Origin of the sequence: Paraburkholderia aspalathi, assembly GCF_900116445.1 — a bacterium.
Lineage (GTDB): Bacteria > Pseudomonadota > Gammaproteobacteria > Burkholderiales > Burkholderiaceae > Paraburkholderia > Paraburkholderia aspalathi.
In genome coordinates this window covers 55103-109617 of record NZ_FPBH01000027.1, presented here as the reverse complement: position 1 = coordinate 109617, position 54515 = coordinate 55103, and the positions used below count along the sequence as shown (strand labels likewise).

General features: G+C 62.3%; 62 protein-coding genes, 1 tRNA gene and 1 riboswitch (2 of these 64 running past the window's edge). Of the genes, 19 read left to right on the top strand and 44 right to left on the bottom strand.

Going from position 1 to position 54515, the window contains the following annotated elements:
- From BM438_RS32950 to BM438_RS32920, 7 genes are all read left to right on the top strand, one after another.
- A protein-coding gene (locus BM438_RS32950) for a response regulator transcription factor (RefSeq protein ID WP_093643508.1) crosses the window boundary here: on the top strand, positions 1-278 show its end. 433 nt of this gene lie to the left of the window's left edge; the window shows 278 of its 711 coding nt (coding positions 434-711); the start codon falls outside the window, past its left edge; its stop codon occupies positions 276-278.
- A 62-nt stretch (positions 279-340) separates the two neighbouring features.
- Positions 341-1627, top strand: a complete 1287-nt coding sequence (gene hemA / locus BM438_RS32945; protein ID WP_093643506.1) for a glutamyl-tRNA reductase — start codon at positions 341-343, stop codon at positions 1625-1627.
- Between the two features lie 122 nt (positions 1628-1749).
- Positions 1750-2832 (top strand): peptide chain release factor 1, encoded by a 1083-nt coding sequence (prfA, locus tag BM438_RS32940; RefSeq protein WP_093643504.1) that lies wholly within the window; start codon positions 1750-1752, stop codon positions 2830-2832.
- A gap of 6 nt (positions 2833-2838) precedes the next feature.
- Positions 2839-3681, top strand: coding sequence for a peptide chain release factor N(5)-glutamine methyltransferase (prmC, locus tag BM438_RS32935; protein WP_093643502.1), 843 nt, complete (start codon positions 2839-2841; stop codon positions 3679-3681).
- Between the two features lie 114 nt (positions 3682-3795).
- Complete coding sequence (gene grxD / locus BM438_RS32930) at positions 3796-4107, top strand: Grx4 family monothiol glutaredoxin (RefSeq protein ID WP_012434475.1); 312 nt, start codon at positions 3796-3798, stop codon at positions 4105-4107.
- A 49-nt stretch (positions 4108-4156) separates the two neighbouring features.
- Entirely contained in the window at positions 4157-4756 is a 600-nt protein-coding gene (locus BM438_RS32925; RefSeq protein ID WP_093643499.1) for a UbiX family flavin prenyltransferase, read from the top strand.
- 155 nt (positions 4757-4911) lie between these two features.
- Positions 4912-5697, top strand: coding sequence for a DODA-type extradiol aromatic ring-opening family dioxygenase (locus BM438_RS32920; protein WP_093643497.1), 786 nt, complete (start codon positions 4912-4914; stop codon positions 5695-5697).
- A gap of 147 nt (positions 5698-5844) precedes the next feature.
- On the opposite strand, the gene BM438_RS32915 is transcribed toward BM438_RS32920, so the two are convergent.
- On the bottom strand, positions 5845-7440 hold the full coding sequence (locus BM438_RS32915) for an APC family permease (protein ID WP_093643495.1): 1596 nt from the start codon (positions 7438-7440) through the stop codon (positions 5845-5847).
- 530 nt (positions 7441-7970) lie between these two features.
- Here BM438_RS32915 and BM438_RS32910 point away from each other — a divergent pair.
- Positions 7971-8174, top strand: coding sequence for a cold-shock protein (locus BM438_RS32910; protein ID WP_007180251.1), 204 nt, complete (start codon positions 7971-7973; stop codon positions 8172-8174).
- Between the two features lie 122 nt (positions 8175-8296).
- Here the strand turns inward: BM438_RS32910 and BM438_RS32905 are convergent, their stop codons facing one another.
- Positions 8297-9547 carry an Hsp70 family protein gene (locus BM438_RS32905; protein WP_093643493.1) on the bottom strand — a complete coding sequence of 417 codons (1251 nt, stop codon included), beginning with the start codon at positions 9545-9547 and terminating at the stop codon, positions 8297-8299.
- A 190-nt stretch (positions 9548-9737) separates the two neighbouring features.
- Here BM438_RS32905 and BM438_RS32900 point away from each other — a divergent pair, with 190 nt between their 5' ends.
- On the top strand, positions 9738-11213 hold the full coding sequence (locus BM438_RS32900; RefSeq protein WP_093643491.1) for an MFS transporter: 1476 nt from the start codon (positions 9738-9740) through the stop codon (positions 11211-11213).
- A 91-nt stretch (positions 11214-11304) separates the two neighbouring features.
- On the opposite strand, the gene BM438_RS32895 is transcribed toward BM438_RS32900, so the two are convergent.
- Together BM438_RS32895 and BM438_RS32890 are read right to left on the bottom strand one after the other, a co-directional pair.
- Positions 11305-11898: a nitroreductase family protein gene (locus BM438_RS32895; RefSeq protein ID WP_200574028.1), complete on the bottom strand. Its 594-nt coding sequence runs from the start codon at positions 11896-11898 to the stop codon at positions 11305-11307.
- A 186-nt stretch (positions 11899-12084) separates the two neighbouring features.
- Entirely contained in the window at positions 12085-13368 is a 1284-nt protein-coding gene (locus tag BM438_RS32890; protein WP_093643487.1) for an MFS transporter, read from the bottom strand.
- 153 nt (positions 13369-13521) lie between these two features.
- On the opposite strand from BM438_RS32890, the gene BM438_RS32885 reads away from it, so the two are divergent.
- Together BM438_RS32885 and BM438_RS32880 are read left to right on the top strand one after the other, a co-directional pair.
- Entirely contained in the window at positions 13522-14163 is a 642-nt protein-coding gene (locus BM438_RS32885) for a TetR/AcrR family transcriptional regulator (RefSeq protein ID WP_093643485.1), read from the top strand.
- A gap of 85 nt (positions 14164-14248) precedes the next feature.
- Positions 14249-14803, top strand: a complete 555-nt coding sequence (locus BM438_RS32880; RefSeq protein WP_093643482.1) for a DUF1415 domain-containing protein — start codon at positions 14249-14251, stop codon at positions 14801-14803.
- Between the two features lie 41 nt (positions 14804-14844).
- On the opposite strand, the gene BM438_RS32875 is transcribed toward BM438_RS32880, so the two are convergent.
- Positions 14845-15687, bottom strand: coding sequence for a class I SAM-dependent methyltransferase (locus tag BM438_RS32875; RefSeq protein WP_093643480.1), 843 nt, complete (start codon positions 15685-15687; stop codon positions 14845-14847).
- Positions 15688-16073: 386 nt separating this feature from the next.
- Between BM438_RS32875 and BM438_RS32870 the strand changes: the two genes are divergently transcribed.
- Positions 16074-16394, top strand: a complete 321-nt coding sequence (locus BM438_RS32870; protein WP_093643478.1) for a type II toxin-antitoxin system HicA family toxin — start codon at positions 16074-16076, stop codon at positions 16392-16394.
- A gap of 91 nt (positions 16395-16485) precedes the next feature.
- Here the strand turns inward: BM438_RS32870 and BM438_RS32865 are convergent, their stop codons facing one another.
- Positions 16486-16695 (bottom strand): DUF1059 domain-containing protein, encoded by a 210-nt coding sequence (locus BM438_RS32865; RefSeq protein ID WP_093643476.1) that lies wholly within the window; start codon positions 16693-16695, stop codon positions 16486-16488.
- 396 nt (positions 16696-17091) lie between these two features.
- Between BM438_RS32865 and BM438_RS32860 the strand changes: the two genes are divergently transcribed.
- The gene (locus BM438_RS32860) at positions 17092-18372 is read left to right on the top strand and encodes a TIGR03862 family flavoprotein (RefSeq protein ID WP_093643474.1); all 1281 of its coding nucleotides are present in this window, start codon (positions 17092-17094) and stop codon (positions 18370-18372) included.
- 50 nt (positions 18373-18422) lie between these two features.
- Here BM438_RS32860 and BM438_RS32855 read toward each other — a convergent pair whose 3' ends face one another.
- The 8 genes from BM438_RS32855 to BM438_RS32820 all read right to left on the bottom strand — a co-directional run bounded on the left by BM438_RS32855 (position 18423) and on the right by BM438_RS32820 (position 25036).
- On the bottom strand, positions 18423-19547 hold the full coding sequence (locus BM438_RS32855; RefSeq protein ID WP_093643471.1) for a methyltransferase: 1125 nt from the start codon (positions 19545-19547) through the stop codon (positions 18423-18425).
- A 345-nt stretch (positions 19548-19892) separates the two neighbouring features.
- Positions 19893-19968, bottom strand: a tRNA-Thr gene (locus tag BM438_RS32850).
- A gap of 19 nt (positions 19969-19987) precedes the next feature.
- The gene (locus tag BM438_RS32845; protein WP_093643469.1) at positions 19988-20509 is read right to left on the bottom strand and encodes a ClpXP protease specificity-enhancing factor; all 522 of its coding nucleotides are present in this window, start codon (positions 20507-20509) and stop codon (positions 19988-19990) included.
- A 74-nt stretch (positions 20510-20583) separates the two neighbouring features.
- Positions 20584-21195, bottom strand: coding sequence for a glutathione S-transferase N-terminal domain-containing protein (locus BM438_RS32840; protein ID WP_006052302.1), 612 nt, complete (start codon positions 21193-21195; stop codon positions 20584-20586).
- Between the two features lie 95 nt (positions 21196-21290).
- Positions 21291-22046 (bottom strand): cytochrome c1, encoded by a 756-nt coding sequence (locus BM438_RS32835; protein ID WP_093643467.1) that lies wholly within the window; start codon positions 22044-22046, stop codon positions 21291-21293.
- 22 nt (positions 22047-22068) lie between these two features.
- Positions 22069-23448, bottom strand: coding sequence for a cytochrome b (locus tag BM438_RS32830; RefSeq protein ID WP_054036639.1), 1380 nt, complete (start codon positions 23446-23448; stop codon positions 22069-22071).
- Positions 23448-24068 carry a ubiquinol-cytochrome c reductase iron-sulfur subunit gene (gene petA / locus BM438_RS32825; RefSeq protein ID WP_093643465.1) on the bottom strand — a complete coding sequence of 207 codons (621 nt, stop codon included), beginning with the start codon at positions 24066-24068 and terminating at the stop codon, positions 23448-23450. Before petA ends, BM438_RS32830 begins: the two co-directional genes overlap by 1 nt.
- A gap of 221 nt (positions 24069-24289) precedes the next feature.
- Complete coding sequence (locus BM438_RS32820) at positions 24290-25036, bottom strand: Nif3-like dinuclear metal center hexameric protein (protein ID WP_093643463.1); 747 nt, start codon at positions 25034-25036, stop codon at positions 24290-24292.
- Positions 25037-25055: 19 nt separating this feature from the next.
- Between BM438_RS32820 and BM438_RS32815 the strand changes: the two genes are divergently transcribed.
- On the top strand, positions 25056-26279 hold the full coding sequence (locus tag BM438_RS32815; RefSeq protein WP_054036636.1) for a Do family serine endopeptidase: 1224 nt from the start codon (positions 25056-25058) through the stop codon (positions 26277-26279).
- A gap of 106 nt (positions 26280-26385) precedes the next feature.
- Here the strand turns inward: BM438_RS32815 and tatC are convergent, their stop codons facing one another.
- From tatC to BM438_RS32670, 29 genes are all read right to left on the bottom strand, one after another.
- Positions 26386-27165: a twin-arginine translocase subunit TatC gene (gene tatC / locus BM438_RS32810; protein WP_054036635.1), complete on the bottom strand. Its 780-nt coding sequence runs from the start codon at positions 27163-27165 to the stop codon at positions 26386-26388.
- A 34-nt stretch (positions 27166-27199) separates the two neighbouring features.
- Positions 27200-27718: a Sec-independent protein translocase protein TatB gene (gene tatB / locus BM438_RS32805; RefSeq protein ID WP_093643461.1), complete on the bottom strand. Its 519-nt coding sequence runs from the start codon at positions 27716-27718 to the stop codon at positions 27200-27202.
- Between the two features lie 39 nt (positions 27719-27757).
- A complete protein-coding gene (gene tatA, locus BM438_RS32800; RefSeq protein ID WP_093643459.1) occupies positions 27758-27997 on the bottom strand; it encodes a Sec-independent protein translocase subunit TatA in 240 nt (79 codons plus the stop codon).
- Between the two features lie 267 nt (positions 27998-28264).
- On the bottom strand, positions 28265-28630 hold the full coding sequence (locus BM438_RS32795) for a histidine triad nucleotide-binding protein (RefSeq protein WP_012434499.1): 366 nt from the start codon (positions 28628-28630) through the stop codon (positions 28265-28267).
- An 82-nt stretch (positions 28631-28712) separates the two neighbouring features.
- A complete protein-coding gene (locus BM438_RS32790) occupies positions 28713-29108 on the bottom strand; it encodes a DUF4870 family protein (RefSeq protein ID WP_063497496.1) in 396 nt (131 codons plus the stop codon).
- 105 nt (positions 29109-29213) lie between these two features.
- Positions 29214-29606, bottom strand: a complete 393-nt coding sequence (locus BM438_RS32785; RefSeq protein ID WP_093643457.1) for a phosphoribosyl-ATP diphosphatase — start codon at positions 29604-29606, stop codon at positions 29214-29216.
- Complete coding sequence (gene hisI, locus BM438_RS32780; protein ID WP_200650951.1) at positions 29603-30013, bottom strand: phosphoribosyl-AMP cyclohydrolase; 411 nt, start codon at positions 30011-30013, stop codon at positions 29603-29605. The genes BM438_RS32785 and hisI overlap by 4 nt, the downstream gene beginning before the upstream one ends.
- Before the next feature lies 1 nt (position 30014).
- On the bottom strand, positions 30015-30788 hold the full coding sequence (hisF, locus tag BM438_RS32775) for an imidazole glycerol phosphate synthase subunit HisF (RefSeq protein WP_054036627.1): 774 nt from the start codon (positions 30786-30788) through the stop codon (positions 30015-30017).
- 228 nt (positions 30789-31016) lie between these two features.
- The gene (hisA, locus tag BM438_RS32770) at positions 31017-31769 is read right to left on the bottom strand and encodes a 1-(5-phosphoribosyl)-5-[(5-phosphoribosylamino)methylideneamino]imidazole-4-carboxamide isomerase (RefSeq protein WP_054036624.1); all 753 of its coding nucleotides are present in this window, start codon (positions 31767-31769) and stop codon (positions 31017-31019) included.
- Positions 31770-31983: 214 nt separating this feature from the next.
- Entirely contained in the window at positions 31984-32625 is a 642-nt protein-coding gene (gene hisH, locus BM438_RS32765; protein ID WP_093643455.1) for an imidazole glycerol phosphate synthase subunit HisH, read from the bottom strand.
- Positions 32622-33242, bottom strand: coding sequence for a MarC family protein (locus BM438_RS32760; protein ID WP_093643453.1), 621 nt, complete (start codon positions 33240-33242; stop codon positions 32622-32624). The genes hisH and BM438_RS32760 overlap by 4 nt, the downstream gene beginning before the upstream one ends.
- A gap of 59 nt (positions 33243-33301) precedes the next feature.
- On the bottom strand, positions 33302-33889 hold the full coding sequence (gene hisB, locus BM438_RS32755) for an imidazoleglycerol-phosphate dehydratase HisB (RefSeq protein WP_054036619.1): 588 nt from the start codon (positions 33887-33889) through the stop codon (positions 33302-33304).
- A 111-nt stretch (positions 33890-34000) separates the two neighbouring features.
- A complete protein-coding gene (hisC, locus tag BM438_RS32750; protein WP_093643450.1) occupies positions 34001-35071 on the bottom strand; it encodes a histidinol-phosphate transaminase in 1071 nt (356 codons plus the stop codon).
- Positions 35072-35253: 182 nt separating this feature from the next.
- The gene (hisD, locus tag BM438_RS32745; protein WP_093643447.1) at positions 35254-36576 is read right to left on the bottom strand and encodes a histidinol dehydrogenase; all 1323 of its coding nucleotides are present in this window, start codon (positions 36574-36576) and stop codon (positions 35254-35256) included.
- A 60-nt stretch (positions 36577-36636) separates the two neighbouring features.
- Positions 36637-37332, bottom strand: a complete 696-nt coding sequence (gene hisG, locus BM438_RS32740; protein WP_093643445.1) for an ATP phosphoribosyltransferase — start codon at positions 37330-37332, stop codon at positions 36637-36639.
- Positions 37329-38684, bottom strand: a complete 1356-nt coding sequence (gene murA, locus BM438_RS32735; RefSeq protein ID WP_372342006.1) for a UDP-N-acetylglucosamine 1-carboxyvinyltransferase — start codon at positions 38682-38684, stop codon at positions 37329-37331. Before murA ends, hisG begins: the two co-directional genes overlap by 4 nt.
- 18 nt (positions 38685-38702) lie before the next feature.
- Entirely contained in the window at positions 38703-38942 is a 240-nt protein-coding gene (locus BM438_RS32730) for a BolA family protein (RefSeq protein ID WP_054036615.1), read from the bottom strand.
- Positions 38943-38957: 15 nt separating this feature from the next.
- Positions 38958-39713 (bottom strand): ABC transporter permease, encoded by a 756-nt coding sequence (locus tag BM438_RS32725; protein WP_093643443.1) that lies wholly within the window; start codon positions 39711-39713, stop codon positions 38958-38960.
- Positions 39710-40642 (bottom strand): ABC transporter ATP-binding protein, encoded by a 933-nt coding sequence (locus BM438_RS32720; protein ID WP_093643441.1) that lies wholly within the window; start codon positions 40640-40642, stop codon positions 39710-39712. The genes BM438_RS32725 and BM438_RS32720 overlap by 4 nt, the downstream gene beginning before the upstream one ends.
- Positions 40643-40812: 170 nt before the next feature.
- On the bottom strand, positions 40813-41106 hold the full coding sequence (locus tag BM438_RS32715) for an STAS domain-containing protein (protein ID WP_093643439.1): 294 nt from the start codon (positions 41104-41106) through the stop codon (positions 40813-40815).
- A complete protein-coding gene (locus BM438_RS32710; RefSeq protein WP_093643437.1) occupies positions 41103-41735 on the bottom strand; it encodes an MlaC/ttg2D family ABC transporter substrate-binding protein in 633 nt (210 codons plus the stop codon). The genes BM438_RS32715 and BM438_RS32710 overlap by 4 nt, the downstream gene beginning before the upstream one ends.
- Positions 41736-41853: 118 nt before the next feature.
- Positions 41854-42873 carry an MlaA family lipoprotein gene (locus BM438_RS32705; RefSeq protein ID WP_093643435.1) on the bottom strand — a complete coding sequence of 340 codons (1020 nt, stop codon included), beginning with the start codon at positions 42871-42873 and terminating at the stop codon, positions 41854-41856.
- Between the two features lie 11 nt (positions 42874-42884).
- Positions 42885-43448 (bottom strand): outer membrane lipid asymmetry maintenance protein MlaD, encoded by a 564-nt coding sequence (gene mlaD, locus BM438_RS32700; RefSeq protein WP_093643575.1) that lies wholly within the window; start codon positions 43446-43448, stop codon positions 42885-42887.
- A 91-nt stretch (positions 43449-43539) separates the two neighbouring features.
- The gene (mlaE, locus tag BM438_RS32695; protein WP_054036607.1) at positions 43540-44307 is read right to left on the bottom strand and encodes a lipid asymmetry maintenance ABC transporter permease subunit MlaE; all 768 of its coding nucleotides are present in this window, start codon (positions 44305-44307) and stop codon (positions 43540-43542) included.
- The gene (locus tag BM438_RS32690; protein WP_093643433.1) at positions 44304-45125 is read right to left on the bottom strand and encodes an ABC transporter ATP-binding protein; all 822 of its coding nucleotides are present in this window, start codon (positions 45123-45125) and stop codon (positions 44304-44306) included. The genes mlaE and BM438_RS32690 overlap by 4 nt, the downstream gene beginning before the upstream one ends.
- Before the next feature lie 94 nt (positions 45126-45219).
- Positions 45220-46323, bottom strand: coding sequence for a thiamine phosphate synthase (gene thiE / locus BM438_RS32685; RefSeq protein WP_093643431.1), 1104 nt, complete (start codon positions 46321-46323; stop codon positions 45220-45222).
- Positions 46320-47135 (bottom strand): thiazole synthase, encoded by an 816-nt coding sequence (locus BM438_RS32680; RefSeq protein WP_054036603.1) that lies wholly within the window; start codon positions 47133-47135, stop codon positions 46320-46322. The genes thiE and BM438_RS32680 overlap by 4 nt, the downstream gene beginning before the upstream one ends.
- Before the next feature lie 39 nt (positions 47136-47174).
- Complete coding sequence (gene thiS / locus BM438_RS32675) at positions 47175-47372, bottom strand: sulfur carrier protein ThiS (protein ID WP_028199627.1); 198 nt, start codon at positions 47370-47372, stop codon at positions 47175-47177.
- 84 nt (positions 47373-47456) lie between these two features.
- Entirely contained in the window at positions 47457-48587 is a 1131-nt protein-coding gene (locus BM438_RS32670; protein ID WP_093643429.1) for an FAD-dependent oxidoreductase, read from the bottom strand.
- A gap of 229 nt (positions 48588-48816) precedes the next feature.
- Positions 48817-48940, bottom strand: a riboswitch (TPP riboswitch).
- A 362-nt stretch (positions 48941-49302) separates the two neighbouring features.
- On the opposite strand from BM438_RS32670, the gene BM438_RS32665 reads away from it, so the two are divergent.
- The 5 genes from BM438_RS32665 to BM438_RS32645 all read left to right on the top strand — a co-directional run bounded on the left by BM438_RS32665 (position 49303) and on the right by BM438_RS32645 (position 54083).
- Entirely contained in the window at positions 49303-51054 is a 1752-nt protein-coding gene (locus tag BM438_RS32665; protein WP_093643427.1) for an ABC transporter ATP-binding protein/permease, read from the top strand.
- 59 nt (positions 51055-51113) lie between these two features.
- A complete protein-coding gene (locus BM438_RS32660; protein WP_093643573.1) occupies positions 51114-51887 on the top strand; it encodes an SDR family NAD(P)-dependent oxidoreductase in 774 nt (257 codons plus the stop codon).
- Between the two features lie 166 nt (positions 51888-52053).
- Entirely contained in the window at positions 52054-52515 is a 462-nt protein-coding gene (locus BM438_RS32655; RefSeq protein WP_093643425.1) for a hypothetical protein, read from the top strand.
- A 90-nt stretch (positions 52516-52605) separates the two neighbouring features.
- Entirely contained in the window at positions 52606-53247 is a 642-nt protein-coding gene (locus BM438_RS32650) for a hypothetical protein (protein WP_093643423.1), read from the top strand.
- A 92-nt stretch (positions 53248-53339) separates the two neighbouring features.
- Positions 53340-54083, top strand: coding sequence for a response regulator (locus BM438_RS32645; protein WP_093643571.1), 744 nt, complete (start codon positions 53340-53342; stop codon positions 54081-54083).
- 90 nt (positions 54084-54173) lie between these two features.
- Here BM438_RS32645 and BM438_RS32640 read toward each other — a convergent pair whose 3' ends face one another.
- A protein-coding gene (locus BM438_RS32640) for a flagellar basal body L-ring protein FlgH (protein ID WP_093643420.1) crosses the window boundary here: on the bottom strand, positions 54174-54515 show its 3' portion. The gene runs 330 nt beyond the window's last position; 342 of the gene's 672 nt are visible here — the last part of the coding sequence; its start codon lies beyond the right edge, outside the window; it ends in the stop codon at positions 54174-54176.

Here is a 54515-nt window from a genome sequence, read left to right as displayed (position 1 = left end):
CCTTCCGTAATCAGACGGTCGCCCTGACACCGAAGGAGTTCCGCTTTGCGCTGCTGCTGTTTTCCAATCTGTCTCGCCCGGTGTCGCGCGCGCATATTCTCGAAACGGTCTGGACGCGCCGCCGCGACGTACAGTCGCGCACCGTAGACACCCATGCATCACGCGTGCGGACCAAGTTGCAGTTGCGGCCAGAGCACGGGTACTGCCTGACGCCGCTTTACGGCTATGGCTACCAGCTCGACGCCATCCCGCCTGACGCCATTGTGGCGGCCGGGTGACGCATCCACAATGTAAGAATCGTGGAAACGCTATAATATTGAGCTAAACCATAGCTCCCCATATGCAGCTTCTAACGATCGGAATCAATCACCACACTGCGCCTGTCGCCTTGCGCGAACGCGTGGCGTTTCCGCTCGAACAGATCAAGCCTGCACTGGACACCTTCAAGAGCGTCTGGCTCGGCCGCACCGCCCGCACGGCGCCGGAAGCGGCGATTCTGTCCACCTGTAACCGTACCGAACTCTACTGCGCGACCGACGACCAGGCCGCGCGTGAAGCCGCGATCCAGTGGTTCTCGAAGTACCACAACCTGCCCGTCGACGAACTCGCACCGCATGTCTACGCGCTGCCGCAGTCGGAAGCCGTGCGCCACGCGTTCCGCGTCGCCTCGGGACTCGATTCGATGGTGTTGGGCGAGACGCAAATCGTCGGACAAATGAAGGACGCGGTACGTACAGCGTCCGAGGCCGGCGCGCTCGGCACCTATCTGAACCAGTTGTTCCAGCGCACCTTCGCCGTGGCGAAGGAAGTGCGCAGCACGACCGAAATCGGCGCGCAGTCGGTTTCCATGGCGGCAGCCGCCGTGCGGCTCGCACAGCGGATTTTCGACAAGATTTCAAACCAGCGCGTGCTGTTCATCGGCGCGGGCGAAATGATCGAGTTGTGCGCTACGCACTTCGCGGCGCAGCAACCACGCGAGCTCGTCGTAGCCAATCGCACGGCCGAGCGCGGCAGCCGCCTCGCTGAGCGCTTCAACGGCCGGGCCATTCCGCTCTCGGAACTGCCCACCCGCATGCATGAGTTCGACATCATCGTGTCGTGCACCGCGTCCACCCTGCCGATCATCGGTCTGGGCGCCGTCGAGCGGGCCGTGAAAGCACGCCGTCACCGGCCGATTTTCATGGTCGATCTGGCCGTGCCGCGCGATATCGAACCCGAAGTCGGCAAGCTTGAAGACGTTTTCCTATACACCGTCGACGATCTCGGCGCGATCGTGCGCGAAGGCAATGCGTCGCGGCAAGCCGCGGTCGCGCAGGCCGAAGCGATCATCGAAACGCGTGTGCAGAACTTCATGCAGTGGCTCGACGCACGCAGCATCGTGCCGGTGATCCGCCACATGCATACACAGGCCGACGTGCTGCGTCGCGCCGAAGTCGAACGCGCGCAGAAAATGCTCGCACGCGGCGAGGACCCGGCAGCGGTGCTCGAAGCGTTGTCGCAATCGCTCACCAACAAACTGATCCACGGCCCCACGCACGCGCTCAATCGCGCGAGCAGCGAGAACCGTGACACGCTTATCGAATTGATGAGCGGTTTCTACAAACACTCCGGTTCTACGGAGCGTTAGCGGCGCAGCCACCGCCGCACCGTCCGCGCCACACTGAGTGGCCCGCGACATGCTTCTGACCAGGGCATCTGCCCACTCCCCTAGTCGTCGTCTTTGCCGGAGTCCGCTCCGATACCCGTCCGATGAAAACGAGCATGCAACGCAAGCTCGACCAGCTCACTACCCGGCTGGCCGAACTGAACGACCTGTTGAGCCGCGAGGACATCACCTCGAATCTCGACCAATACCGCAAGCTCACGCGTGAACACGCCGAGCTCGGGCCGGTTGTGGAGCATTACGCGCTGTGGCGCCTGGCGATGAACGACGCGGCGACCGCGCAAGAACTGCTGGCGGACGCGTCGATGCGCGACTTTGCGGAAGAAGAAATTCGCGCGGCGCGCGAGCGGATGGAAAAACTCGGCGCGGAATTGCAGAAAATGCTGTTGCCGAAAGACCCGAACGACGACCGCAATATCTTCCTCGAAATCCGGGCCGGTACCGGCGGCGACGAATCCGCGCTGTTCGCGGGCGATTTGCTGCGCATGTACCTGCGCTTTGCCGAGCGTAATCGCTGGCAAGTGGAGATGATGTCGGCGAGCGAATCGGACCTCGGCGGCTATAAGGAAGTGATCGTGCGTATCGCCGGCGAAGCGGCCTATTCCAAGCTCAAGTTCGAGTCGGGCGGCCACCGCGTGCAACGCGTGCCGGCCACCGAAACGCAGGGCCGCATCCACACTTCGGCGTGCACGGTCGCGGTGATGCCGGAAGCGGACGAAATCGGCGAAGTCGAAATCAATCCGGCCGATCTGCGCATCGACACGTTCCGCGCGTCCGGCGCGGGCGGTCAGCACATCAACAAGACAGATTCGGCCGTGCGCGTGACGCACTTGCCGACCGGCATCGTCGTCGAATGTCAGGACGACCGGTCGCAGCACAAGAACAAGGATCGTGCGCTGAAGGTGTTGGCCGCGCGCATCAAGGACAAGCAGTCGCATGAGCAGCAGCAAAAGGAAGCCGCAACTCGCAAGAGCCTGATCGGTTCAGGCGATCGCTCGGAGCGCATTCGCACCTATAACTTTCCGCAAGGGCGTCTGACGGATCACCGGATCAATCTGACGCTGTACCGCCTCGACGCGATCATGGATGGCGATCTCGACGAGTTGATCGCGGCACTCGTCAGCGAGCATCAGGCCGAGTTGCTGGCATCGCTGGGCGACGCGGACTAAGCGCGAATGGACCCGGTCACGCCCGCCGCGTTGTTACGCGCCTCGCCACTGCCGTCACTCGAAGCGCGGATTCTGCTCACGCACGTGCTCGGCTGGCGGCATACGCAGTTGATTACGCGCAGCGATGATGTGCTCGACGACCCGGTAGTCGAACGATACCGGGCTCTGGAAGCTCGGCGTGTCGCCGGTGAGCCGGTGGCGCAACTGGTCGGCACGCGTGAATTTTTCGGGCTTGATTTCGAGGTGACACCGGACGTGCTGATTCCGCGTCCCGAAACCGAATTGCTGGTCGAAACAGCGTTGGCGGCGATGGAAAACATCTCGCGGCCGCGCGTACTCGATCTGGGCACCGGCACTGGCGCAATCGCCGTGGCCATTGCGTCGATGCGGCCCGACGCGCAAGTCTGGGCGCTGGACCGTTCCGCCGAAGCACTGGCCGTGGCCATACGCAACGCGGCACGCTTGCTGGATGCCAAACGCCCCGGCGGCGCCGTGGGCCTGCAGCAAAGCGACTGGTACAACTCGCTCGACTCAGCATTGCGCTTTGACGTGATCGTCAGCAATCCGCCGTATATCGCGAACGGCGATCCGCATCTGTCGGAAGGCGATCTGCGCTTCGAACCGCGCGGTGCGCTCACGGATGAAGCCGACGGCCTCAGCGCGATCCGCGAGATTGTCGCGGGCGCGCCCACACGCTTGGCCGCCAACGGCGTATTGTGGATCGAACACGGGTACGATCAGGCGCAAGCCGTACGCGACCTCCTGACCGCGCAAGGTTTTACAGACGTCCGCTCGGAGCAGGATCTCGCCGGCATCGAGCGAATCAGCGGCGGACGCTGGCCCGGCTAACGTCGACGGATGGCCGTAATCGCCGAGGTGGCAAAGCGGTCCTCGGCCGGTCTTACCGAAATCCGCTATCATTTCAGCCTATTCCCTACACATAACGGAACCGCAAGGTCAGTCATGGATACGCAACAACGCATCAAGCAAATCGTCGACGAAAACAACGTCGTGCTCTTCATGAAGGGCACCGCCCAGTTCCCGATGTGCGGCTTTTCCGGCCGCGCCATCCAGATCCTGAAGGCATGCGGCGTCGGCGAAATCAAAACCGTCAACGTGCTCGAAGACGACGAAGTCCGCCAGGGCATCAAGCAGTTCTCGAACTGGCCGACCATTCCGCAGCTCTACGTGAAGGGCGAATTCGTAGGCGGCTCGGACATCATGATGGAAATGTACGAATCGGGCGAACTGCAGCAACTGTTCGCCGCGGCCTAAGCAGCCGCTGTCCGAACCTTCGTTGTCCTCCGATAAGGCGCCGCGAGCCATGGAAACACGTGCTGCGGCGCCACGCCGGCTAATCGTCGCGATTACCGGCGCGACCGGCGCCATCTACGGCATTCGGTTGCTCGAGACGTTGCGCAGGCTGGGCGGCGTCGAGAGCCATCTGCTGATTTCGAGCGCTGGGTGGCTCAATATCCAGCACGAACTCCAGTTGAGCAAAGAAGACGTGCATCCGCTCGCGGATGTCGTCCATTCGGTGCGCGACGTCGGCGCGAGTATCGCGTCCGGCTCGTTTGCGACCGATGGCATGGTGGTCGCGCCGTGCTCCATGAAGACGCTGGCAAGCGTCGCACACGGTTTATCCGACAACCTGATCACCCGCGCCGCCGATGTCACGCTCAAAGAGCGACGCCGGCTCGTGCTGCTCGTGCGGGAAACGCCGTTAAACCTCGCACATCTGCGCAATATGACGGCCGTCACCGAAATGGGGGGCGTGATCTTTCCGCCCTTGCCCGCTTTCTATAACCAACCGACGACGATCGACGAAATGGTCGATCACACGGTGGCGCGCGTGTTGGACCTATTCGCGTTGGGACCGGCCATGTCGCCGGCGTGGCAAGGTTTGCGCGGCACGCAGGAATAATTCGAAGGACGCGGCGCGCCACAGGCGCGCAAACACCATTAACAACACCGGCGACACAATCAATTCCGTTTTCGCCCGTTTATAAAACGCCGGTACGGACCTATATTGATAGCAACCCTACTTCCGCGCCGCGTTCCCGCGGCGGCGTTGCTGCCATGAATCGCTTACCGTCGCTCTACCTCTCCCACGGCGCACCTACGCTGCCGATCGACCCTTCCCTGCCGTCCGCCGAATTCGGCGCGCTGTCGGCGCAATTGCCGCGCCCTGAGAGCGTGCTGATGCTGTCGGCCCATTGGGGCACGGCGCAACCGGTGGTGAGCACGTCCACGGCGCCCGAGACCATCCACGATTTCTACGGCTTCCCGCGTCAGTTGTATGAAATTCAGTACCCGGCTCCCGGCGCGCCCGATGTGGCGCGCCGTGCCGCAGTGCTGCTCGGCGAACACGGCATCCTCACCGACGCCCAGCCGCACGGGCTTGATCACGGCGCGTGGGTACCGATGCTGCTGATGTTCCCGGAAGCCGACATACCGGTCGCGCAACTGTCGATCCAGCCGCACATGGATGCCGCCCATCACTTCCGGGTAGGTCGGGCGCTGCGCTCGCTGAAAGATGACGGCGTAATGGTGATCGGCTCGGGCCAGATCACGCACAACCTGCGCGCTGCGGATTTTTCCGCGCGCCCGGGCGATGCCGATCCGCGTGTGGCCGAATTCACCGACTGGTTCGAGGCAAAGCTTGCCGCGCACGACATCGACGCGTTGCTCGACTACCGCCGCCAAGCGCCGCACGCGGTACTGATGCATCCAACCGACGAGCACTTGCTGCCCGTCTTCGCGGCACTAGGTGCGGCGGACGACGATTATTCTCTGGCGATTCAGTCGCTCGGAACCTATCAGCGCTCGCTCGCCATGACGAATTACGTGTTCGGCACCGCCTGATTCGACGTCAGCGCAACGGCAAACCAAGGCCAAAGCGCCGCCAACAAAAAAGCCCGCCTGAGCAACTCAGGCGGGCTTTTTCGTACTGTGCCGGATCATGACAATCCGGCGATCCGGCGATCCGGCGAAAGGACTCAGCGCAGCAACTTAGTGTGCGCCCATGCCCTCAAGCACTTCGTCGTGCGTCTGACGTTCTTCGAGGTATTCCGAACGGTAGCCGCTATGCACGCCCCAGTAGTAGAACACCAGCGAGAACACAGCCACCACCAGCATGTCCCAACCGTACGGCAGGAGGCCGTGGCCGCCAAATTCCTTGCTACCAATCAACGACAGAATTGCCATCACCGGCAGGTAGGCCACGAGCCACCATGCAGCTTTCAGGTCACGCCCCCAGCCGCCAAAACCCGACTTCGCCTGGAAGTAGAAGTAGACCGGCAGCGCAACGACCATCAGCAGAATGATTTCGCCGGTCAGCGGCCACTTCGCCCAGTACAGGATCAGCGACGCGCAAACGAAAGCGAACGGCGCGATGAATTTCATGCCCGGAATGTGCAGCGGGCGCTCCAGATCCGTTGCCGCGCGTCGCAGCGCCATCAGGCTGATCGGGCCAGTCAGGTACGAGATCACGGTCGCAACCGAGATCACCGCCGCCAACGAGCTCCAGCCGCGGAAGAAGAACAGGAAAATGAACGACACCAGCAGGTTGAACCACATCGCCTGACGCGGCACGCCGTAGAACGGGTGCACGTTGCCGAACATTTTCGGCATCGTGTTGTTGCGCTCCATCGCGTAGATCATGCGGGTGGTGGTCGCCATGTAAGTCGTGCCGGTACCGCTCGGGCTGACGAACGCGTCGACGTACAGCAGGATAGCCAGCCAGTTCAGGTTCAGCGCGATGGCCAGTTCGGCAAACGGCGAAGCGAAGTTGAAGTGGCTCCAGCCCTTCATCACATCGGCCGGGTTCACCGCGCCGATGTACGCAACCTGCAGCAGCACGTAGATCACCAGCGCCAGCAGGATCGAGCCGATCACCGCGAATGGCACGCTCCGCGCCGGATTGCGCGCTTCACCCGCGAGGTTGATCGGGCTCTGGAAGCCGTTGAAGGCGAACACGATGCCGCTCGTCGACACTGCGGTCAGCACAGCCGACCAGCCGTACGGCGCAAAGGTGCTCACTTCGCCGAAGTTTTCCTTGTGGAAGCCCGACAGCATCAGACCAGCGATCGTCGCGCCCGGAATCAGGAACTTGAAGACCGTGATCGCCGAATTGGCGCGCGCGAAGAGCTTCACACCCCAGTAATTCAGCAGGAAGTAAATGATCACGAGGGCCGCGGACAGCAATAGCCCATTAGTCGTTAATGACCCATCCACGAATAGCGCATGCGCCCATGGATACGGCCAGGTACTCATATATTGAATGGATGCTTCAGCCTCGATTGGAATCACCGAGACAATGGCGATCCAGTTGGCCCATGCACTGATGAACCCAACCAATGCGCCGTGCGAATAGCGGGCGTAACGCACCATGCCGCCGGACTCCGGGAACATCGCGCCGAGTTCTGCGTAGGTCAAGGCAATCGCGAGAATCACCACCGCGCCGATGACCCATGCACAAATGGCAGCCGGCCCGGCAATTTTTGCAGCCTTCCACGCGCCGAACAACCAGCCCGACCCGATGATCGAACCCAAGCCGGTCAGCAGTAGCGCGACCGGTCCGATGTTCCGTTGTATAGAACTTTTCACATCTTCTCCTGTGTCGACCAGAGTTAGCGCTTTAGCTGTCGGCCGGAGTTAGCGCTTTAACGCTTACTCTGGCCGCATGCAAAGCACTGGCGCCGGTCCCATGCAGATTGCGTCAGAACCATGTCGGCACCGCGTCACATCGCTTATGGCGTTGCGGACGGGGTGACGCGCATGCGTGCGCGGCGATCCCCAAACAGGTGCAACCGACGCGCGGCGCGTAGTTTAACGGTTGCACCCCGCCGTTGCAGCGAAACTAAGGGTTGTCCCTAGCAAAATTCTCAGATGAATAGCAAGCTTTGTAAGCAATTTCTACGCCAATCCATCAAAAACTTGTAAAATTGGGACAAGAGTGTTGACCTTCGCCCGAAATCGCCGTATAACGTTCGGGCAGGATTTCAAGCGGCGAGTGAATTGGTCTTTCGTAGTTCGCCCATCAACGGTACTCCGGTTGGTCCCATTACCCCCTTCCTTGATTTTCATGCGCACCCATTGGGCTTCGGCCTTATTTACCATCTTTAGGAACAAGTAATATGGAAACCGGTACCGTCAAGTGGTTCAATGACGCAAAGGGCTTTGGCTTCATCACGCCGGACGGCGGCGGCGAAGATCTGTTCGCGCATTTCTCGGAAATCCGCACGGAAGGCTTCAAGACGCTACAAGAAAACCAAAAGGTTACGTTTGAAGTGAAGACGGGCCCGAAGGGCAAGCAAGCCGCTAACATCAAGCCGGTGTAAGCAAGCACGCTTCCTTCTGGACGCAAAAAAACCCCGCCTTGGCGGGGTTTTTTTATATTCGTCGTAACTACTCGTAACTACATTCGGTGATTATCTTCGTAGTATGAGTTTGATCAATTCGGTTATCCGAACAAACGCCGTGCGTGAATACCGAGACCTGTCGCGACGCTGGCGAGACGGTCGCCGAATACCGCTTTGGCATCCGGAAATGCCGCGGCCAATGCGCCCGATAGAAACGCCAATCCGGTCGAGCCACCCGTGAAGTAAATCGCGTTGACGTCGCGCGGAGCCACACCGGCCGCCTGCACCGTATCGCGTGCCGCCTGCACGATGCGCTGCGTCTCGTCCTGACCGGCCTTGATGAGTTGCGCTTCGTCAAATGCGAGGCGCAGGTCGTCTTCTACCTCGTCGAGGTCGATCACGGTCTCGCCACCCGCCGCCACGCCGATCTTCGCTTCTTCCGCGTGAGCCGCCAACGCGTGCCCCAGGCGGCGGTCCACAACGCGCATCAGGCGGTCGTGATGTTTGGTCTGGAGGAACAGATGCCGCATGAGCGCGAGTTCGCTGACACGCTTCGGGGCGTAGACCGTGTTGATCAGGTGCCAGGTGGCCAGATCGAAATAGATGCGGTTCGGAATCTCACGGCCTTCGGGATCGAGCGTCTGATAGCCGAGTTCGCGCAGGATCGTCACCAGTTCGACACGTCGGTCGAAATCCGTGCCCGCAACGTGTACGCCGTGGTGGGCCAGCACGTCGTCTTTGCGCTCCACGCGCTTTACCCGCTCCGGCCCCACCCGCACCAGCGAAAAGTCCGACGTACCGCCGCCGATGTCGGCCACCAGCACAAGCCCTTCTTCCGTCAGATGCGATTCGTAGTCGAACGCAGCCGCGATCGGCTCATACTGAAAGTGAATCTCCCGCAAACCGACTGAACGCGCCGCGGCTTCGAGTTGCTGCTGCGCCATCTGGTCGGCGCGCGGATCGTCGTCGACGAAGAACACCGGGCGGCCCAGCACAGCGCGGCTGATCGGGCCGCCGACGCTCTTCTCGGCTGAGCGCTTCAGATGGTCGACGAAAATCGCGATGATGTCCGTGTACTTGATCGCCGAACCGTCGCCGAGATCGGTCGAATTCTCGGCGAGCGGCGAGCCGAGAATACTTTTCATCGAACGCATCAAACGGCCGTCGAAACCGTCGATGTAGGCCGCCAACGCCGCACGCCCGAATTCGCGGGTGTCTTCGTCGGTGTTGAAAAAGACGGAGGTCGGCAGCGTCGTATAGGCGCCCTCGACCGGCGCAAGCCTAAGCGCAGCGCCGTCTGGGACGGCCACGGCCGAATTGGAAGTACCAAAGTCAATCGCGCAATAGTTCATGGCAGGAATCGCCGCTCACGGCTGGCGCGGACAGAAAGGGGAGCGGCTTTGTATCACGAAAGCCCAATCAGCATCAACTGACGCTTTCCGGGATGCCCGCAATACCGACCAAGGTCCGCTCGACGGAACAAAAATTGCTGAATTCGACAGGATACGCCGCCAATTTTCGGTAAACAGGAGACTTGTAGCAATGAGCGCGCCGCCCACCGCCGCTGTCCACGAGAAAAACGCCGCCGTCATTGAAACCGATCTGCCCTCGCGGCTCGACCGCTTGCCGTGGGGACGCTTTCACTCGCTGATCGTCGTCGCGCTGGGCGTGACGTGGCTGCTCGACGGTCTCGAAGTGACGCTAGCAGGCGCTGTCGCGAGTGCGTTGAAGTCTAGCCCATCGTTGCGCTTTACCAACGCCGACGTGGGCCTCGCCGGCAGCGCCTACATTGCCGGCGCCGTGCTCGGCGCGCTCGGCTTCGGCTGGCTGACCGACCGGCTCGGCCGTCGCAGGCTGTTTTTCATCACGCTCGCGTTGTATCTGGCCGCTACCGCGGCGACTGCTTTTTCGTGGAATCTCGCCAGTTTTCTGCTGTTTCGCTTTCTCACCGGCGCAGGCATCGGCGGTGAATATACGGCGATCAATTCGACAATCCAGGAATTCACGCCCGCGCGGGTGCGCGGCTGGACCGATCTCGGCATCAACGGCACCTTCTGGGTGGGCGCGGGGCTCGGCGCGGCGGGATCGCTGGTCCTGCTCGATCCGAATCTGCTGCCGGGCGACTGGGGCTGGCGCGCCTGTTTCTTCATCGGCGCGGTGCTGGCGCTGGGGATTCTGCCGATGCGCATCTGGGTGCCTGAAAGTCCGCGCTGGCTGCTGACGCACGGCGGCGAACGTGACGCGCGTTCGATCGTCGACGGCATCGAAACGCGCTTTCGCAGCGAAGGCCATGCACTCGCCGATGAGGACCTCACGCGGCTAAGACTGCGGGCACGCGCACATACGCCGCTGCGCGAGGTGTTTCACACGCTATTCAACGCGCACCGACGGCGCGCGCTGGTCGGCTTGTCGTTGATGACCGCGCAGGCGTTCTTCTACAACGCGATCTTTTTCACCTATGCGCTGGTGCTGACCGAGTTCTATCAAGTGCCGGGCGACCATATAGGCTGGTATCTGTTGCCGTTCGCGCTCGGCAACTTTCTTGGACCGCTGGTGCTCGGCCGGCTCTTCGACGTCATCGGGCGACGCAAGATGATCGCCACGACTTACGCGCTGTCCGGCATCCTGCTGACGCTGAGCGGCTATCTGTTCGAGCAGCACATGCTCACCGTCGTGACGCAGACGATCGCGTGGATGGTCGTTTTCTTCTTCGCTTCAGCGGCGGCGAGTTCGGCGTATCTGACCGTCAGTGAATCATTTCCGCTGGAAATCCGCGCCTTGGCGATCGCGGTGTTCTACGCATTCGGCACGGCGCTGGGCGGCATCATCGGGCCGGCGTTTTTCGGTCGGCTGATCGATACGCATCAGCGCAGCGAAGTGTTTGTGGGCTATCTGGTCGGCTCGGGGTTGATGCTCGCCGCCGCGGTGATTGCCGCGATATGGGGCGTGGATGCAGAGCGCAAGTCGCTCGAGAATGTCGCCACGCCGCTTTCGAGCGTCGCGGACGGCGAGGAATGAGCCACGCGCCTTAAAGCCTCACGAACAATGCAAAATAAAAAACGCGCGGTCAGCGCCACGCGTTTTTGTCGCCACCAAAGCCGCAAGGGACTCAGAACGCCTTCTTCCACCCGCCGCCATAAGCGATTTCAGCAAGCGGCAAACGCTGACGCACCGACTTCTCACGCTCACGCAGCACCGGATCGAGTTTATCGACATCACCGTAGTGGCCGAGCGAAATGATCGCGATCACGTCGACGTCGGTCGGCAGCTTGAACGCCGTGCGGAACGCGTTTGGATCGAAGCCGCTCATCTGATGCGCGGCGAGGCCGAGCGCATGCGCCTGCAGCACCAGCGCCATTGCCGCGGCACCCGCATCGTACGGCGCACAGCGGTTCACTTCGCCCTTGTTGGTGAGCGTGTGCGTGGTCACAGCGATCAGCACCGGCGCCGGCGCATTCCAGCCCTGGTTGAACGGCACCAGCGTAGCGAAAGCCTGCTTGAACGAGACTTCATCGACGCTACGGTCGAATACGAGGAAACGCCACGGTTGCGCGTTATACGAAGACGGCGCCCAGCGTGCCGCTTCGAGCACCGAATGCAGATCCTCGCGGCTCACCGGCTCGCTCGAATAGGCGCGCGGGCTCCAGCGACCTGCAATCAGCTCGTGAATGGCAACTGCGGTAGGGGCGGGTTTGTTGGTCATGCGCTTCTCTCGGTCGAAATTCATGAACGACGGGCGGCTGCCCGGGGCTTCATAGCATAACCGGGCTGAGCCACTCGCGCTCCAACAAGTACACACTTAGTTTTCAGCTCAGCTGCAATGGCAAACGGCCTCGTATGAGGCCGTTTGCTCAAGTGCGCCTTGTTCACCAAGCGCAGGGCCGCAGCTTTACGCCGCTTGCGGCTCCGGCACCTTGGCCGGCCGGTTGATCCGCAACACGATCACGGCGGCAACCAGGCACAGTCCGCCAGAAATCATCGATGCCACCGTGTACGTGCCGAGGCTCGCGCGCAGCATGCCGGCGCCGAGCGCCGCAAAGGCCGCGCCGAGCTGGTGGCCGGCGACAACCCAGCCGAACACGACTGGCGCCGCTTCCTTGCCGTACACATCGGTTGCGAGACGCACGGTGGGCGGCACGGTGGCGATCCAGTCTAGTCCGTAGAACACTGCAAACAACGGCAACCCAAAGAAGTCAATGCCGAAGGCGTGCGGCAGATACATCAGCGACAAACCGCGCAGACCGTAATACCAGAACAGCAGCACGCGGCTATTGAAGCGGTCCGACAGCCAGCCCGATAGCGTCGTGCCGAACAAATCGAAGATGCCCATGGCGGCGAGCAGCGAAGCGCCCTGCACTTCGCTCATGCCGTAGTCGCCGCACATTGCGATCAGGTGCGTGCCGACGTAACCATTGGTACTCGCGCCGCAGATAAAGAAGCTGAAGAACAGCAGCCAGAAATCACGCGTCTTGCTCGCCATGGCGAGCGTGCCGAAGGCGATGGCCAATGGATTCTGCTTGGTCACGGAATTGGAAATCGGCGAGTCGGCCGGTTCGCCGAACGGGCGCAGCTTCATATCCGCGGGCCGCTCCGGCAACAGGAACGCAACCAGCGGCAAGACAACCGCCGCCGCGCCCGCGACGACCCACACCACCTGGCGCCAGCCGTAATGCTCGGCGATGGCCGCGAGCATCGGCAGGAACACGAGTTGGCCAGTCGCTGAACTGGCCGTGAGAATCCCCATCACGAGACCGCGATGGGTAGTGAACCAGCGCGTCACCACCGTCGCAGACAATGACAGCGCCGCCACCCCGGTCGAGCCGCCGACCATCACGCCCCAGATCAGAATCATCTGCCACGGATGCGTCATCAGCGACGACAACGCCACCCCCGCCGCCATCGTCCCGAGCGCGATCAGCAAAGTAGGACGCACACCAAAGCGCTGCATCGCCGCGGCCGCGAACGGCCCCATCAGGCCGTAGAGCGCGATGTTGACGGAGATGGCGAGCGAAATCGTCGCACGGCTCCAGCCGAATTGATGCTCCAGCGGCACCATCATCACGCTCGGCGTGGCGCGCGTGCCGGCCGCCGCCAGCAGCACCAGAAACACCACTGCCACGGTCAACCAGCCGTAGTGGAAACGTCCGCCAATCAGTCTCGCTGCCCAGTTCATTAATTCTCCAATCGACGCCTGTCCCGCAGGCCGCGCCGCTCGCATTGTTACGACTTCGGTAAAGGACTTGTGACAGATCTGTCACAATGGTGTTGCGATGTTAGTTACTGGTCGGTAACATGTCAAGGCATCAATTCAATTCAGGTGGTACCCATGTCCGATAGTGAAACCCTCAAGCCAACCGCCGCACGGCGAGCACGCGGCGCGCAGACAGCCGGCCCGGAGGCGCAGCAGCATCTGCTGCGCGCCGCAGACGAACTGTTCTATCGCGAGGGTGTGCGGACGGTCGGCGTCGACGCGGTGGTCGAGCGAGCGGGTGTGAACAAGATGAGCTTGTACCGCCAGTTCTCGTCGAAGGACGAATTGGTGATGGCGTATCTGGAGCGCAAGGACGAGCAGTTTTTCGGCTACGTGGAAAAAAGCTTTGCCAAGCATCCAGACGAACCGGCTAGGCAACTTCAGCAGTATTTCGACGACTTGGCGGTGCGTGCATCGGTCGACGATTACCGCGGCTGTCCTTTCGTGAATGTGGCCGTGGAGTTTTCCGACACAACGCATCCGGCGCGGCAATTCGTGTTTCGCAACAAGGAACGGCTGATGGCGCGGCTTCTGGAACTGACAACCGCGGCAGGCGCCGACGATCCGGTGGCATTGGCCAACGGTCTCGGTTTGATGATCGAAGGCGTGTACGCAGCCAGCCAGACCTACGGCCCGGGCTGTGGGCCGATTCTCGCCGCACCGAAGGTAGCGGCGCAGTTGATCGCCGCCGCGTGCAGCGGGACGCAAGCCGGATGACGTTTCGGCCGTCCTGTTGGGGCCGGGTGCGGATCGGTGCCGTTGCGCGCCGTTAGAATGGCACTTTCCTCTTTCGCTGCTTGCCATGTCGTCGCCCGCCGAATCTCGTGATGCCGTTATCGCCGCCACCCGTCATTGGCTGACGCAGGCCGTGATCGGGCTCAATTTGTGCCCCTTTGCCAAAGCCGTGCATGTGAAGGAGCAGATTCGCTATGCCGTGAGCGACGCCGTGGATATGGAAGGGGTGTTAGCCGATCTCGAAACCGAGATTCAGGCGCTCGTCGCAGCGAATCCTGACGAGGTGGATACCACGCTTCTGGTTATACCGGGCGCGCTCGGCAATTTTCTCGACTATAACGATTGCCTGTTTTTTGCCGAGAGAATGATTAAACAACTTCGGCTGGAAGGCATTATTCAGATTGCCAGTTTTCACCCGCACTATCAGTTTGAAGACAGCCAGCCCGACGATATCGAGAACTATACGAATCGCGCGCCCTACCCGATTTTGCATCTGCTTCGTGAAGAGAGTATTGAACGGGCAGTTCAGGCTTTTCCTGATGCAGAAGCAATTTATGAGCGGAATCAGGAAACGCTTCGGCGAATTGGTCTTAAAGGCTGGAATGAATTGATGAAAAAGTAATTAGCGCGGTGGCCATGAAAAAGCCACCGCCGCAGGACGGATCAGGCCGAGACAAAGAACCGTTCCTTCAACTCCTCGATCCCGAGCGTCTCCATCACTTCATTCAGCCGCTCGGTTGGCCGCCGTCTCGGCAGGTCCTTGAACTGGGCAATAATCAGTTCATTCTTCATGGAATGTTCCCACCCGACCAGCTCGGTCACACTCACCTGATACCCATGCGCTTCAAGCTGCAGGCAGCGCAGCACATTGGTAATCTGGCTGCCAAATTCCCGGGTATGCAACGGATGCCGCCATATCTCGGTCAATGCATTCCCGAGCGATTTACCCTTGTTCTGCCGTAAAACCCCCGCCACCTCGGCCTGGCAACACGGCACCACCACGATGTACTTCGCACGCTTTTCCAGAGCAAACCGGAGAGCGTCATCAGTCGCGGTATTGCACGCATGCAACGCCGTCACGATATCGATCTGCGCCGGCAATCGGTCTGACGTAATCGACTCCGCCACCGACAAATTCAGAAACGACATCCCCGTGAAGCCCAGCCGCCCGGCCAGCTCCTCGGATTTCGTCACGAGATCCTCGCGCGTTTCGATGCCGTAAATGTGCGATGCCCCACCAGCGGCGTCCTGAAACTCCTTGAAGAAAAGGTCATACAGGATAAAACCTAGGTATGACTTGCCCGCGCCATGGTCGACGAGCGTCACCGCGCCCTGCTGCTCCTTGAGGTCTTTCAGCAGCGGCTCGATGAACTGGAACAGGTGGTAGACCTGCTTCAGCTTGCGGCGGCTGTCCTGGTTCATCTTGCCGTCGCGCGTGAGGATATGAAGCTCCTTCAACAACTCGACGGACTGGTTCGGACGGATTTCGTGGGTTTTGCTGGACATCGTGGGAGACCGCCATCGATTGCAACGCGAACGTGCGACAGATGACGGAAAAAAGGAAAAGTTGCTGCCAGTTTACCCAAAGCGCAGGCCGCTCACCTAAGGAGCCGCGTCGACCATGCGAGAAATGCCATAAACCTGGAACACTTCCTGCTCGAAACGCACTATGCGGGACGTATTCCGACGTGGCTTGAAAGCATCTTGCGGGCCGGTTCACTCGATGGCGTAAGCCGCGTCGCGCATAACAACAAGCTGCCGGTCGTGGCTTCGATCACGCGAACCGAATGCATGTGGGGAGGACGGTCCCGGAACACGGACCGAACGTTACGTAACCAGCAGCGCGCCGCGATCTCAAACGGACGCGCGCCTGGAAAATAGAAGAGGCAGCAATGGACACCGTACCCAACGGAAACGTCGAACAGAAGTTTCAGGAAATGATGGCGAAGCTCACCGCCGCCCCTGCGTGGTCGGAAAAGCAGCAGCTCGAACTGGAAATGGCGCGCGACATCTCCACCGAAATGCTGCGGCTGGCCGAGGTCATGCGCGATGGCAGCGTCGACATGGAGACGTGCCTGACGATGCTGAAGTACGCGAAAGTACTCGACTTCGTGATGACGACACTCGCTTCGCGTCGTGACATCAAACCTCAAACGCTGCGGGTCATTTTCAAGCTGGCCGGATTGAAGGTGGATGAGGCATATCCCGGCTAGGACGCAAGGACAACGCCGCGACCAGCGCGAACGGCGCGCTGCCGTTCGTGCTGGTTAGCCGGCTTTCATCCTCAAGGAAAAGGACAACGAATCACCCTCGCGGCGCCTCGACCGGCGGCGTGCCTTCATGAAAGAGCGTCTTGAGCTGCGAACGCAGTTCCGGCGAGTCCGTATGTTTGTGCACCGTGACGGCATGCTGCACGGCCGCGTCGAGCAATTCGCTCTCGCTGTCAGCGGACAGGGCAACGGTACACTTCGTTTCGCTCGGGAACTCGCGGCAGTCGATGTATTTGCGAGTCATGGCAATCTCCTAAATCAAACGTCGGAACATCCAGACAAACAGCGGGCGCGCAGACCACGTCGCCAGCCTCGACGCGGCTGCATTGGCCGTGTCGGGCGAAATGAGAGCGGTGGGGTAGTGTGACGCGGGGAAGAAGCGGACTGCGTCCGGTGGAAGGTGTTTGAAAAGTATAGTTCGCGTGAGTGAATAGCAAAGACGCGAACGCGAGCGCAAGGGCTTGCGACACGCCCGAACCCAGCTTTTTTCGGCCGCTGGCTCGCGCTGGTCCGTTGACTCGTTAGTCGTTCGCCGCGCGCCGTTTGCCCTGCGTTGCCGGCGGTGTGAAAATAGCGCCCTTCGCGCCGCCCGATTGTCAGATCAGGCCAACGCGCCGCCCCCGCTCATCCGCAGGACCGCATGTCATCCTCCTTCGATTCCGCTCGCGTCGCCGTGATCGGCGGTGGCCCCGCCGGCCTGATGGCCGCCGAGGCGCTCGCCCAGCACGGCGTACAAGTCGACGTCTACGACGCGATGCCATCCGTTGGCCGCAAATTCCTGATGGCGGGCAAAGGCGGCATGAACATCACGCATTCGGAACCGCTCGAGCCGTTTCTTGGCCGCTACGGCGCGCGCCGCGAACAGATCGCGCCGCTACTCGACCTGTTCGGTCCCGACGCCTTGCGGACCTGGCTGCATGGGCTTGGCGTCGAAACCTTCGTCGGCAGTTCGGGGCGGGTTTTTCCGACCGATATGAAAGCGGCGCCGATGCTGCGGGCGTGGTTGCATCGGTTGAGAGAAGCTGGCGTGCGCTTTCACATGCGCCACAAGTGGATCGGTTGGGACGACGATGGCAGCGATGACGGCGACGCAGCTGCGCACACGTTGCGCTTCGAAACACCCGACGGCGAGCAACGCGTGAACTGTGAAGCCGTGGTGTTCGCACTCGGTGGCGCAAGCTGGCCACGGCTCGGATCGGATGCCGCCTGGGTGCCGCTCCTAAGCGCACGCGAGGTGCCGGTGACGCCGTTGCGGCCCGCGAACTGCGGCTTCGACGCGGACTGGAGTCCTTATCTGCGCGAGCGTTTCGCCGGTCAGCCAGTGAAATCCGTGGGCATCACGATCACCGACGCAGACAATAAAGTCCACAATCGACAAGGTGAAATACTTCTGACCGAAACCGGCCTCGAAGGGAGTCTGATTTACGCGCTGTCGGCAGCCATCCGGGAGCGGATTTTCGCCGACGGCGACGTCACGATCGCGCTGGACCTGGCGCCAGGCTTGACGTTGGAGCGTGTCGTGGCCGAGGTCACGCGACCGCGCGGCTCGCGTTCCATGTCGACTCACCTGCATGGCAGGGTCGGCATTGGGGGTGTAAAACTGGCTTTATTGCATGAGATTCTGTCGAAGGAAGCCTTCGCCGATGCGAATGGCCTGGCGCACGCGATCAAAGCGCTGCCGGTGCGACTCACGCGCGCGCGGCCCATCGCGGAAGCGATCAGCACTGCGGGCGGCATCCCCTTCGAAGCGCTCGATCAACATTTGATGATCGAGCGTCTGCCCGGCGCGTTCTGCGCAGGTGAAATGCTCGACTGGGAAGCACCGACCGGCGGTTATCTGCTCACCGCCTGCTTCGCCAGCGGGCTGGCCGCCGGACGCGGCGCATTAGCGTATCTCAAGGCGCGCGACGTGCTGGTTTGACACGCCGTTCTTTAACTGCACCTCATCGCGCTCCTCTCGAGCGCCTCCGTTTAGCGCGCCTTCAGACGCCAGAGCGACGTCACTTCAGCCTTGCGCGCTGTATATAGCGCGTCAGTTTCATCAGTCGACTTCGGGTGCCGCGGACGAATATCCTCACGCCCCACCACGGTCAGCCCCGCCTTTTCAATGGCGGCAAGCAACCACTCACGCGTACGCAATCCGAGATGCTCGGCAAAGTCCGACATAATCAGCCAGCCTTCCCCGCCCGGCGACAAATGCTCCGCCAGCCCGTCCAGAAAACCGAGCAGCATGCGGCTTTCCGAATCGTAGATCGCATATTCAATCGGTGAAGCGGGCCGCGCCGGCACCCACGGCGGATTGCAGATCACCAGCGGCGCACGGCCTTCCGGAAACAGATCAGCCTGCACAACGTCGACTTGCTGATCGTAGCCAAGACGCGTGAGGTTTTCGCGTGCACAAGCAAGCGCTCGCGGGTCCTGATCGGTCGCGACGATCTTCTTCACACCGCGTTTGGCGAGCAACGCAGCCAGCACGCCTGTACCGGTGCCGATATCGAACGCCTTGTTCAACGACGGCAATGGCGTGTGCGCGACCAGATCCACATATTCACCGCGCACCGGCGAAAACACGCCGTAGTGCGGATGGATGCGCTCACCCAGCGCGGGAATGTCCACGCCCTTCTTGCGCCACTCGTGCGCGCCGATCAGACCGAGCAATTCGCGCAGCGACACGACCGAGGGCTCGTCGGCAGACGGCCCGTAGGTTTCGATGCAGGCCTGCTGCACTTCAGGCGCGCGACGCAGCGGAATCGCGTACGCAGCGTCGAGCGGGATCAGAATCATCCCAAGCGTGCGGGCGCGTTGCGACTGCGCCTGGCGATGCAGGTTGAACGCGTCGATCGGCGTTTCGCCCTGCTTGCGCGGCTTGCGCTCCAGCCGGCGCGTGACCGCCTGCAGCAATTGGCGAGCGTTCTGAAAGTCGCCGTTCCAGAGCAGCGCGGTGCCTTCGCACGCGAGACGGTAGGCAGAGTCAGCTGTGGTGCGGTCATCGGCGACGACAACGCGCTTGGGCGGCGGGACCGCGGCTTCGGAGCGCCAACGCGCAGTGCGGGGGCCGTCGGCTTCGGGCCAGGTGATGGTTGCGGGGCTGGTCATGATGAAGGTGGGGTCTGTGTTGCAGGAGTGACGCGGTGAAAACGCGCGTCTCGGGGGCGTTGCCCGCCGGAGTGACTGATCGTGATGCCAACTGACGCCCGAATAGTACCTCTCCCAGTCGGGTTCGCGGGGCGGTATCTGAGGGCGGCCGCCTGAAGAAGGCTGATGCCACCGCCCTTTGCGGCGGCCTGCGGACAGTTCGTAGACTAAAATATCCACAATCGACAAGGTGAATGAGATCTGGCAAAAATGAGCCATTCCCGCCTCTCGTCCAACCCGCGAAATCCCCGCCCCAAATAAAAAAGCGGGTTTCTGAAGTTATTCAGAAACCCGCTTTCGCACTACTGGTGCCGGCTGCAGGACTCGAACCCGCCACCTCATGATTACAAGTCAAGCGCTCTACCTGATGAGCTAAGCCGGCATGAGGCCGTGATTCTACTTCATTTCACGATCTTGAGGCGAGCCCTTCCGCCACCTTTCGATCCATCATCGTCAGGCTGCGGGCCGTCCGTCGCGCTTTCCGCTTTGGCGGCATCCGCGGCAGACGATGTTTCGACCGCACGCGGCGCCACGCTGACGGGCGCGGCCGGTGCTTCGGTCTCGTCCGCCAGTTCCGCATCGGCGCCAGAATCCTGCGCCTCGCCGCCTGCCGACTCGACCGGGAACGCCATGCCCTGCCCGTTTTCCCGCGCGTAGATCGCGAGAATATTGGCGATCGGCACTTCGATCTTATGCGATTTGCCGGAGAAACGCGCGCTGAACTCGATCCATTCATTGCCCATCTGCAACTGGCTGGTCGCCTCGAAGCTGATGTTCAATACGATCTCGTTATCGCGCACGAACTGCCGCGGCACGCGCGTCTGATTATCGACCCGGACGGCGATATGCGGCGTGTAGCCGTTATCCGTGCACCATTCGTACAGCGCGCGCAGCAGATAAGGCTTGGTGGAAATTTCTTGCATCAACAGTCCTCTTACCGGGTTTGGGCGCGTACGGAAAACAATCGAGACGCGGCGCCCTCACCCCAAAGCCAAACTCAACGACGCATCACCTTTTCCGAAGGTGTCAGCGCTTCGATATAAGCCGGGCGGCTGAAAATGCGCTCGGCGTACTTCATCAGCGGTGCAGCATTCTTCGACAGCTCGATGCCGTAGTGGTCAAGACGCCACAGCAACGGCGCGATCGCGACGTCCAGCATCGAGAACTCTTCGCCGAGCATGTACTTGTTCTTCAGGAAGATCGGTGCAAGCTGCGTCAGGCGATCACGGATCGCAAGACGTGCCTTCTCGTGATTCTTCTCAGCGGCCTTGCCCTTTTCGTTTTCGAGCGTGCCGACGTGAACGAACAGTTCCTTTTCGAAGTTCAGCAGGAACAGACGGGCGCGGGCGCGCTGAACCGGATCGGCCGGCATCAGTTGCGGGTGCGGGAAGCGCTCGTCGATGTACTCGTTGATGATGTTCGATTCATACAGAATCAGGTCCCGTTCGACGAGAATCGGCACCTGACCATACGGATTCATCACAGCGATGTCTTCCGGCTTGTTAAACAGGTCGACGTCGCGGATCTCGAAGTCCATGCCCTTTTCGAACAACACCAGCCGGCAGCGCTGGGAGAACGGGCAAGTTGTGCCGGAATACAGAACCATCATGTTTACATTTCCTCAAAAAGCTGAAAGGCCAGCGCGCGGAAAAACCGTTCAACAGGTTTTTCCTGGCGCCGGCCCCACGCCGGGTGACGGCGTGATTATTTGATATGTTTCCAGTACGCGGCGTTCAGTCGCCAGGCGAAAAAGCTCAGAATGCCGAGGAACAGCAGCACCCACACGCCAAGCTGTTTGCGGGTTTTCTGCGTCGGTTCGGACATCCATGACAGGTACGACACGAGGTCGGCCACAGCAGAATCATAATCTACCGGCGACATCGTCCCCGGCGTGACCTGTTGATAGCCGACGAATTTGTGCACCGTTTCGCCTGTTTTTTCGTCGACTTCGTCACCGAACTTCGCGGTACGTTGCCCCTGAAGCTGCCACAGCACGTGAGGCATGCTCACGTTCTCATACACCAGATTATTCCAGCCGGTCGGCCGCGTATTGTCGCGATAGAAGCTGCGCAGATACGTGTACAGCCAGTCCTTGCCGCGCGCCCGCGCTTCCACCGACAAATCCGGCGGACTCGCGCCGAACCACGCTTTCGCGTCGTCCGGGCGCATTGCCACAGTCATGGTGTTGCCGACTTTATCCGTGGTGAACAACAGGTTTGACTGGATTTCGCTCGGCGTAATGCCGAGGTCGGTCAGCCGGCTGTAGCGCATCAGATTCGCGCTATGGCAATTCAGGCAGTAGTTTACAAACAATTGGGCGCCGTGCTGCAACGAAGCAAAATTCTCCGCGTTATCGGGCGCGCGGTCGAGAGGGAAATTCTCGTCCGCGTGCGCCGGTCCGGCCAGCACCGCGAGCAGTGTCGCGCCGATCAGCGCGCACGTCGAAAGCAGTTTTTTCATTTCGTGTTCTCCGGGCTCGCGATTAGTGGGGCTTGAACCGCACCCGCTCGGGCGGCTGCTTGAACGTGCCAAGCCGCGTCCAGACGGGCATACCGAGGAAAAACGCGAAGTAGATCAGCGCGCAGATCTGGGCAATCAACGTCGAGGCAGGCGACGGCGGTTTGGTGCCGAGGAAGCCCAACGTCAGGAAAGCGAGCACGAAGATCCCGTAGAACACCTTGTGAAAAAACGGCCGGTAACGAATCGACTTCACCGGCGAGCGATCGAGCCACGGCAGGAAGAACAGCGAGATCACCGCGCCGCCCATCACCACCACGCCCCAAAACTTCGATTCGGTAAACGCCATCGCCAGAACCACCAGCACCGCGAGCACCGGCAAGCCGAGCTTCCATTTGCCGCGTGCGCGCACCAGCGCGAACAGGCCGAGCAGCGCGACGATGATCATCAACACGATCTTGAATGGATCGGTGGTGGCGCGCAACATCGCATAGAACGCCGTGAAGTACCACACCGGCGCAATTTCCTGCGGCGTTTGCAGCGGATTAGCGGGAATGAAGTTGTTGGCTTCAAGGAAGTACCCACCCATCTCCGGCGCGAAAAAGATGATCGCCGCGAAGATGATCAGGAATACCGTCACGCCCATGAAGTCGTGCACCGAGTAGTACGGGTGGAACGGGATGCCGTCGAGCGGAATGCCGTCCGGGTCCTTCTTTGCCTTGATCTCGATGCCGTCCGGGTTGTTCGAACCCACTTCGTGCAGCGCCACCAGGTGCGCGACCACCAACCCGATCAGCACCAGCGGAATCGCGATCACGTGAAACGCGAAGAAGCGGTTCAGCGTGACGTCCGAGACGACGTAATCGCCGCGAATCCACAGCGACAGGTCCGGTCCGATGAACGGAATCGCCGAGAACAGGTTCACGATCACCTGCGCGCCCCAGAACGACATCTGGCCCCACGGCAGCAGGTAGCCGAAGAACGCCTCGGCCATCAGACACAGAAAGATCGCGCAGCCGAACACCCATACCAGTTCGCGCGGCTTGCGGTACGAGCCGTACAGCAGCCCGCGGAACATGTGCAGATACACGACGACGAAGAACATCGATGCGCCCGTGGAGTGCATATAGCGGATCAGCCAGCCCCAAGGCACCTCGCGCATGATGTACTCGACCGACGAGAACGCGAGCGTCGCGTCGGGCTTGTAGTTCATCGTGAGAAAGATGCCGGTGACGATCTGATTGACCAGCACCAGCAACGCGAGCGAACCGAAGAAGTACCAGAAGTTGAAGTTCTTCGGCGCGTAGTACTCGGAAACGTGCTTCTTCCAGGTAGACGTCAGGGGAAAGCGCCGGTCGATCCAGCCGACCAGCCCGGTCGTCTCCACTTCATGTTCGATCGCCATTACGCTTCTCCTTTCTCGTCCTTGCCGATCACGAGGCCGGTGGCCGACGTGAACATGTAAGGCGGGATGTCGAGGTTCTGCGGCGCAGGTTTGTTCTTGAAGACGCGGCCGGCCATGTCATAGGTCGAGCCGTGGCACGGGCACAGGAAGCCGCCTGGCCAGTCGTCGGGAAGATTGGGCTGCGCGCCCTCCTGGAAGCGCGGCGTCGGCGTGCAGCCCAGATGGGTGCACACGGCGACGGCGACGAAAAGATTCTTGTGATCGGTGCGCGAACGGAATTCGTTGTTGCAGTACTCCGGCAACGGCATCGAAAAAGGATTCTTGGTGTGGGGATCCGCTACTTCGTTATCGGCTTTCTGGACATCGGCCAGCATTCTGTCGGTGCGGTTGATGATCCACACGGGTTTACCGCGCCAGGCGACCGTCTTCATGTCGCCGGGTTTGAGATCACTGATATCGACTTCGACCGGGGCGCCTGCCGCCTTGGCCTTTTCAGATGGTGCAAACGAACCAACAAAGGGTACGACAGTGGCAACGCCTCCTATGCCACCTGCTACGGTCGTCGCTATCAGCCAGGTACGGCGGCCGCCGTCGACGCGTTCATCTTCCTTGTCTCGCATTACACGCCCCACTTCTGAGTTGGATTTTTCCTTCACGTCGCTTCTACCGCCGCTAGTTTGCGCGAATGGAGTCGGCATTTACAAGGCCCCATTGCCAAAAACCGTGCGAAGCCCTTGATAAGTCAGGGTTTCTCCGTACGGATCGCAAACTTTTTTGCACCTCCTTTTAAGCGCCCTCTACGTTATTCGTGCCTTTTTCTTATCTAATGCCGATTTTCAATTCAGACGGGATTGGGGATATCGATAAACACGTGTTCGATATCGAACTGCTCGGACAGATGCTTGCCCACCGCTTGGACGCCGAAACGCTCGGTGGCGTGATGGCCGGCCGCGAGGAACGCCACGCCGCTTTCCGCCGAGGTGTGCATTACCGACTCCGACACTTCGCCGGTCAGGTAGACATCCGCGCCGGCATTGATGGCGGCGTCGAACATGCCTTGCGCGGCGCCCGTGCACCAGCCCACGCGGCGCAGTTCGCGATCCGGGTCGCCGAACACGAGCGGCGCGCGGCCGAGCGTCTGCTCGACTTGCGCGGTGAAATGCGCGAGCGTGATCGGCATCGGAAACGTGGCGAGCCAGCCGAGATCGTTCTCGCCGAAGCGCGCGTCGCTGATCCAGCCCATCTTCGCGCCGATCTGCGCGTTGTTGCCGAACTCAGGATGGTCGTCGAGCGGCAGGTGATAGGCGAACAGGTTCAGGTCGTTGGCGATCAGGAGCTTAAGCCGCGCGTGTTTGCGGCCGGTGATCTGCGGCGCCTCGTTGCGCCAGAAGTAGCCGTGATGGACCAGCACCGCGTCCGCGCCCCAGTCGAGCGCGGCTTCGAGAAAGGCCACGGAAGCCGTCACGCCGGTCGCGAGCTTATTGATCCTGCGCCGGCCTTCCACCTGCAATCCATTGGGGCAATAGTCCTTGAAGCGCGCGGTTTCAAGGAGATTGTTCAAGTACAATTCAAGTTCGATCCGATCCATATAAACCTCTAGTCTTCAGATGCTTAGACGCTTTTGGCTGTTCTTTGCCCAAGCGGTGACTGTGCTGTTGGCGCTGATGTTCATCATTGCGACCCTCAAACCGCAGTGGCTCCAGCGTCAAGGGCAATTCGGCAAGCAGCTCGCCGAACCGATCGTCGCCCTTCGGGAAGTGGCGCCAGGCATCGGCACGGGTCCTGCACAGGCGTCGTATGCAGACGCCGCGCAAAAGGCCATGCCCGCGGTCGTCAATGTCTTCTCCAGCAAGGATGGCTCGCTGCCACCCGACCCACGCGCGAAAGATCCGCTGTTCCGCTACTTCTTCGGCGACAAGAACAAAGGCAAGCAGCAGGAGCAACCCGCGTCGAATCTCGGCTCTGGGGTGATAGTGAGTTCGGAAGGTTACATTCTAACGAACCAGCACGTCGTGGACGGCGCCGATCAGATCGAAATCGCGCTCGCCGACGGCCGCACCACCAATGCCAAGGTGATCGGCGTCGATCCTGAGACCGATCTGGCCGTACTGAAGGTCAACATGACCAACCTGCCCACCATCACGCTCGGCCGCATGGACCAGACGCGCGTGGGCGACGTGGTGCTGGCGATCGGCAATCCGTTCGGCGTCGGCCAGACGGTGACCATGGGCATTGTCAGCGCGCTGGGGCGCAATCACCTCGGCATCAACACCTTCGAAAACTTCATTCAAACCGACGCGGCCATCAACCCCGGCAACTCGGGCGGTGCGCTGGTCGACGTGAACGGCAATCTGCTCGGCATCAATACCGCCATCTATTCACGCTCGGGCGGCTCGCTCGGCATCGGCTTTGCGATTCCGGTCTCGACCGCGCGCAGCGTGCTGGAGAGCATCATCACGACGGGCTCGGTCACGCGCGGCTGGATCGGCGTGGAGCCGCAGGACGTGACGCCGGAAATCGCCGAATCGTTCGGGCTCGAGCAGAAGTCGGGCGCGATTGTCGCGGGCGTGCTGAAGAACGGTCCGGCCGACCGTGCGGGTATCAAGCCGGGCGACATCCTGGTGAGCGTGAACGGCCAGGAGATCACCGACACCACGCGCCTGTTGAACGTCATTGCGCAGATCAAGCCGGGCACGGCGGCGAAGGTTCATCTGGTGCGCAAGAGCCACGAGATGGATCTGGAAGTGACGATCGGCAAGCGCCCGCCTCCGCCGAAGCAACCGGCCGAGGACAACGGCGGCGGCGATCAGCAGGACGACGACGGCGGTTGATAGTGCGAGAGGCGTTGCGGTTATTGATGCGCGCAACGCCGTCGCCAAACAAAAAGGGCAGTCCGTGATGGACTGCCCTTTTTTGTTTGTCTCTCTGTGCTGCCGTTCAACCTGGCGGACTATCTTCCGCAATCACGGGTTTCTGCTTGCCGACAATCAACCGCGCCGCGATGATGCCCGCCTCGTACAGCACGATCAGCGGAATCGCCAGAATCAGCTGCGAGAACACATCCGGCGGCGTCACCACCGCCGAAATCACGAACGCACCCACGATCACATACGGCCGGATTTCCTTGAGCTTCTTGATGGTCAGCACGTTCATGCGGACCAGCAGCACCACGACAATCGGCACTTCGAACGTCACGCCGAACGCAAGGAACATGGTGAGCACGAAGCTCAGGTAGTTATCGATATCGGTGGTCATCTCCGCGCCGAGCGGCGCGTTGTAGTGCGCCATCACGCGAAAGATGGTCGGAAACACTACGAAGTACGCGAACGCCATGCCGCACAGGAACAGCGTGTAGCTGCTGCCCACCAGCGGCCCGACCAGCTTCTTCTCGTGCTGATACAGACCCGGCGCAACGAACGCCCAGATCTGGTACAGCACGATCGGCAGCGCGATCACGAAGGCGACGAGCATGGTCACCTTCATCGGCACGAAGAACGAGCCGGTGACGTCGGTGACGATCATCTTGCCGTCCTTCGGCAGATTCTGCATCAAGGGCCGCGCCAGCAGCCGGAAGATATCCGGCGCCCAATACACGAGCCCGACAAACACCACGATGACGGCAAGGCCGGCGCGGATGATACGGTCGCGCAGTTCAACGAGGTGGGAAATGAAGGTCTCTTCAGTGCCTTCGTCCTGGGTTTGCTGGGGGTCGCTCACACCGGCCCTCGGTTAGAGATTGTCGTTCTGATCATCAGAAAAACCGCGTCGGACGACGCATGGTGGCCGGCGTATGCCGCGCCACGCGCGCCGCGCCCGACTGCACACGCGTGCGGCGCGTGGTGGCGCGCTTGTACCAGGTGGGCATGGCGGTCTGCTTGACGCGCCAGTTCTTGCGCTTGGGGCCTGACGGTGGCGTGCTGGTCTGCCACGGCGAATTGCTGACATCTTCCAGCGCGCCGCCGGCAATGCTCGGCGACACCGACGTGCCGCTATTCCAAGCGTCGTTCAGTTCCGTTTCGTGCTTGCGCAGATTGTCCTGAACGTTGGTTTCGACGTTGCTCGCCGCCGCTTCGAACTCGGTTTTCATGCGACGCAATTCGTCGAGTTCGATTTCGCGGGTGACTTCGGCCTTCACGTCGTTGATATACCGCTGCGCGCGGCCGAACAGCGCGCCGGCCGTGCGGGCAACGCGAGGCAGGCGCTCAGGCCCGAGTACGACCAGCGCGACGACGCCGATCAGCGCCATCTTGGTTAGACCGAGGTCCAGCATGAAGTGAAGTGTCCGTCAGTAACGCGGTTGGGCCGCGGCTTAGCGGTAATCGCCGGAACGCGGCGTCTTTTCCTTCGCATCCACATCTACCGCGCCATTGCGCGGCAGTTCGCGCTGCTGCGCTTCGCCTGCGGGCGTTTCGGCTTCCTTCATGCCTTCCTTGAAGCCCTTCACCGCGCCACCCAGATCGGTGCCGATATTGCGCAGCTTCTTCGTGCCGAACACGAGCGCCACGATCAGCAACACGATCAGCCAATGCCAAATGCTCAACGAACCCATGACTACTCTCCTTAACCCCGACACCGCACGTGATGCGGCAAAACTCGTGCGCCTTGCGGCGTGAATCGAAGCGCGTACGCTCCATCTATACGTTGCCGCGAGCTGTTTCGATTCAACCCACGACACGGTGTGCCATTGTGACCTGACGATCGCGTCGGCGTCGTTACAGTGCAGCAAAAAAACGGCCCTGCTATTCTCAACGGCCAAAACTCGCTGCGCGCCTCGCAGCTCGCGGTTATTTACGAGCCCGCTCTATCAGCCCGCCCGTCAGCCCATGCGCTGCCACGGACGCGGCCCGGCGAGGATGTGCGCATGCAGGTGATACACCTCTTGGCCACCGCCCGGCCCCGTATTGATGACCGTACGAAAACCGGTTTCGCCGCCGGTGTACGCCACGCCCAGCTGGTCGGCCAGACGCGCCACCAGAACAAGCATTCTACCAAGCAGCGGTGCGTCGCTTTCGGTGCAATTCGACAGCGTGGCGATGTGTTTGCGGGGAATCACCAGCACGTGCGTTTCAGCGGCCGGACGAATATCACGGAAGGCAACGAATTCGTCGTCTTCATGGACTTTGGTCGACGGAATCTCGCCGGCGGCGATCTTGCAGAAAAGGCAGTTCGGGTCGTGGCTCATCGTATTCCTGACACAGTATGGCTAGAGCGCGAAGCGTGATGCGGCACGGCTCATATCCGGCCCGGCCGCAGCCGGACTCAACTCAGAACCAGCCACGCGGGTTCGCGAGCGGCTTGTTATCGTACAGATACAGCCAGCCTTTGATAATACGGTACAACATCCAGATGCTGACGGCCCACAGGACCGGAATGCCGATCACCACGAACAGCAGCACACCGCCGATCGCATAACCCAGCAAGGCCATCCAGAACGAGCGGATCTGCCACTCGAAATGCGCTTCGTAAGGCGTGCCCACCACATCGGGCCGCTTCACGTAGTTGATGATGATCGCGATCAGAATCGTCAGACCACCCGTCAGCCAATGAACCGCATATAGCGCGTACAGCACATGCGTGAGCGTGCGCAGACTGCGTTCGCGCTCTGGCTCGATCGCGTTGCGGTAGACCGGCGGCGGATAATTTCCTTGCGACTGTTCCATGCTTGCGTCCTCCCGAGGATGCGATCCTGTTCGTTCAGTGCAATGTGGGTGCCGACGTTCGCCACTTCAAGACGCGGCGGCAAGGTAACGACAAGGTGGCGACAATCAGTCGCCGTTCTCTTCGCGCTCGCGGCTCTTGCGCAGCGCCTTCTCCTCGATGCCCGACAAGCCTTCGCGACGCTCGAGTTCGGCAAGCACGTCCGCCGGGCTCAGGTCGAAATGCGACAGCATCACGAGACAGTGGAACCAGAGGTCCGCCACTTCGCCGACCAGCGCTTTCGGCGCGCCGCCGTGGCGGGTGTCTTTGGCGGCCAGCACGACTTCGGTGGCCTCTTCGCCGATCTTCTTGAGAATCGCGTCATCGCCTTTGTGGAACAGGCGCGACACGTACGAGACGTCCGGATCGCCGCCCTTGCGGCTGTCGATGATGGCCGCGAGGCGCAGCAGCGTGTCCTTGGTGGACGAAGCCGAGTCGGTGGATTGCGTGGATTGCGTCATTTGTAGATGTGTTCGGGGTCTTTCAGCACGGGATCGACGGCGACCCAGTCGCCATCTTCAACCGTGCCTTCGAATTTCTGGAAAAAACACGAGTGGCGGCCGGTGTGGCACGCAATGCCCGACACCTGCTCGACCTTCAGCAGCACGACGTCTTCGTCGCAATCGAGCCGCACTTCATGCACATGCTGCACGTGACCGGACTCTTCGCCCTTGAACCACAAGCGTTGGCGCGAGCGCGAGAAATACACCGCGCGGCCGGATTCGACGGTTTTCGCCAAAGCTTCGCGATTCATCCACGCGAACATCAGCACGTCGTTGGTCGAGGCTTCCTGCGCGATCACCGGCACGAGGCCGTTCGCGTCCCACCGGACCTTGTCGAGCCACTCTACTGCCGAGGAATTCACCACGTCACAACCTCACCGAAATGCCTTGATCGGCCATGAAGCGCTTGGCCTCGCCCACGGTGTGTTCGCCGTAGTGGAAGATGCTGGCGGCGAGCACTGCGTCCGCGTGACCACTCTTGATGCCGTCGGCCAGATGCTGCAGCGAGCCGACACCACCCGAGGCGATCACCGGAATCGACACCGCGTCGGACACTGCCCGCGTGAGCGCGAGATCGAAGCCGCTCTTGGTGCCGTCGCGGTCCATGCTGGTCAGCAGGATTTCTCCGGCGCCCAGTTCGGCCATCTTGCGCGCCCATTCAACGGCTTCGAGGCCGGTGGCCTTGCGCCCGCCGTGCGTGAAGACTTCCCAGCGCGGCGGTTCGCCGTCCGCGGAGACGCGCTTCGCGTCGATGGCGACGACGATGCATTGCGAGCCGTATTTGTCCGTCGCGTCGCGCACGAGTTGCGGATTCGCGACCGCCGACGAGTTCATGCTGATCTTGTCCGCACCCGCGTTCAACAGCCGCCGCACATCTTCGACAGCGCGCACGCCGCCGCCGACCGTCAGCGGAATGAACACCTGGGAAGCGACCGCTTCGATGATCGGCAGAATCAGATCGCGCTGGTCGGAGGTGGCGGTGATGTCAAGGAAGGTCAGTTCGTCGGCGCCCTGATCGTCGTAGCGGCGCGCAATTTCGACCGGGTCGCCCGCATCGCGCAGTTCGACGAAGTTGACGCCCTTGACCACGCGGCCAGCCGTGACGTCGAGACAGGGGATGATGCGTTTAGCTAGAGCCATAATCGTGCAATTCTGCCAATACCGCTGATGAGGCCGCTCGCCTGAATCTTTACGAGCGGCACTGTGCCGGCGCTGCTCGCCGCGTCAGGCCGCAAGCCGGAAATGTGCCGAAGACACCAGCTGGCGGCTTGACGCGCTTTCGGGACACGCCGTTGCGTCCGCTTTTAAAGTCCGAAGCCCGCTGCTGCGTCGATTCCGGGCCGATCGCGACGCTTCGAACCAAGAGCCTTAAGCGTCGTCCGATTCGCGCAACCGGTCGGCGAGGGTTTGCGCCGCTGCGAAGTCCAGATCGCCCGAGTAGATTGCCCGGCCGCAGATCACGCCTTCGATGCCTTCGTCTTCGACTTCGCACAGCGACTCGATGTCCGCGAGGTTCGACAAACCGCCGCTCGCGATCACCGGAATCTTCACCGCGCGAGCGAGGCGCACCGTGGCTTCGATGTTGATGCCCTGGAGCATGCCGTCGCGGCCGATGTCGGTGTAGATGATCGACTCGCAGCCGTAATCCTCGAACTTGCGCGCCAGATCGGCCACTTCATGGCCGGTCAGCTTGCTCCAGCCATCGGTCGCGACCTTGCCGTCTTTCGCGTCCAGACCGACGATGATATGGCCGCCGAAAGCCGTGCACGCATCCTGCAGGAAGCCGGGATTCTTCACCGCCGCCGTGCCGATGATGACGTACGACAAACCGTCGTCCAGATAGCGCTCGATCGTGTTCAGATCGCGGATGCCGCCGCCCAGCTGGACGGGAATCTCACCACCCACTTCCTCGATGATCGCGCGAATCGCGTCTTCATTTTTCGGCTTGCCGGCGAACGCGCCATTCAGGTCGACGAGGTGCAGACGGCGGGCGCCGCGATCGACCCAATGCCGGGCCATCGCCGCCGGTTCCTCGGAAAATATCGTCGCCTGGTCCATATCGCCCTGTTTGAGGCGTACACAGTGACCATCTTTCAGGTCGATGGCGGGAATCAGCAGCATAGCAATCGGGTGTTGTCTGGGAGGTGGTTGAAGGTCGGCGGCAGCGGCTGACAAGCCAGCTCGCCATAACGCCGTTTCGCTAGTTTAGTACAACTCTTTCGACGCCCTTGCGGAGCGCCGTAGTGAAGCGAAATCGTCTTGCTGCGGCTGTGGCGCACGGCCGACGCTCCGCGTGTGGCGGAACGGCGTTGGGCAACAGGATGAAGAAAGGCGCTCACGGGTTCCAGTGCACGAAGTTGCGATACACGCGCAGCCCCGCTTCGGCGCTCTTTTCCGGGTGGAATTGGGTCGCGAAGATGTTATCCCGCGCCACCGCCGAGGTAAAGGGCACACCGTACACCGTTTCGCCCGAGGTATGGGCGGCGTTGTCCGGCACGACGTAATAGCTGTGCACGAAGTAGAAGAACGCGTTATCCGCGACGCCGTCCCACAACGGATGCGGCTGCGCCTGGCGCACGCGGTTCCAGCCCATTTGCGGGACCTTGAAACGCGAGCCGTCGTCTTGTACCTGACCTTCCAGGTCGAAGCGCAGCACCTTGCCGGGCAACAGACCCAGACCGGGCGTATCACCCTCGGCGCTCCAGTCGAACAGCATCTGCTCGCCGACGCACACGCCCATCAGCGGCTTGCTGCGCGAGGCTTCGATGACCGCCTCCTGCAGGCCGGATTCGGCCAGACTGCGCATGCAGTCGGGCATGGCGCCCTGGCCGGGCAGCACCACTCGGTCGGCCGAGCGGATCGCTTCGGGCTGATCGACGATCGCCACGTCCGCTTCCGGCGCGGCTTTGCGCAATGCCTGAGCAACCGAGCGCAGGTTGCCCATTCCGTAATCCACAATCGCTATCGAAGTTTTCATTTCAAGTTAGGCAGCAATGCCTTCAATCCATCGACGATGAATTCCACCGCCAGCGCCGATAACATCAAACCCATGAGCCGCGTACCGATGTTGATACCCGTGCGACCGACCCAGCGGGCGATCGGTTCAGCGAGGCGCAGCGAAAAAAAGCAGATCGCCGCCAGCACCGCACCGATCGCGACAAGGCTCAGCCGGTCGTACCAGTGCGCCGAGCCGGCCGCGTAAATGATCGTGGTGCTGATCGCGCCCGGGCCGGTCAACAGCGGAATCGCCAGCGGTACAACCGCGATGTTGTTTTTCTGCTCGGCCTCGTCGCGCTCTTCCGCCGTCGAACGGCTGTTGCCGATCTGCGCGTTCAGCATGTTGATGGCCATCAGCAGCATGATGATCCCGCCGCCCACTTCGAGCGAGCCGACCGAAATGCCGAAGAAACTAATGATCTGCTGTCCGAGCAGCGTGGTCACCGCAATCACGCAGAACACCGAAATTGCCGCGATGCGGATTGTTTTACGCCGCTCGGCGTCGCTCTGAAGCGCCGTCAAGCTCATAAAGAACGGGATGGCGCCGACCGGGTTGATCAACGCCAGCAGCGAAATAAACGACTTCAGAATATCCATCGCACACCGGGTGCGGGCAAGCGCAGCCGGTCCTGGTCACGAGGCTGGTAAATGAGCGCTTAAAGGCTGCCCTTGGTCGACGGAATCTGTCCCGCCGCGCGTTCGTCCATCTCGACGGCCATGCGCAATGCACGTCCGAAGGCCTTGAACACCGTTTCCATCTGATGATGGGCGTTCAGGCCGCGCAGGTTGTCGATATGCAGCGTGACGCCGGCGTGATTGACGAAGCCGCGGAAAAATTCGATGGAGAGATCGACGTCGAACGTGCCGATGCGCGCGCGCGTGAACGGCACATGGAATTCGAGACCCGGACGTCCGGAAAAATCGATCACAACGCGCGACAGCGCTTCGTCGAGCGGCACGTAAGAATGACCGTAGCGGCGGATGCCCTTGCGGTCGCCAATTGCCTTCGCGACAGCCTGGCCAAGCGTGATGCCGACGTCTTCGACCGTGTGGTGGTCGTCGATTTCGAGGTCGCCATGCGCTTCGATGTCGAGATCGAACAAGCCGTGTCGTGCGATCTGGTCGAGCATGTGATCAAGAAACGGCACACCGGTGGCCAGCTTCTGCTGACCGGTGCCGTCCAGATTGATCTTCACACGGATCTGCGTTTCGCTTGTGTTGCGAACGACTTCCGCAAGGCGCATGGTAATTCCTCGAATCTAGCTAGAAAGCGATAGTAGTGTGGGATGGGAAGGCGGGCCGCGCACACTTTTCGCAGTACGGAAAAGCGCTCACGCGGCCATTCAGCTCGCCGTTCAGTGCAACACGAGTTTCAGTCCAGCGACCAATTGGGCGTTTTCTTCGGGCGAACCGACGGTCAAACGCACGCAATTGACCAGCAATGGATGCATTTTACTCACGTTTTTGATCAAAACCCGTGCTGCCAGCAGCGTTTCGAACATAACGGATGCGTCAGGCACCCGCACCAGCAGGAAGTTGCCGGCGCTCGGGAACACTTCGGCGCCCGGCAATTGGGCCACGGCCTGCGCGAGTTTCGTGCGTTCTTCGCGCAGTTGCTCGGCCTGGGCGTCAAGCACGTCGACGTGGTCGAGCAGGAAATCGGCCGCCGCTTGCGTCAGCACGTTGGTGTTGTAGGGCGGCCGCACCTTGTCGAATTCGGTGAGCCAGGTGGGCTTGCCGACCAGATAACCCAGGCGGATGCCGGCCAGACCGAGCTTGGACACCGTACGCATCACGACGACGTTGTCGAACGCATCGGCGCGCGGCAGCCAGCTTTGCTGCGCAAACGGCTGGTAGGCCTCGTCGATCACCACTAGGCTTTTGTTCGCCGCGGCGATGATGCGCTCCATATCCGCGTCGTCGTACAGCGTGCCGGTCGGGTTGTTCGGATAGGCCAGATAGATGACCGCCGGTTCATGCTCGGCGATCGCCGCCAGCATCGCTTCGGTGTCGAGCGTGAAATCGGGCTTCAGCGGTACGCCGATGAATTCCAGATTCGCCAGCTTCGCCGACATCTGATACATGACGAAACCCGGCATCGGCGCGAGCACCTTGGCGCCCGGCTTCGCGCACGCCACCGACACCATGCTGATGATTTCATCCGAGCCGTTGCCGAGCAGCACGTCGCAACCCGCGGGCACACCCATCACGCGCTTGATCTTTTCGATCAGCGCTTCCGGGCGCGGCGCCGGGTAGCGGTTCAGCGCAACGCCGGCCAGATGCTCGCCCAGATGGGCGGCGAGCACCGGCGGCAGCGAAAACGGATTTTCCATCGCATCGAGCTTGATATAGCCCGTGGCGTCCGGAACCGGGTAGCTCGTCATCGCGAGCACGTCGCGGCGGATGATGTCTTGAGGTGTCGTCATAAGTCAGTGGACCGGGCCGCACGGGAGACGCCGGCCGGGAATCGGCGGCTTGCGGACTGCCCCAGGTTGGTCTGTATTGTCGTTATTTAACGGGAAACCGCGCGTAATCCGTCGCCAGAGTTTGCGGACACCGGTTCGATGCCCGCCCGCTCCGTACGCCGGTCTGTCGGGGTCAGCCGCGCTTAGCCGTTCTGCCGCATCCGGTATTCGGCGCTGCGGGCATGCGCCTGCAGGCCTTCGCCGTAAGCGAGTTCGGCGGCGATCTCGCCAAGCGTCTGCGCGCCTTCCGCACTGACCTCGATCACGCTCGAACGCTTGAAGAAATCGTAAACGCCGAGCGGTGACGAGAACCGTGCGGTACGAGACGTAGGCAGCACGTGATTCGGCCCCGCGCAGTAGTCGCCGAGGCTTTCACTGGTGTAGCGGCCGAGGAAGATCGCGCCGGCATGGCGGATCAGCTGGCCCCATTGATGCGGTTCCAGTGCGGAGATTTCGAGGTGTTCCGGGGCGATGTCGTTAGCGATCGCGCAGGCTTCGGCCATATCGCGCACCTTGATCAACGCACCGCGGCCTTCGAGCGATGCGCGGATCACGTCCTGCCGTGGCATGGTCGGCAGCAGTTCGTTGATCGCATCACGCACGCGGGCGATGAATGCATCGTCCGGGCACAGCAGGATGGATTGCGCGAGCTCGTCGTGCTCGGCTTGCGAGAACAGGTCCATCGCGATCCAGCGCGGGTCCGTCGTACCGTCGCACAGCACAAGAATCTCCGACGGTCCGGCGATCATGTCGATGCCGACCGTGCCGAACACCCGGCGCTTGGCCGATGCGACATAGGCGTTGCCGGGGCCGCAGATCTTGTCCACCGCGGGCACCGTTTCCGTGCCGTACGCCAACGCGCCCACCGCCTGCGCGCCGCCGATCGTGAACACGCGATCCACGCCACCCAGCAACGCGGCCGCCAGCACCAACGGATTCTTCACGCCGTCCGGCGTGGGCACGACCATGACGATTTCGCGCACACCGGCCACCCGCGCCGGAATCGCGTTCATCAGCACCGACGACGGATACGCCGCCTTGCCGCCCGGCACGTAGATACCCGCGCGATCCAGCGGCGTGACCTTCTGGCCGAGCACGGTGCCGTCGGCTTCCGTGTACTGCCAGCTATGGCTGCCGCACTCGATCTTCTGCTTCTCGTGGTAACCGCGCACACGCGCCGCCGCCGCTTCGAGCGCCGCGCGGCGCTTTGGCTCCAGGCCTTCGAGCGCCGCTTCCAGTTCGGACATCGGCAGCTCGAGCGCCGCGACGCTCTTCGCATCGACGCGGTCGAAGCGGTTCGTGTACTCGAGCACCGCAGCATCGCCGCGTGCCTTCACGTCGTTGAGAATCTGCGCGACCGAGCGCTCGATTGCTTCGTCTTCGCTCGCCTCGAACGCGAGCACCGCGTGCAGCGACTTCTGGAAGTCGGGAGCGCTGGAATCGAGTTTGCGAATCTTGATAGACATACGGGTATCCGTTTCGGTAAGGCGCGCTAAAGCGTAGTCAAACGAGCGTGGTCAAACTTTTCAGGCCGCAGCGCCGGCCTTCGACGCGCGTTCGAACGCATCGAGGATCGGCCGCAGCGCCGCGCGCTTGAGCTTCAGCGCGGCCTGGTTTACAACGAGGCGCGACGAAATCTGCATGATCTCTTCCACCTCGACAAGATTGTTGGCACGCAAGGTATTACCCGAGCTCACCAGGTCGACGATCGCGTCGGCGAGGCCGACCAGCGGCGCCAGTTCCATCGAACCGTAAAGCTTGATCAGGTCGACGTGCACGCCCTTGGCGGCAAAATGCTCGCGTGCCGTTTCAACATACTTGGTCGCCACGCGCAGACGCGCGCCCTGGCGCACCGCGTTCGCGTAATCGAAACCGGCCGCCACCGCGACCGACATCCGGCAACGCGCGATATCCAGATCGACCGGCTGATACAGCCCGCTGCCGCCGTGCTCGAGCAACACGTCTTTGCCGGCCACGCCGAAGTCGGCCGCGCCGTATTCGACGTAGGTCGGCACGTCGGTCGCACGCACGATGATCACGCGCACGTTCGCGTCGGTAGTCGGCAGAATCAGCTTGCGCGAGGTTTCCGGATCTTCGGCGACTTCAATGCCCGCTGCGGCGAGCAGCGGCAGCGTCTCTTCGAAGATACGCCCTTTCGACAAAGCCAGCGTGAGCGGTGCGCTCACGGCCGGCGACGACGACGTTTGCGGCATCGAACTCATGCCTGGCTCCCCGAGATACGGCGCACCTTGGCGCCGATGGCGTTGAGCTTGGTTTCCATCCGGTCGTAGCCGCGATCCAGGTGATAGATACGGTCGATCAGCGTTTCACCTTCGGCACGCAGCGCGGCGATCACGAGGCTCGCCGACGCACGCAGGTCGGTCGCCATCACCTTCGCGCCGGACAGCTTCTCGACGCCGGTCACGAGCGCTGTGTTGCCGTCGATCGTGATGTTCGCGCCGAGGCGGTTCAATTCCTGGACGTGCATGTAGCGGTTCTCGAAGATCGTCTCGACGACTTGCGAGGTGCCGTCCGCGAGCGTGTTGAGCGCCATGAACTGCGCCTGCATGTCGGTCGGGAACGCCGGGTATTCGGACGTGCGGAAGCTCACCGCGCTCGGGCGCTTGTCCATGCGCACGCGCATCCAGTCTTCGCCCTCTTCGATCGTAACACCGGCTTCGCGCAGCTTTTCGGTTACCGCTTCCAGAATCAGCGGACGTACCTTACGCAATGTGACATCGCCGCCGGCAGCCGCGACCGCGCACAGGAACGTACCGGCTTCGATACGATCCGGAATCACCGTGTGCTTTGCGCCATGCAGCTTGTCGACGCCCTGGATCACCAGGCGGTCGGTGCCGATGCCTTCGATCTTTGCGCCCATCTCGACCAGCAGATGCGCGAGGTCGCCCACTTCCGGCTCACGCGCGGCGTTCTCGATGACCGTTTCGCCCTCAGCCAGCACCGCTGCCATCAGCAGGTTTTCGGTGCCCGTCACGGTGATCATGTCGGTCACGATGCGCGCGCCCTTCAGACGCTTCGCGCGCGCTTCGATGAAGCCGTGCTCGATCGTGATCTCGGCGCCCATGGCCTGCAGACCCTTGATGTGCTGATCCACCGGACGCGCGCCGATTGCGCAGCCGCCCGGCAGCGACACGCGAGCGTGACCGAAGCGCGCGACCAGCGGGCCGAGCACGAGGATCGACGCACGCATGGTCTTCACCATTTCGTACGGCGCGACGAGGTTATCGACCTTCGATGCATCCAGCGACACGCGGCCCTCGCCGCTCTCGATCTGCACGCCCATCTGGCCGAGCAGCTTGAGCATCGTGCGCACGTCCTGCAGGTCGGGCACGTTCTCCAGATGCACCGGCTCCGCGCTCAGCAGACTCGCGCACAGAATCGGCAACGCCGCGTTCTTGGCACCTGAGACGACGACTTCACCCGACAGCGGGTAGCCACCTTCAATGACGAGTTTATCCATGCCTGTCAGTTCCTGATTGACCCGGACTTCCGCCGGGCCCGCTTTGACTGTGTTCGACGCGCCGCTACCGGCGTCGCGCCCTTCTTGAGTAATTCGCACTAAATTTCCAGATTACGCGTTCTGCCATTCGGCGGGCGTCAGCGTCTTCATGCTGAGCGCGTGGATTTCTTCGCGCATGCGGTCGCCGAGCGCCGCATACACGAGTTGGTGGCGCTGGATCAGACGCTTGCCTTCGAAGCTCTCGGCAACGATGGTCGCAAAGAAATGCTGACCGTCGCCTTCGACTTCGAGATGCTGGCAAGCGAGCCCAGCCGCGATGTATTGCTTGACCTGTTCGGGAGTCGGCAACATGAGAGATGCTCCTGATCAGTGGCGCAGTTTGTAGCCGGAGGCGAGCATGCGCATCGCCACCACGGCCAGCACCACAAAGAAACCGGCAACGATCGCAAGGCTCACGAGCGGATTGATATCCGACATCCCGAAGAAACCGTAGCGAAAGCCGTCGATCATGTAGAAAAAGGGATTGAGCCGCGACACTTCGCGCCACACCGGTGGCAGCGTATGCGTCGAGTAGAACACGCCCGAGAGGAACGTGAGCGGCATAATCAGAAAGTTTTGAAATGCAGCAAGCTGATCGAACTTTTCGGCCCAGATGCCGGCGATCAAACCGAGCGTGCCGAGGATCGCCGCGCCGAAAATCGCGAACGCGATGATGTAAAGCGGCGCGCTGAAGCTGACCGGCACGAACCAGATCGTCACGATGAACACACCGAAGCCGACCGCGAGACCCCGCGCCACGGCAGCGAGCACATAGGCACCAAACATCTCGTAGTGCGACAACGGCGGCAGCAGCACGAACACCAGGTTGCCCGTGATCTTCGACTGGATCAACGAGGACGAGCTATTCGCAAACGCGTTCTGCAGGACGCTCATCATCACGAGACCGGGAATCAGGAAGCTCGTGTACTCGACACCCGGATAGACCTGAACGTGACCGCGCAGCGCGTGGCCGAAAATCGTCAGATACAGCAGCGCGGTGATGACCGGCGCCAGCACGGTCTGGAACGACACCTTCCAGAAACGCAGGATTTCCTTGTAAAACAGCGTGCGAAAGCCGCTCATGCCAGCCCCTCGATCACTTCCGGACCGTTCATCACCTGAACGAACACATCTTCGAGGTCGGCTTTGCGGACCTCGATTTCTTCGAATGCGCAGCCCGCTGCGCGGCACTGCGCGAGAATGCGCTCGACGTCGTCATAGCTCGCGAGCCGCAGCAGATGCTGCCGGCCATTGCCGTTGCCCGTGCCGCTTTCCACTTCGAGCGGACGCAACTCGACCGGCAACGCGCCTTGCGTAAAGCGCAGGAACAGCTGCATGCCGGCAAAGCGCTGCAGCAGCGTGCTGGTGCGCTCGAGCGCGACGACCTCGCCCCGCCGCAACATCGCGATGCGGTCGCACAGCGATTCGGCTTCTTCCAGATAGTGCGTGGTCAGCACGATCGTGTGGCCTTCGCGATTCAGGCGCGAGATGAATTTCCACAAGGTTTGACGCAGCTCGACGTCGACGCCCGCGGTCGGCTCATCCAGCACGATCACCGGCGGCCGGTGCACCAGCGCCTGCGCCACGAGCACGCGGCGCTTCATGCCGCCCGACAGCGCGCGCATGTTGGCGTCGGCTTTCTCGGTGAGGTCGAGATTGGCCATGATCTCGTCGATCCACGCGTCGTTATTGCGCAGCCCGTAGTAGCCGGACTGGATGCGCAAGGTTTCGCGTACCGTGAAGAAGGGATCGAACACGAGTTCCTGCGGCACGACGCCAAGCGCACGGCGCGCGTCGCGGAAATCGCTGACTACGTCATGGCCACGTACCGCGATGCTGCCTTCATCGGCGCGCGCGAGACCGGCGAGTATGCTGATGAGCGTTGTCTTGCCCGCGCCGTTCGGACCGAGCAGTCCGAAGAACTCGCCTTCTTCCACCGTGAGGCTGACGCCCTTGAGCGCCTGCAAGTCCTTGTAGCGCTTCTTGACGTTACGAATTTCTATGGCTGACATGACTGTGGGCCGCGTGCGTCGCGGCGCCTAAAGGAGCCCCGAGGGGGCGCAAAAGTGCTGGAAGGGACGAAATTGGGGCCGGTTATATGCCCCGAAAAACGTTTGATTATAGGGCAAAAATCAGCAGCCCCGGCTCGGCCGGGGCGTTTGGAAGTGACGCTATGGGAGCGTCAATGTCGCGTCGAGATGAGTGTGTCGACGCCGTAGGCTTGTGCAAGGCTGGCGAGACCAGCCGGCAGGTTGACGATCTCGAACGGGGCGCCGCGCGCCTGGGCGGCACGCTCCCACGCGAGCAGGACGGCCAGCGCGGACGAGTCGAATTGCGCGAGCGGCGCGCAATCCACGCCGGTCGCGCCCGCAGCGATGCGCTGCAAACCCGCCTCGAACGCGGCTTTCGCGCTCTCGTGGGTCAGCGTCGCGCCGCTTTCGAAGCGGCTGGCGACGGCGTTCAGCACTTCGCTCACGACTGCTTGCCCGAGGCGAGTTGCTGGTTACGCTGCGTGAGGAACTGGATCAGTCCGTCCACGCCCTTCTGCTGGATCTGCTCGTTGAACTGTTGCTGATACGCCTGGATCAGCCACGCGCCGAGTACGTTGATGTCATACACACGCCAGCCGTTCGGCGTCTTGTACAGACGATAGTCGAGTTCGATCGGCGAGCCGTTGTTCATCACCACCGAGCGCACCACCGTGTCGGTGTCGTCCGGGTTCATCCGGAACGGCTTGTACTGGATCTGCTGGTCGCGCACTTGTGCCAACGCGCCCGAATACGTGCGGATCAGCAACATCTTGAACTGCTCGACCACGGCGTTTTGCTGCTCCGGCGTCGCGGTGCGCCAGTTGCGGCCCATCGCCAGTTGCGTGGTGCGGCGGAAATCCGTGTACGGCAGGATCTTTTCGTTGACGAGCTGGGTGATATGCGAGATGTCACCTTGCTGGATCGACTTGTCGCTGCGCACCGCATCGATCACCTGCTGCGTGACGGTCTTGATCAGCCCGTCCGGCGAATTGGAGTCCACCGCTTGCTCCGATGCACCGGCACTGGCGAACGAGAACAGCGCTGCGAACAACGGAATCAGGAATAGTTTTTTCATATCGAACCTTGCTTGCCTTAAAAATAGTGCAACCGTTTGAGCCGACATTAACACGCGAGTTCAGCAGCAATCCATGCGCAAACTGCGAGAGTCGTATCGAGGTGTTACGGCCGCACGATCAACGCAATTTGAATGACGGGAAGCTGAAACGCGTCGGCGGAACCAGTTGGCCGGCCGGGATCTGCGTCGTTTCTGGACCGCCGTTCAGGTCGAGCGGCGGCGTTTCGGAGCTGCCCGAGGCTGCTTCAGGTGCAGCCGCCGTGCCGGTTGCACCTGAAGCAGCTTGCGGCGGCGTTGCGGCGGTCGCACCGGAGGCCGCCGATGCTTTCGCGGCAGCGCCCTGCGTGCCTGCAGGCGCAGCAGCCGCGCCGCTGTCGACGTCGTCGTACTTCGGCAGCGGTGCTTCGTCGCCGTAGTTCGGCAGCGACTGCGACTGCTTGCCATCCGACAGCAGATACTGGCGGCGCTGCAGGTACGCATTACGCACGAACGAATACTTATCCAGCGCTGCGCCTTCCAGCACGTCGCCCGCGTTCAGCAGATTCGCGCGCGTGTTGACCACGTTCAGGCCGTACAGAGCCCAGCTCAGGCCATCCGGATGAATGTAGCTGAGCGGATTCACATAGTAATTGCCGATCGAACCAACCGCGTCGCGCAGCGTGCTCGGCCCGAACAGCGGCAGCACGAGGTACGGACCCGCCGGCACGCCGTAGTGACCGAGCGTCAGGCCGAGGTCGTTGTCGTGCTTGGGCAGCTTGGCAAGCGTCGCCACGTCGAACAGACCGCCGACGCCGAACACCGTATTGATCACGATCCGCATGATGTCTTCGACGCCGTCGGCGATCTTCAACTGCAGCAGATTGTTTGCCGCGATGTAGACGTCGCCGATATTCGAGAAGAAGTTGGTGACGCTGTCGCGCACCGGCTGCGGCGTGATGAAGACGTAGCCCTTCGCGACCGGCTTCAGCGCGTACTGGTCGAGCTTGTCGTTGACGGTGAAGATGGTACGGTTCAAGCCCTCGAGCGGATCGCCCTTGGTCGGCGTCTGCACGGTCGAGCAGCCGACGAGCGTAGCGGTCGCGAGCGCGAACGTCGCCATCTGGACGGTGCGCACGCCTCGTTTGCGTAGGGTCTGCATTTTTATTCTCCTTATTGACCGGCCGCACCAGAGGCGGGCGGAGTCGGCGCCGCCGACGCGGGCGCCGTGGCAGGGGCGGCCCCAGATGCGGCCGAACCCGCGCCCGACTTGGATGCGCCCGAGTCCGCGGCCTTGCTATACAGGAATTGTCCGATCAGGTTTTCCAGCACGATCGCCGATTGTGTCATTGAGATCGTGTCACCCGCTTTAAGCATCTCGCTATCGCCGCCGGGTTCGAGCCCGATGTATTGCTCGCCCAGCAGACCCGAGGTCAGGATCTTCGCCGACGTGTCTTTCGGAAACGGGTATTGCTTGTCGATATCGATCGTGACGACAGCCTGATACGCATTGCTGTCAAAGCCGATCGAGGCAACCCGGCCAACCGTCACGCCCGCGCTCTTCACCGGTGCGCGCGCCTTCAGTCCGCCAATATTGTCGAACTTGAGCTTGACCGGGTACGTTGCCTGAAACGACAACGAGCTCATGTTGCCGGCCTTCAGCGCGAGAAACAGCAACGCCACGAAACCCAACACCACGAACAGGCCGACCCAGAAGTCGAGAGCAGTCTTTTTCATCGTCATCCCAAAGTGAATCCGCCACGCTGCTCCCGCTTCCGTCGCGCGCAAACCAAGGCGCGCCCGCCGAGCGAAAACGTGCAGCGCAGTTTTAGCTGAACATCAGTGCGGTCAACAGAAAATCGAGGCCGAGCACCGCAAGCGACGCGTACACAACCGTCTTGGTCGTGGCGCGCGACACGCCTTCCGGCGTCGGCTTGGCTTCGTAGCCCTGAAACAGCGCCACAAAGGTCACCGCGAGGCCGAACACCACACTCTTGATGACCCCGGCGCCCACGTCACGCCAGACATCGACGCCGCCTTGCATCTGCGACCAGAACGCGCCGGCATCGACGCCGATCAGCAGCACACCCACCACATAACCGCCGAACACGCCGACCGCGCTGAAAATCGCCGCGAGGATCGGCATGGAAATAATGCCCGCCCACAAGCGCGGCGCGACAACGACCTTGACCGGGTCCACCGCCATCATTTCCATCGCGGTCAATTGCTCGCCCGCCTTCATCAAGCCGATTTCGGCCGTGAGCGACGTGCCGGCGCGGCCCGCAAACAGGAGCGCCGTCACCACCGGCCCGAGTTCGCGCACCAGCGAAAGCGCGACCAGCAGACCCAACGCCTGTTCGGAACCGTAACGGTTCAGCGTGTAATAGCCCTGCAAGCCGAGCACGAAGCCGACGAACAGCCCCGACACGGCGATGATCACCAGCGAATAATTACCCACGAAGTGGATCTGCTTCGTGACAAGGCGCGGCCGGCGCAGCAACGGGAAAAACTCGAGCAGCAGCCGGAAGAAGAACCGCGTGGCGTAGCCGGCCGTTCCCAGCCCGTCGAGTACCGAGCGACCAAGCGCGCTGATCATGACTGACCTCCGCCGATACCGAAATCCGCCGCGAGCGGCGTCTTGCTGGGATAGTGGAATTTGAACGGGCCGTCCGGCGCGCCGTCGATGAACTGGCGCACCGTAGCATCGGTCGACGCGCGCAGCTCAGCCGGCGTGCCTTCGGCATGCACCCCGCCATTGGCGAGAAAATAGACGTAGTCGGCAATTGCGAACGATTCCGGCACGTCGTGCGTGACCAGGATCGACGTCGCGCCAAGTGCCTGATTCAGCGCGCGAATCAGGTTCGCCGTAATGCCGAGCGAGATCGGATCGAGGCCGGCGAACGGCTCGTCGTACATCATCAGCTCAGGGTCGAGGGCAATCGCACGGGCGAGCGCCACCCGCCGCGCCATACCGCCCGAAATCTCCGACGGCGCGAGGTCGCGCGCACCGCGCAAGCCGACGGCGTTGAGCTTCATCAACACGAGGTCGCGGATCAGTTCTTCGGGAAGGTCGGTGTGCTCACGCAGCGCAAAAGCGACATTTTCGAACACCGACATGTCGGTAAACAGCGCGCCGAACTGGAACAGCATGCCCATCTTGCGACGCAGCGCGTAGAGGCCGTCGCGCGTTTGTGCGCCGATGTCCTGGCCCTGGAACAGGATCTGGCCACGTTGTGCGCGCACCAGACCGCCGATCAGGCGCAGCACTGTGGTTTTGCCGCAACCCGAGCCGCCCATAACCGCAACGACCTGGCCGCGCTTGAAGCGCAGATTCAGGTTCGACAGGACGAGCCGGTCGCCATAACCGAAGTCGACGTCGCGCAGCTCGAGTAAGGTCTCGGGGGAGGAAGACACGAAACTGACAGTCCTTTTACACGGAAGGCCGAATTATAGGGCCATCATGGAAATGCTGCCGTGAGGTGCCCTGTCCCTTTACTGAACTTGACGATTATTGCGTAAACGCATGTTGCAGCGCAGAAACAGCGACAGCCGGGTCGGCGGCTTCGGTCACGGCGCGCACCACGGCCGCGCAGCCCACGCCCGTCGCCAGCACGTCCGGCAGCACCTGCAGATCGATCCCACCGATCGCCACCAGCGGCACGACGCCGTCGAGCAGGCGGACATACCGCGCCAGACGCTTGAGGCCTTGCGGGGCGGTCGGCATGACTTTGGTGGTAGTCGGGAACACCGCGCCCAATGCAATGTAGCTTGGCCGGAAATGCAGTGCTTTCAGAATCTCGTAGAAACCGTGCGTCGACAGGCCGAGGCGGATGCCGGCGGCGGCAAGTGCCGACAGATCGGCCGTATGCACGTCTTCCTGGCCAAGGTGGACGCCGTAAGCGCCCGCTTCCAGAGCGGCTTGCCAGTGATCGTTGATGAAAACCTGGGCATCGTGCTCACGGCCCGCGGCGACACAGCGGGCGATTTCGCGCTTCAGTTCGTCGGCGGGTTCGGCCGATTTGCGGCGCAACTGGACCGTTTTCACGCCTAGGCCCACCACCCGTTCGACCCACTCCGCGGTCGGCAGCACCGGGTACAGGCCGAGCCGGTCAGGGCAACGCGCGAACGCTTGCGCCGGCGCGGCCGGCAGACCGGCGAGGCGTGGGAAGTGCGCGATATCGTCCGGAAAGGCGTCGTCCGCTTTGGTCTCGTCGCCGTCACGCCAGGCCAGCGCCAGGACCAGCGCGTCGTGTGGATCGAAGCCGCAATCCAGAAACGCCGCCAGCGCGGGAATCCAGTCTTCCGCCAGATGGCCCTCCAGACTGTATTTCTCGCCGCCCAGATGCAGCGTCGCCGCGTTCTCGGCGGCGACGATCACGCCTGCGCCCTGCACCTGCCAGCGCGCCACCTGCTCGCCATGCTGCTGCGCGTCGGCGACGATGATCAGGTCGCCGCCGTTCGGCTCGTCCGGCGCGGTCAGGCAGATGCGCCACGGCGCGTGGGTTGGCGGCCACTCGCCCAGGCGGGCGCGGATCCGCTCGGCGGCTTCGGTGAGTTCATCGGCAGGCGGCCAGAAGAGGTCGCGGCCAGTCAAAGGCAAAGTTTGCGTCATGCGGCGCTCCCGTCTTGGTGCCAGAACGGCATGCCGACCACCGGCGTGCTCGCGTGCGCGCTTTCGCGCTCGGCCATCGGCCCCGCCAGAAAGGCCTGGCGGCCCGCTTCGACGCCCAGCGCAAAGGCGCGCGCCATCGCGTCGGGGTGCGTCGCCTGCGAAACGGCAGTGTTCAGCAGCACGCCGTCGAAGCCCCACTCCATCACTTGCGCCGCGTGCGACGGCACGCCGAGGCCGGCGTCGACGATCAGCGGCACGTCGGGCAAGCGCTCGCGCAACACGCGCAGGCCGTACGGATTGATGACGCCCTTGCCGGTGCCGATCGGCGCGCCCCACGGCATCAGCGCTTCACAGCCCGCATCGAGCAGGCGGCGGCCGATCACCAGATCTTCGGTGCAATACGGGAGCACCTTGAAGCCGTCCTTGATCAGCTGCGTGGCCGCTTCGATCAGGCCGACCGGATCAGGCTGCAGCGTGTAGTCGTCGCCGATCAGTTCGAGCTTGATCCACTCGGTTTCGAAAATCTCGCGCGCCATATGCGCGGTCGTCACCGCCTCGCCGACGGTCAGGCAGCCGGCGGTATTGGGCAACAGCGGTACGCCGTGGCGCTTGAGCAGATCGAAGAAACCGGCTTCGGCGCCGCCTTCGTTCATCTGCCTGCGCAGCGCAACGGTCACCATGCCGGGCTGCGCGGCGTCGATCGAATCGGATAGCGATTGCAGCGATGGATAGCGCGAGGTGCCGAGCAGCACGCGGCTCGCGAAAGTCTGGCCGTAGAGCGTGAGCGCGTCGGCGGTTTGGGGGGCAGTCATTTGCATAATCCTGGTCTCCGGCAAGGCGTGGCGCGGGGCTTAACCGCCGGCCACGGGTTGCACGACGTCGAGCTTGTCGCCCGGCTGCAGCGCGCGCGCCGCATGCTGGGTGCGTGCGACGAAATCGCCGTTCAGCGCGACCGCGAACGGCGGACGCGCGCCGAACGCGGCGAGCGCATCGGCGACAGTCGCGCCTTCGGGCAACGACAACGGCTTCTGATTGATATGAATGTCCATGGTGTTCAAATACGGTTCAGTCGATTGGGGCAGCGGCGTCCGCCTGTTTTGCCTGCGGTTATTTCGCCGGCAGGCGCGCAACGCTCATGCCGGCTCCCGCGTGGCGTCCAGTTGAAACAGCTCGCTCCAGCGCGCGGCATTTTGCCAGTCAGCGAAAGCATCGGCATCGCCGATGCGGCCGTCGAGCAGCGCGGCGGCGAAGCGCACGGCTTCGCCGGCGACTTCGGGCACGATCATGTAGCCGTGCCGGTACAGGCCGTTCACGCGCAATGTCTGCGCGCCATCCCACAGCAAGGCCGGACGGTGGTCCGGCAAAGTCGGGCGGCACTGCGAATTCAGTTCGAGGATGCGGGCCTCGCCGAAGCCGGGATGCACGGAAAACGCCGCGCTCAGCAACTCGAGCGCCGAGCGCACGCTGACCGGCGACATGTCCTCGCCTTCCACTTCGGTCGCGCCGATCACGTAGAGATCGTCCTGCTTCGGCGCGATATACAGCGGGTAGCGCGGATGCAGCAGACGCACCGGCCGCGTCAGCTTGATACCCGGCGCATGCACGCGGGCGACTTCACCGCGGATCCCCCGCAACGTCGGCAGCACCGGCTTCGCGCCCAAACCCCGGCAGTCGATCGTGATGCGTGCGGCCGGCAGCGCATGATCGTCGACTGGCGTGTTCCAGTGCGTTTCGACACCGCGCTGGGCGAGGCCTGCCGCGAGCGCGGTCAACACCTGACGGTTATCCAGTTGGCCTTCGCGCGGCAGCAGCCAGCCCTGGTTGAAGCGGCCCGCCAATGCGGGTTCGGCAGCGCCGACCTGAGCGCCCGCCAGCGTCACGAAGCCGCCGTCGAGCAATTCAGCCGGTGCGTTCGAGCGCACCCGGCGTTCGAACAGCGGCGCTTCGGTGCGATCGGCGTGATGCCATACGACCAGCGTGCCATTGCGCTGGAAGAACACCGGTTCGGGCAATTCGGCCAGCACGCGCGGCCAGGTGTCGAGCGAACTTGCGCCCAGACGGGTGATCAGCAGTTCAGCACTGGCGGCTTCGGCGAGCGGCGCCAGCATGGCGGCGGCGACCCAGGCCGCGGATTGCGTACCTGCGGCGTCGCCGCGCTCATAGAGCGCCACGCGATGCCCTTCACCGGCGAGGCGCCACGCGACGAGACGCCCGCACAGCCCACCGCCGAGCACGGCGAAATCGGGTTGAGCTAAACGATTCATCGCGTGCGCTCCGGGTCACAACGGCAAGCAACGCTAAAACAGCCCGGCGCGCCGACACAACCGACGAAAACGCCGTGAAGAGCAAAACACATGTCTGAAGAATAGGCGGTCATCGAGTCCTTTCCGTACGGCAAAAAAACGCACGTACCCAGGACGAAACCGGCGGGTGAGGCCGGCCGGGCAATAAGCACGTCCAATGACGGACGCCGCCCGGCGGGGAATGGAAGACTGGCTGCTTCCGGAAACTTCCCGCGCCGGTATTACCCGGATCGGGTGCAAAGGGTCTCTCTCAGCCTCGCCGCCGCTGCGTGAAAATCACGCTGCCTGTGGGCAAAGCACCCCTGTTTCGTCGAAGGTCATTAGACCATAAAAGGCGCGGCGCCCGCAAACCAACGGCCTCTGCCGTCACACGCCATTGATCCGTCACTATCTTTCGATTCATCAATACGGCCGAATGCAGCGCTCTGGCACAATGCCAGGACCGGATGCCGCTGGCGCGCGGGCGACATGCTTCGCCGCCCGCGCGCCAGCGGCATCGAGGCGGGACCTCTGAGCGGAAATTAATTTTCACTTAAGGGCTTCGCGCCAGAATCGGTCGCTCACCCGGACGTGCGTTCGTCGAGCACGACGCCCGGGGCACGCACCGCAAACCCGCCGTGGGGCCGGCCCGACTTGGGGGCCGCCCGACGCGGGCCAGCACTTCACCAGGATGCTCATGACACCGAATACCGCTTCCAGCCCCGTGCTGCCGCCGGACGAAAAAGTCTCCGCATGGAGCCTGATCAAACCTTACTGGGTTTCCGAAGAACGAAAAACGGCGTGGGCGCTGCTCATCGCGATCATCGTGATGAATCTGCTCATCGTGTGGATCAACGTGCGCCTGAACCGCTGGAGCGCCGACTTCTACAACGCGCTGCAAACGAAGAACGTGCACGATTTCCCGCACCTGCTGATGGTGTTCTCGGGGCTCGCGTTCGGCTTCATCATCCTTGCCGTGTACGGCCGCTATCTACGCCAGATGCTCGGCTTCCGCTGGCGCCAGTGGCTGACCACACGTTATCTCAACGAATGGCTGCACGACAGCGCCTTCTACCGGATCGAACGCGACCGGCTCGCCGACAACCCCGACCAGCGGATCAGCGACGACCTGCAATCACTCGCCACCAGCACGCTCTCGCTGACCCTCGACCTGCTGTCCACGATCGTCACACTGGTCTCGTTCATGACGATCCTGTGGTCGCTGGCCGGTGCGCTGACCGTTTCGCTCGGCGGCATGCCGGTGCAGATTCCGGGCTATATGGTGTGGGCCGCAGCGCTGTACGCGGTAGTCGGCTCAGTGATCATCCAGAAGGTCGGCCATCCGCTCGTGTCGATCAACTACCAGGCACAGAAAGTCGAGGCGGATTTCCGTTTCGGCCTGATCCGTCTGCGTGAAAACGCCGAGCAGATCGCCTTCTACAACGGCATGGAGACCGAGAAGAAGAACACGCACTCGCTGTTCGGCCGCATCCGCGACAACTGGTGGCAGGTGATGAAGTACACCAAGCGGCTCACCTTCGTGACAGCCTTCTACGGCCAGATTGCAATCATCTTTCCGCTGGTGGTCGCCGCGCCCCGCTACTTTGCGGGTGCTTTCACGTTCGGCGTACTGATGCAGATCTCGAGCGCATTCGGTACCGTCAGCGATTCGTTTTCGTGGTTCATCAACAGTTACGGCAGCCTCGTTGAATGGCGCGCTACCGTGAACCGGTTGCGTGAATTCAAGCGCATCGTGCATGCGCCGCGTCTGAAGGAATCGGTCTCGCCCGCTACTGCGCATGGCGGCATCAATCTGCATTTCGTCGACGAAGACAAGCTCACCACCGAAGGTCTCCAGCTCGCGTTGCCGAACGGCAATCCGTTGTCACGCATCCGCGATATCGCGATCAAGCCGGGCTCGCGCTGGCTGGTGCGGGGCCCGTCCGGCTCCGGCAAGAGCACGCTGATGCGCGCGCTCGCCGGCTTGTGGCCGTTCGGCGACGGCTCGATTGACGCACCGGTCAACGCGCGCATGATGTTCATCCCGCAGGTCAGCTACATGCCGATCGGCACGCTGAAAGCCGCGCTCACCTATCCGTCTTCTGCAGATACCTACACTGACGACGAATGCCGCGAAGCGCTCATCACTTGCCGCCTGTCGGAGTACGCCGACCGCCTGCAGGAATCGGGGCACTGGACGCGCATTCTCTCGCCGGGTGAACAACAGCGCCTCGCCGGCGCCCGCGTGCTGCTGCACAAACCGGACTATCTGTTCCTCGACGAAGCAACCAGTGCGCTCGATTCGGAAAACGAAGCACGCCTCTATCACCTGTTCACCGAGCGGCTGCCGCAGGCGGCAATCGTCAGCGTCGCGCATCGCGAATCGCTGGCGGCATTCCATGACGAAACGCTCGACGTCGAACGCTCGGGCGAACCGATTGCTGCGTGAACAGCATGAACAACGCGAGCGACATGAGCAGCACCGGTGACGCGAGCAGCACGACTGGCATGAGCGGCGCCGGGCTCGATCGGGTCGTCCTGATCACCGGCGCGGGCTCCGGCATCGGCGCCGCACTGGCCCGACGCATCGCCGCGCCGCGCACCGCGTTGATGCTGCACGCCCGTGGCGCCGACGACGAAGCGCGCCAGCGTCTTGCACAGGTCGCCGCCGATTGCAGCGCGAACGGCGCGCGCTGCGCGACGGTGTTCGGCGATCTCGCCGAGCGCGGCGCCGCGGAACACGTGATCCATCGAACGCTCGCGAGCTTCGGCGCGCTTGATCAGTTGGTAGCGAACGCCGGCCACGCGCAACGGCAAACGCTCAACGCACTCGACGCGGATGTGTTCAGCGCCGCCTTCGCCGCCATGCCGGCCGCATTCGCCGCGCTCGTCAAGCGTGCGACGCCTGCCCTGGAAACCTCGAAGCGAGGTCGCGTGGTCGCGCTCAGTTCGTTCGTCGCGCATCGCTATCGCGTGGAAGCGCCGTTCGCCGCAACGGCGGCGGCGAAAGCGGCGATCGAGTCACTGGCCAAAACCGCCGCCGCCGAACTTGCGCCGCATGGCGTGACGGTCAATTGCGTAGCGCCCGGCTATACCCGTAAAGATCGCGGCCCAAGTGCCGATAATGCATCGGTGTGGACCCGCGCCGCCGAAGCGACGCCGCTCGGTCACGTCGCCGAGCCTGCGGATATCGCCGCGCTGATCGCTTTCCTGCTCTCCGACGAAGCGCGTCACATCACCGGCCAGGTGATTCATATCGACGGCGGCCTCACGCTCGGCTAGGCAGCACGCCGCAACATCCGGAAATACGCGAGAACAGTTCGAAAGCATTTGCGAAGCGGGCAAGTTGTTCCGCGCTTTGAAAATCCCCTGTAGCAGCGACGATAGTCGTGCGGGCCGTACCATGCGCCGCCCGCCCCGCCCCTCACTGCTACTGGACTCTCCGCACATGTCACTCGATCGCCGCTTCTATCCTTTGACCCAGCGCGCAGCGCTTGCGCTTGGCGCAGCCCTGCTGCTCACGAGCGCCGCGTACGCTGCGCAAGCCACCCAGCCCACTGAGCCGGCGGATGTTTGCCCCGCGCTCAAACACATCGTCGACGCACCCGACTTCAAGCAGCTGCACGCGCAACCTGCCGCGCAACTGCCGGGCGTATCGGCCGTGGACGACTGCCGCGCCAACACGCACGCCTACGATTGCCACTGGCGCGCGCACTGGCAAGCCGACGGTGTCGTCAATGATCCCCTCGAAGAATTCGGCGCCGATATCGCCGCCTGCTTTCCGAACGTCGTGCACGACGTCAATACGCCGACGCGTCAGCATTTCATCGTGACCACCGAAGATCGGCGCGTAAACGTGACGGCCAGCGTGCAAGGGCAAAACGAACTGCGCCTGCGCATCACGCGCTGAGCGTGGGCCGTTTTTGCCACGCTCCGCTGCTTTTCTGCTGGGACCCGTTGTCATTTGCCGTACTTCCTCACCGCCACCAGGCACCGCATCATGACCTCTACGCCAAGCTTGCGCGCTTACGCTTTCACGCGGGCTCCAATGGCCGCGTGGGTCATGTTGCGGCGGCCGTGTGCGTGGTTCGCCGCCTCGGCCACCCTCGCCTTCGGCCTGAACGGCTGCGCGTGGACGCTGATCTCGGCGGCCGACGCCACCGGCTCCGTGATTCAGGCTGGCTACGCGATCGCGGCAAACTACTCATCGCCGACCTTCGTCAATGGTCGGCCGGCAGACGTGCATAACGTCTGCATCGAAGTGAATCAGACTGTGACAGTCGGCGATTTCGTGCCGGCGCTGCAGCTTGCGCTCGACCGGCACGGCATTCGTTCGGACGTCTACAATCCGGGCACCTCGCCCGCCGGATGCGAGGCGCGTCTCGTCTACAACGCCGCGGTCGATTACGGACGCCGTTCATTCAGCGACGAAACGATCCAGTATCTGTCGATCATCGATCTGACGCTGATTCAGCATGGCCGCATTCTCGTCACCGCGCGTTACCAGACCGGCGGCCTCAACACCGACCGCTTCTCTACCGCCTCGACCAAACTCAATGGTCTGATCGACAAGATGGTGGTCGATCAGACCCAACTGGTCCGGCAGCCGATGCAGACCATTCAGACGTCGCTGGCAAACTAGCCGCACCGTCTGCTTGCTTTCTCTTACGCGAGAAAGAATTCGAAAGCGTTTCGCGCTTTGCTCCGCTCGCGTGGATCACTAAGATGACCTGGATGAACCAATCCATTCTGGTCGTCGACGACGACCCCGTCGTACGTGAGCTCGTCAGCGAATATCTGGTGGGGCGTGGCTTCAAGGTGTCCACGCTCGAACACGGCATGGCGCTGCAGCGTAGCTTGCAGGACGAACGTCCCGCGCTGGTCGTGCTCGACATCATGATGCCGGAGCTCGACGGCATTAGCGCGCTGCGCGCATTACGCGTCGCCGGCGACGATATTCCCGTGATCCTGCTGACCGCGCGTGCCGATCCGATCGACCGCGTGATCGGCCTCGAACTCGGCGCCGACGACTATCTCGGCAAGCCATTCGAACCAAGCGAGCTGGTCGCGCGGATTCGCACGGTCCTGCGCCGCCGCGGCACGATTGCGCCGAGCGCGCCGGAGCAACGCGCGCCCTATCGTTTCGGTCGTTTCGAGGTGAACTTTCCGGCGCGCGAATTGCGCCGCGACGGTGAGCGGATTCCGCTACGTTCGAGCGAATTCGCCATGCTCAAGGTGTTCGTCACGCACTCAATGACCGTACTCACGCGCGCGCAGTTGCTGGAGAAACTGCACGGCAATAGCGAGGTGCATCGCAATCGAAGTCTTGACGTCTCGATCTGGCGTTTGCGGCGGCTGATCGAAGTGGATCCGTCCGAGCCCCGCTATGTGCAGACCGTCTGGGGACGTGGCTACGTGTTCGTACCGGACGGTGAAATCGGCGCTGCGGAACGCGACGCGCCGGCGCCGCTTGCGTGATGCTTGCCCGGCGGGCGCCCGGCGCCAGGCCTCGGACTTAAGAGAATGAATGCGGCGTGTCGCGCATCTCGCGCACACGCCGCATCGACGCTAGAACGTCAGCACACTCAGAAACATTCTCTGCAGCCAGCCCATCGTGGTGGAGTCGGACACCATCCCCGCGCCGGCCTGCTCGATGCGCGCATTCGCGACCTTGCTCGACGCGACATAATTGCCTGATTCGATATCCTTCGGATTGACGATGCCCGACAAGCGCAGACGGTCGCGGTTGCCGCTCATCGAGATCACCTTCTCGCCAGACACCACCAGATTGCCGGTTGACATCGTCCCGATCACGGTCACGGCCAATGTGCCGGTCATGCCGCTGACGTCGGTGAGACTGCCCTGTCCCTTGTATTCCGTACTGGCCGAGCCGATGTTGAACAGCCTCGC

Bases quoted from the DNA above. Each gene is read 5' to 3' on its own strand.
- hisH (WP_093643455.1), bottom strand. From the start codon at position 32,625: ATGAAAACTTCGATAGCGATTGTGGATTACGGAATGGGCAACCTGCGC.
- mlaE (WP_054036607.1), bottom strand. From the start codon at position 44,307: ATGATCAGCGCGCTTGGTCGCTCGGTACTCGACGGGCTGGGAACGGCC.
- thiS (WP_028199627.1), bottom strand. From the start codon at position 47,372: ATGGACATTCATATCAATCAGAAGCCGTTGTCGTTGCCCGAAGGCGCG.
- hisF (WP_054036627.1), bottom strand. From the start codon at position 30,788: ATGGCTCTAGCTAAACGCATCATCCCCTGTCTCGACGTCACGGCTGGC.
- BM438_RS32885 (WP_093643485.1), top strand. From the start codon at position 13,522: ATGTCCGATAGTGAAACCCTCAAGCCAACCGCCGCACGGCGAGCACGC.
- petA (WP_093643465.1), bottom strand. From the start codon at position 24,068: ATGCGAGACAAGGAAGATGAACGCGTCGACGGCGGCCGCCGTACCTGG.
- BM438_RS32795 (WP_012434499.1), bottom strand. From the start codon at position 28,630: ATGAGCCACGACCCGAACTGCCTTTTCTGCAAGATCGCCGCCGGCGAG.
- BM438_RS32840 (WP_006052302.1), bottom strand. From the start codon at position 21,195: ATGATGGTTCTGTATTCCGGCACAACTTGCCCGTTCTCCCAGCGCTGC.
- BM438_RS32645 (WP_093643571.1), top strand. From the start codon at position 53,340: ATGAACCAATCCATTCTGGTCGTCGACGACGACCCCGTCGTACGTGAG.
- BM438_RS32900 (WP_093643491.1), top strand. From the start codon at position 9,738: ATGAGCGCGCCGCCCACCGCCGCTGTCCACGAGAAAAACGCCGCCGTC.
- BM438_RS32815 (WP_054036636.1), top strand. From the start codon at position 25,056: ATGCTTAGACGCTTTTGGCTGTTCTTTGCCCAAGCGGTGACTGTGCTG.
- tatA (WP_093643459.1), bottom strand. From the start codon at position 27,997: ATGGGTTCGTTGAGCATTTGGCATTGGCTGATCGTGTTGCTGATCGTG.
- BM438_RS32905 (WP_093643493.1), bottom strand. From the start codon at position 9,547: ATGAACTATTGCGCGATTGACTTTGGTACTTCCAATTCGGCCGTGGCC.
- hemA (WP_093643506.1), top strand. From the start codon at position 341: ATGCAGCTTCTAACGATCGGAATCAATCACCACACTGCGCCTGTCGCC.
- hisD (WP_093643447.1), bottom strand. From the start codon at position 36,576: ATGTCTATCAAGATTCGCAAACTCGATTCCAGCGCTCCCGACTTCCAG.
- grxD (WP_012434475.1), top strand. From the start codon at position 3,796: ATGGATACGCAACAACGCATCAAGCAAATCGTCGACGAAAACAACGTC.
- BM438_RS32865 (WP_093643476.1), bottom strand. From the start codon at position 16,695: ATGACTCGCAAATACATCGACTGCCGCGAGTTCCCGAGCGAAACGAAG.
- BM438_RS32895 (WP_200574028.1), bottom strand. From the start codon at position 11,898: ATGACCAACAAACCCGCCCCTACCGCAGTTGCCATTCACGAGCTGATT.
- BM438_RS32785 (WP_093643457.1), bottom strand. From the start codon at position 29,606: ATGACGCAATCCACGCAATCCACCGACTCGGCTTCGTCCACCAAGGAC.
- BM438_RS32845 (WP_093643469.1), bottom strand. From the start codon at position 20,509: ATGCAAGAAATTTCCACCAAGCCTTATCTGCTGCGCGCGCTGTACGAA.
- BM438_RS32680 (WP_054036603.1), bottom strand. From the start codon at position 47,135: ATGACTGCCCCCCAAACCGCCGACGCGCTCACGCTCTACGGCCAGACT.
- BM438_RS32705 (WP_093643435.1), bottom strand. From the start codon at position 42,873: ATGCAGACCCTACGCAAACGAGGCGTGCGCACCGTCCAGATGGCGACG.
- BM438_RS32875 (WP_093643480.1), bottom strand. From the start codon at position 15,687: ATGTCCAGCAAAACCCACGAAATCCGTCCGAACCAGTCCGTCGAGTTG.
- hisA (WP_054036624.1), bottom strand. From the start codon at position 31,769: ATGCTGCTGATTCCCGCCATCGACCTGAAAGATGGTCACTGTGTACGC.
- prfA (WP_093643504.1), top strand. From the start codon at position 1,750: ATGAAAACGAGCATGCAACGCAAGCTCGACCAGCTCACTACCCGGCTG.
- hisB (WP_054036619.1), bottom strand. From the start codon at position 33,889: ATGCGCCTTGCGGAAGTCGTTCGCAACACAAGCGAAACGCAGATCCGT.
- BM438_RS32650 (WP_093643423.1), top strand. From the start codon at position 52,606: ATGACCTCTACGCCAAGCTTGCGCGCTTACGCTTTCACGCGGGCTCCA.
- prmC (WP_093643502.1), top strand. From the start codon at position 2,839: ATGGACCCGGTCACGCCCGCCGCGTTGTTACGCGCCTCGCCACTGCCG.
- BM438_RS32860 (WP_093643474.1), top strand. From the start codon at position 17,092: ATGTCATCCTCCTTCGATTCCGCTCGCGTCGCCGTGATCGGCGGTGGC.
- BM438_RS32830 (WP_054036639.1), bottom strand. From the start codon at position 23,448: ATGGCGATCGAACATGAAGTGGAGACGACCGGGCTGGTCGGCTGGATC.
- BM438_RS32835 (WP_093643467.1), bottom strand. From the start codon at position 22,046: ATGAAAAAACTGCTTTCGACGTGCGCGCTGATCGGCGCGACACTGCTC.
- BM438_RS32880 (WP_093643482.1), top strand. From the start codon at position 14,249: ATGTCGTCGCCCGCCGAATCTCGTGATGCCGTTATCGCCGCCACCCGT.
- mlaD (WP_093643575.1), bottom strand. From the start codon at position 43,448: ATGAAAAAGACTGCTCTCGACTTCTGGGTCGGCCTGTTCGTGGTGTTG.
- BM438_RS32790 (WP_063497496.1), bottom strand. From the start codon at position 29,108: ATGGAACAGTCGCAAGGAAATTATCCGCCGCCGGTCTACCGCAACGCG.
- BM438_RS32730 (WP_054036615.1), bottom strand. From the start codon at position 38,942: ATGTTGCCGACTCCCGAACAGGTCAAGCAATACATCGCGGCTGGGCTC.
- BM438_RS32660 (WP_093643573.1), top strand. From the start codon at position 51,114: ATGAGCGGCGCCGGGCTCGATCGGGTCGTCCTGATCACCGGCGCGGGC.
- BM438_RS32870 (WP_093643478.1), top strand. From the start codon at position 16,074: ATGGACACCGTACCCAACGGAAACGTCGAACAGAAGTTTCAGGAAATG.
- tatB (WP_093643461.1), bottom strand. From the start codon at position 27,718: ATGCTGGACCTCGGTCTAACCAAGATGGCGCTGATCGGCGTCGTCGCG.
- BM438_RS32890 (WP_093643487.1), bottom strand. From the start codon at position 13,368: ATGAACTGGGCAGCGAGACTGATTGGCGGACGTTTCCACTACGGCTGG.
- hisC (WP_093643450.1), bottom strand. From the start codon at position 35,071: ATGACGACACCTCAAGACATCATCCGCCGCGACGTGCTCGCGATGACG.
- BM438_RS32855 (WP_093643471.1), bottom strand. From the start codon at position 19,547: ATGACCAGCCCCGCAACCATCACCTGGCCCGAAGCCGACGGCCCCCGC.
- BM438_RS32665 (WP_093643427.1), top strand. From the start codon at position 49,303: ATGACACCGAATACCGCTTCCAGCCCCGTGCTGCCGCCGGACGAAAAA.
- BM438_RS32655 (WP_093643425.1), top strand. From the start codon at position 52,054: ATGTCACTCGATCGCCGCTTCTATCCTTTGACCCAGCGCGCAGCGCTT.
- BM438_RS32920 (WP_093643497.1), top strand. From the start codon at position 4,912: ATGAATCGCTTACCGTCGCTCTACCTCTCCCACGGCGCACCTACGCTG.
- BM438_RS32720 (WP_093643441.1), bottom strand. From the start codon at position 40,642: ATGTCAGCCATAGAAATTCGTAACGTCAAGAAGCGCTACAAGGACTTG.
- thiE (WP_093643431.1), bottom strand. From the start codon at position 46,323: ATGACGCAAACTTTGCCTTTGACTGGCCGCGACCTCTTCTGGCCGCCT.
- BM438_RS32670 (WP_093643429.1), bottom strand. From the start codon at position 48,587: ATGAATCGTTTAGCTCAACCCGATTTCGCCGTGCTCGGCGGTGGGCTG.
- BM438_RS32910 (WP_007180251.1), top strand. From the start codon at position 7,971: ATGGAAACCGGTACCGTCAAGTGGTTCAATGACGCAAAGGGCTTTGGC.
- hisG (WP_093643445.1), bottom strand. From the start codon at position 37,332: ATGAGTTCGATGCCGCAAACGTCGTCGTCGCCGGCCGTGAGCGCACCG.
- BM438_RS32820 (WP_093643463.1), bottom strand. From the start codon at position 25,036: ATGGATCGGATCGAACTTGAATTGTACTTGAACAATCTCCTTGAAACC.
- BM438_RS32925 (WP_093643499.1), top strand. From the start codon at position 4,157: ATGGAAACACGTGCTGCGGCGCCACGCCGGCTAATCGTCGCGATTACC.
- BM438_RS32725 (WP_093643443.1), bottom strand. From the start codon at position 39,713: ATGAGCGGCTTTCGCACGCTGTTTTACAAGGAAATCCTGCGTTTCTGG.
- BM438_RS32760 (WP_093643453.1), bottom strand. From the start codon at position 33,242: ATGGATATTCTGAAGTCGTTTATTTCGCTGCTGGCGTTGATCAACCCG.
- BM438_RS32710 (WP_093643437.1), bottom strand. From the start codon at position 41,735: ATGAAAAAACTATTCCTGATTCCGTTGTTCGCAGCGCTGTTCTCGTTC.